This is a genomic window from Rhodococcus sp. P4_C10, assembly GCF_056402135.1.
The window spans coordinates 1-57,671 of sequence record NZ_JBFUHZ010000004.1 but is presented as its reverse complement, the minus strand read 5'-3'; the positions used below and the strand labels follow the sequence as shown (position 1 = coordinate 57,671).

General features: G+C 65.7%; 27 protein-coding genes (1 of these 27 running past the window's edge). 7 read left to right on the top strand and 20 right to left on the bottom strand.

What is annotated here, in order from left to right; genetic code table 11:
• The 6 genes from AC1DWC_RS03160 to AC1DWC_RS03135 form a co-directional block, all read left to right on the top strand.
• Positions 1–1,970, top strand: partial view of a helicase-related protein gene (locus AC1DWC_RS03160; protein ID WP_477906078.1) — the 3' portion only. The gene continues 1,210 nt to the left of window position 1, outside the view; 1,970 of the gene's 3,180 nt are visible here — the last part of the coding sequence; the start codon falls outside the window, past its left edge; its stop codon occupies positions 1,968–1,970.
• Entirely contained in the window at positions 1,967–3,706 is a 1,740-nt protein-coding gene (gene drmB / locus AC1DWC_RS03155) for a DrmB family protein (protein ID WP_477906076.1), read from the top strand. The genes AC1DWC_RS03160 and drmB overlap by 4 nt, the downstream gene beginning before the upstream one ends.
• 134 nt (positions 3,707–3,840) lie before the next feature.
• Positions 3,841–6,636 carry an SNF2-related protein gene (locus AC1DWC_RS03150; RefSeq protein WP_477906075.1) on the top strand — a complete coding sequence of 932 codons (2,796 nt, stop codon included), beginning with the start codon at positions 3,841–3,843 and terminating at the stop codon, positions 6,634–6,636.
• 3 nt (positions 6,637–6,639) lie between these two features.
• The gene (locus AC1DWC_RS03145) at positions 6,640–11,328 is read left to right on the top strand and encodes an Eco57I restriction-modification methylase domain-containing protein (RefSeq protein ID WP_477906073.1); all 4,689 of its coding nucleotides are present in this window, start codon (positions 6,640–6,642) and stop codon (positions 11,326–11,328) included.
• Positions 11,321–17,590, top strand: coding sequence for a DEAD/DEAH box helicase (locus tag AC1DWC_RS03140; protein WP_477906071.1), 6,270 nt, complete (start codon positions 11,321–11,323; stop codon positions 17,588–17,590). Before AC1DWC_RS03145 ends, AC1DWC_RS03140 begins: the two co-directional genes overlap by 8 nt.
• Positions 17,587–19,761 (top strand): UvrD-helicase domain-containing protein, encoded by a 2,175-nt coding sequence (locus AC1DWC_RS03135; RefSeq protein WP_477906070.1) that lies wholly within the window; start codon positions 17,587–17,589, stop codon positions 19,759–19,761. Before AC1DWC_RS03140 ends, AC1DWC_RS03135 begins: the two co-directional genes overlap by 4 nt.
• A 65-nt stretch (positions 19,762–19,826) precedes the next feature.
• On the opposite strand, the gene AC1DWC_RS03130 is transcribed toward AC1DWC_RS03135, so the two are convergent.
• The 13 genes from AC1DWC_RS03130 to AC1DWC_RS03070 form a co-directional block, all read right to left on the bottom strand.
• Entirely contained in the window at positions 19,827–22,955 is a 3,129-nt protein-coding gene (locus AC1DWC_RS03130) for a sacsin N-terminal ATP-binding-like domain-containing protein (RefSeq protein ID WP_477906068.1), read from the bottom strand.
• Positions 22,948–26,007, bottom strand: a complete 3,060-nt coding sequence (locus AC1DWC_RS03125) for a DEAD/DEAH box helicase (protein WP_477906067.1) — start codon at positions 26,005–26,007, stop codon at positions 22,948–22,950. The genes AC1DWC_RS03130 and AC1DWC_RS03125 overlap by 8 nt, the downstream gene beginning before the upstream one ends.
• 247 nt (positions 26,008–26,254) lie before the next feature.
• The gene (locus AC1DWC_RS03120; RefSeq protein WP_477906065.1) at positions 26,255–27,148 is read right to left on the bottom strand and encodes a DUF6339 family protein; all 894 of its coding nucleotides are present in this window, start codon (positions 27,146–27,148) and stop codon (positions 26,255–26,257) included.
• Positions 27,141–28,100 (bottom strand): hypothetical protein, encoded by a 960-nt coding sequence (locus AC1DWC_RS03115; protein ID WP_477906063.1) that lies wholly within the window; start codon positions 28,098–28,100, stop codon positions 27,141–27,143. Before AC1DWC_RS03115 ends, AC1DWC_RS03120 begins: the two co-directional genes overlap by 8 nt.
• Positions 28,097–30,016 (bottom strand): hypothetical protein, encoded by a 1,920-nt coding sequence (locus AC1DWC_RS03110; RefSeq protein ID WP_477906061.1) that lies wholly within the window; start codon positions 30,014–30,016, stop codon positions 28,097–28,099. Before AC1DWC_RS03110 ends, AC1DWC_RS03115 begins: the two co-directional genes overlap by 4 nt.
• 54 nt (positions 30,017–30,070) lie before the next feature.
• On the bottom strand, positions 30,071–31,696 hold the full coding sequence (locus tag AC1DWC_RS03105; protein ID WP_477906059.1) for a DUF726 domain-containing protein: 1,626 nt from the start codon (positions 31,694–31,696) through the stop codon (positions 30,071–30,073).
• 76 nt (positions 31,697–31,772) lie between these two features.
• Positions 31,773–33,533, bottom strand: coding sequence for an Hsp70 family protein (locus AC1DWC_RS03100; RefSeq protein ID WP_477906057.1), 1,761 nt, complete (start codon positions 33,531–33,533; stop codon positions 31,773–31,775).
• Positions 33,530–35,482 (bottom strand): hypothetical protein, encoded by a 1,953-nt coding sequence (locus AC1DWC_RS03095; RefSeq protein WP_477906055.1) that lies wholly within the window; start codon positions 35,480–35,482, stop codon positions 33,530–33,532. The genes AC1DWC_RS03100 and AC1DWC_RS03095 overlap by 4 nt, the downstream gene beginning before the upstream one ends.
• Positions 35,483–35,490: 8 nt before the next feature.
• The gene (locus tag AC1DWC_RS03090; protein ID WP_477906053.1) at positions 35,491–37,146 is read right to left on the bottom strand and encodes a hypothetical protein; all 1,656 of its coding nucleotides are present in this window, start codon (positions 37,144–37,146) and stop codon (positions 35,491–35,493) included.
• A 355-nt stretch (positions 37,147–37,501) separates the two neighbouring features.
• Positions 37,502–43,531, bottom strand: coding sequence for a DUF4011 domain-containing protein (locus tag AC1DWC_RS03085; RefSeq protein ID WP_477906051.1), 6,030 nt, complete (start codon positions 43,529–43,531; stop codon positions 37,502–37,504).
• A gap of 320 nt (positions 43,532–43,851) precedes the next feature.
• The gene (locus AC1DWC_RS03080) at positions 43,852–47,052 is read right to left on the bottom strand and encodes a helicase-related protein (RefSeq protein WP_477906050.1); all 3,201 of its coding nucleotides are present in this window, start codon (positions 47,050–47,052) and stop codon (positions 43,852–43,854) included.
• The gene (locus tag AC1DWC_RS03075; protein ID WP_477906048.1) at positions 47,049–48,860 is read right to left on the bottom strand and encodes a phospholipase D family protein; all 1,812 of its coding nucleotides are present in this window, start codon (positions 48,858–48,860) and stop codon (positions 47,049–47,051) included. Before AC1DWC_RS03075 ends, AC1DWC_RS03080 begins: the two co-directional genes overlap by 4 nt.
• Positions 48,860–50,047, bottom strand: coding sequence for a DUF6361 family protein (locus AC1DWC_RS03070; RefSeq protein WP_477906046.1), 1,188 nt, complete (start codon positions 50,045–50,047; stop codon positions 48,860–48,862). The genes AC1DWC_RS03075 and AC1DWC_RS03070 overlap by 1 nt, the downstream gene beginning before the upstream one ends.
• A 505-nt stretch (positions 50,048–50,552) precedes the next feature.
• On the opposite strand from AC1DWC_RS03070, the gene AC1DWC_RS03065 reads away from it, so the two are divergent.
• Positions 50,553–52,256 (top strand): sigma factor-like helix-turn-helix DNA-binding protein, encoded by a 1,704-nt coding sequence (locus AC1DWC_RS03065; protein ID WP_477906043.1) that lies wholly within the window; start codon positions 50,553–50,555, stop codon positions 52,254–52,256.
• A 99-nt stretch (positions 52,257–52,355) separates the two neighbouring features.
• Here the strand turns inward: AC1DWC_RS03065 and AC1DWC_RS03060 are convergent, their stop codons facing one another.
• From AC1DWC_RS03060 to AC1DWC_RS03030, 7 genes are all read right to left on the bottom strand, one after another.
• Positions 52,356–52,793 (bottom strand): phosphorothioated DNA-binding restriction endonuclease family protein, encoded by a 438-nt coding sequence (locus tag AC1DWC_RS03060; RefSeq protein ID WP_477906041.1) that lies wholly within the window; start codon positions 52,791–52,793, stop codon positions 52,356–52,358.
• A 182-nt stretch (positions 52,794–52,975) separates the two neighbouring features.
• The gene (locus AC1DWC_RS03055) at positions 52,976–53,746 is read right to left on the bottom strand and encodes an 8-oxoguanine DNA glycosylase OGG fold protein (protein WP_477906039.1); all 771 of its coding nucleotides are present in this window, start codon (positions 53,744–53,746) and stop codon (positions 52,976–52,978) included.
• A 60-nt stretch (positions 53,747–53,806) separates the two neighbouring features.
• Entirely contained in the window at positions 53,807–54,349 is a 543-nt protein-coding gene (locus AC1DWC_RS03050; protein WP_477906037.1) for an RNA polymerase sigma factor, read from the bottom strand.
• Between the two features lie 106 nt (positions 54,350–54,455).
• Entirely contained in the window at positions 54,456–54,854 is a 399-nt protein-coding gene (locus tag AC1DWC_RS03045; RefSeq protein ID WP_477906035.1) for a hypothetical protein, read from the bottom strand.
• Between the two features lie 84 nt (positions 54,855–54,938).
• Entirely contained in the window at positions 54,939–55,802 is an 864-nt protein-coding gene (locus tag AC1DWC_RS03040) for a C39 family peptidase (protein ID WP_477906033.1), read from the bottom strand.
• Between the two features lie 34 nt (positions 55,803–55,836).
• Positions 55,837–56,967, bottom strand: coding sequence for a hypothetical protein (locus AC1DWC_RS03035; protein WP_477906031.1), 1,131 nt, complete (start codon positions 56,965–56,967; stop codon positions 55,837–55,839).
• Positions 56,968–57,140: 173 nt separating this feature from the next.
• A partial coding sequence (locus tag AC1DWC_RS03030; protein ID WP_477906029.1) for a molecular chaperone occupies positions 57,141–57,671 on the bottom strand: 531 nt, incomplete at its 5' end.

Here is a 57,671-nt window from a genome sequence, read left to right as displayed (position 1 = left end):
GGCATCACCCGGACCGTGACATCGCTGATCTCCTGTGGTTCCCCACCGGTGGTGGAAAGACGGAGGCGTACCTGGGGCTGGTGGCGTTCTCGATCCTGCACCGCAGACTCAATGATCGCGACGCACAGGGTGTGGCCGTGATCATGCGGTATACGTTGCGGCTCCTTACCATTCAGCAGTTCGAGCGGGCAACGATGCTGATGTGTTCCCTCGAGACGGTACGAAAGACCAACTCCGACATCGGTGACCGCCCCTTCTCGATCGGGCTGTGGGTTGGATCGGGCGGCACTCCGAACTCGCTCGACGAGGCTCGAAGGTCCCTTCGGGATCTCGCATCGGGGCGTGAGCTGCAGGAGAAGAACCCTGTTCAGCTCACGCAATGCCCATGGTGCGGAACCCTGCTGGACCACAAGAACTATTCGGTCCTGAAGTTCCCGGATCGGCACCTTCACATCGGGTGTGGTGCTTCTGGCTGCGATTTCGCTGACGGGCTCCCGGTGCATGTGGTCGACGAGGACATTTACCGGGAACGTCCTGAGCTGATCCTGGGCACGGTGGACAAGTTTGCGGCGATGGCGTGGAAGGCGGATGTCGGCAAGCTTTTCGCTCGGGATGGGGTCGGCTACCCACCGAACCTGATCATCCAGGACGAGCTGCACCTGATCTCGGGTCCGTTGGGCTCGATGGTGGGGCTGTATGAGACCGCGGTGGACGCGGCCTGTTCGGTGGACCCGCTGTCCGAGTCCGCGGATCGGGGCCGGCCCAAGGTGATCGCCTCGACCGCGACGATTCGCCGGGCCGAGAAGCAGATCCGGGCCGTGTTCGCCCGGACGGCCGCGCAGTTCCCGCCGCCGGGCATCAACCCCGACGAGTCGTTCTTCGCCGAGCCCGCGCCGCGGGACACCCATGGCACCCGGCAGTACGTCGGGATCATGTCGCCGGCCACGAGTCACGCGACCCTTCTGGTGCGCGTGTACGCGGCGCTGCTGCAGGCGGCCAACGACATCGACGGCGACGACGCCACCCGCGATCCGTACTGGACGTTGCTCGGCTACTTCAACAGCCTGAGGGTGCTCGGCAGCGCCAACCTCCAGGTGGAAGGTGACGTGCGTGAGCGACTGACGGTGGTCGCGAACCGGAAGGGCGCGACGGCGCGGGAACTCAAGCCCGCAAACGAGCTCACCAGCCGGGTGGCCTCCTCCGAGATCCCGGAGCGACTCAAACGGATCGAAGCCACCCTCGCGGACGGCAAGCCGGACGATGTCGTGCTGGCAACGAACATGATCTCCGTCGGAGTCGACATCGACCGCCTGGGATTGATGGCCGTGATGGGTCAGCCGCAGTCGAGCTCCGAGTACATCCAGGCGACCAGTCGCGTGGGTCGCAAGTACCCGGGTTTGGTCTTCACCATCTTCAACGCCGCCCGCTCGCGCGACCGTTCGCACTACGAGAGCTTTATCCCGTACCACCAGGCGCTGTATCGAGCGGTGGAGGCGACGAGTGCGACACCGTTCGCGGCGAGAGCTCGTGATCGTGGCCTGCACGGTGTGCTGGTATCACTCGCCAGGCTGCTCGTGCCTGATCTCGCACCCGACACAGCCGCCTACCTCGCTGACAACAACTGGGACGACCTGCGGAAGATCGCCGACCTCGTCGCGAGGAGGGCCGAGTTGGTGCTCAAGGATCCGACCAAGCTCGCAGACGAGGAAGGCGAGAGAGAGTACGACGACACTGTGCGCCAGATCGACGAGCTGCTGGATGTGTGGTCGGAGGCGGGTGAAGCAAAGCCGAACATGCGTTACCAGAATGTGCGGAACGTCGATGCGGCGCTGCTCGTCGACCCGTCCGACGCCTTGATCAATGACGCCATCGAATACTCCCAGGCCGAGGCGCCGTGGCCGACGATGCGCAGCATGCGGGAAGTCGATGCCGAAAGCGGTCTCTACCAGATTGCGATGAAGAGGAAATGATGAAATCTGACGCGAGCGCGCGCAGGAGCCAGCTGCTCAGCACCTACGGGATCGGCGGGCTGTTTCCGTCCGAGACGACCAGCTACATGATCGCGGGTCTCGACGAATGGAACGAGAACCGCGCCCGGCCGGTCAGCGAGCCGCGGCTCGCGCGCTCACTGCGAGTGGGTGAACTCAAGTCGCCGCCGGCGGGCACGGCCCGCGACGTACCGGTGATCCGGTTTCCCCTCACTCAGGTGTGTCCTAATCGCAAGTGCCGCCGTATCGGGTCGCTGTTCGATCTGGCCAAGGACTGGAATGTCGCCAAGTGTGCGCAGTGCAAGGAGAAGGCGTTGCTGACGCCATTCCGTCTCATTGTGGCCTGCGCGAAGGGGCACATCGACGAGTTCCCCTACTTCCGTTGGTTGCACAAGGGAACCGTGTCGGGGGAGGGCACGACGCACGAGATGCAGATGATTTCCCTCGGGCGGACGTCCTCGCTTGCGGACCTCGTTCTCAAGTGCAGCTGTGGGGTGAAGCCGAAGTCGCTGGACGGGACCTTTGGTCCGAAGGCACTCGCGGAGTTCGGGACGTGCAGCGGGGCACGGCCGTGGCTGGGGGCCGAGTCGCGGCAGGACTGTGCCGAGATTCCGCGGGTGCTCCAGCGTGGTGCGTCGAACGTGTGGTTTCCGGCGGTGCGGTCGGCGATCTCCATTCCGCCGTACTCGGAGGCGTTGGCCAAGTTTGTCGACAAGCATTGGACCGCACTGGAGGATCCCGAGGCTGTCACCCCGAAGCTGATGGAGAACATCGCGAAGTCGTCGAACGGTAAGCACTCGGTCGAGGACATCACCGCGGAGGTGGAACGCCGGCGTGGCGCGGAGGAGGACTCCGACCTGAGCGAGGACGCATTGCGGCGCGACGAGTTCAGCGCGCTGATGTCGGGTCGGGAGCAGACCGGAATCGAGTCGGACTTCGTGTGTCTGCCGATGCGGCTGGACCCGTCACTGCCAGATCTGGTGACGGAAGTCCGAAAGGTCACTCGCTTGCGTGAGGTGCGGGCGCTGTACGGGTTCTCCCGGCTCGACGGGGTGACCGAGCTCGGCGCGGAAGGCCTGTGCGACCTCTCCCGCAATCGCAGGCACTGGCTGCCCGCGATCGAGGTCATCGGTGAGGGAGTCTTCGTTGGACTCGACCGCGCGAAGCTCACCGCGTGGGTCGAGGGTCCCTTCGCCCAGGGGCGACGGAAGTTCCTGCAAGCGGCGGCCGATCGGCGTGCGGCCGAGTTCGGCCGAGTCGAGGCGCCGAATGTCGACATCGCACAGGTGGCGGTGCACACCCTCGCCCACGTGCTCATCGACCAGCTGTCGCTGGACGCGGGCTACCCGGCCGCATCGCTGCGGGAGCGCCTCTACGTCGACGCCGACATGGCAGGCATCCTCGTGTACACGGCGAGCTCGGATTCTGCAGGAAGCCTCGGGGGAGTGGCGTCCCAGGCCGCTGCGGAGAGCTTCGCGACCATGCTGCACGAGGGTCTGACTCGGCTCTCGTGGTGTTCATCGGACCCGGTCTGCGTCGAGTCGACGGCGTCCGGGACCGATGCGCTCAACCTGGCGGCCTGTCACGCGTGTGTGCTGGTCCCGGAGACATCGTGTGAGCTGAACAACACCTTCCTCGACCGGGCGCTGCTGTTCGGCACCCCCGAGAAGGGCCAGGAAGCCGCGGGGCTCTTCAGCGCCGTCGTCGCCGCGGGTTGACCTGATCGCCGATCGGTGGGGGAGGTAGTGATGCCTGCCCCACCGATCGTCTGCGGCAGACGCCAGGCGTCCCGCGCACGTGCCCGGTCAGGGGCTAATCTGACCCCAATCGTCAAATTCTGAAGGAGTCGTGAGTGGCCGACATCGCCGCAGGTGAACGCGTAGTAGTGCGCGACGAGGAGTGGCTCGTCCGAGCGGCGCGCAACACCGAGAACGACGGCACGCGCGTCGAGGTCACCGGGGTGAGCGAACTGGTCCGCGACCAGGCCGCGGTGTTTTTCGATTCGCTCGACACCATCGACCGCCTCGACCCGCGGAACGGCAAGCTCGTCCTCGACGAGTCCGCCGGTTTCCGGCGATCACGGTTGTGGCTCGAATCAGTCCGGCGGGGCAGCCCGGTCCCCGCGAGCGACACCCGCATCGCCGTGGGACAGCGGGCGATGCTCGACCGCATGGACTACCAGCTGCGCCCGGCCGCGCAGGCGCTGCAGAACCTCCGACCGCGCATCCTCATCGGTGACGCCGTCGGCCTCGGCAAGACCCTCGAGATCGGCATCCTGCTGTCCGAGCTCATCCGCCGCGGCCGGGGTGAGCGCATCTTGGTGGTGACTCCGCGGGCGGTCCTCGAACAGTTCCAACACGAACTGTGGACGCGGTTCGCCATCCCGCTGGTGCGGCTCGACTCGAACGGTATCCAGAAGGTGAAGCAGACCCTGCCGAGCTCGCGGAACCCGTTCAGCTACTACAAGCGGGTCATCGTCTCGATCGACACGCTCAAGAACCCGGCCAAGTACAAGCATCACCTCAAGAACCAGAACTGGGACGCGGTGGTGATCGACGAGTGCCACAACCTGATCAACCGCGGCACGCAGAACAACGAGCTCGCCCAGCTCCTTGCGGCGCAGACCGATGCGCTGATCCTCGCCAGTGCCACTCCGCACAACGGCAAGCCGGAGTCGTTCGCCGAGCTTGTCAACCTCCTGGACCCGACGGCCATCGCGGATCGTAGCGAGTACACCGCCAAGGACATCGAGCACCTCTACGTTCGCCGGCACCGGAACTCTCCCGACGTCAAGCTCGATGTCGCACATAAGTGGAAGCAGCGGCGCACCCCGCGCGTGCTCGAGGTCGTGCCCAATCCCGCCGAGGTCGCGGTCCTCCGCGAACTCGAGGACACCTGGCTCCATCCCAAGGGCGGTTCCGTGGCCACCGGCCAGGGCAGCCAGCTGTTCCCGTGGACGCTGTTCAAGGCGTTCCTGTCGTCACCGAAGGCGCTTCGCGCGAGCGTCGGGCGCAGGCTCAAGTCGCTGGACAGCACCACCTCGGCCGAGGCGAAGGCGCTGGCGCGGCTCGACGAACTGGCCGAGGCGGCCGACCAGTCGGCACCCTCGAAACTCCTTTCGCTGATCGCGCACCTCCAGGAGGTGGGCGTCGGAAAGGGATCGGCGACCCGTGTGGTCGTCTTCTCCGAACGCATCGACACCCTCACCTGGCTGCAGCAGGAGGTCGCCAAGCGCCTCAAGCTGTCGGCGAAGGCGGTCCAGGTGCTGCACGCAGGTCTGCCCGACGAGAAGGTGCAGTCGGTGGTCGAGGGCTTCGGGCAGGCGAACTCCGAGATCCGTGTCCTCCTCGCGTCGGACATGGCCTCCGAGGGTCTGAACCTGCACAAGGAATGCCACCAGCTGGTGCACTACGACCTGCCCTGGTCGTTCATTCGCATCCAGCAGCGCAACGGCCGCATCGACCGCTACGGGCAGATGCACGAACCGCAGATCGCGGCGCTCGCGCTCACCAGCGACGCTGACGACGTCCCGAGCGACCTGCGCGTGGTGACCAAGCTGCTCCAGAAGGAACACGAGGCGAACCTCGCCCTCGGCGACGCAGGCGTTCTCCTCGACGTCCACGACGCGGACATCGAGGAGAAGACCGTCATCCAGGCGATCCGCGACGGCCAGGACCTCGACGCGATCGTCCCGGAACCTACACCCGCCGCGCTGAATCCGTTTGCCAACCTTCAGGTCACCGCCGGCAGCCACGTCGACGACCCGGCGCCGGAGGAGGCGCCCCAGCGCTCGCTCTTCAAGGACGACGACAACTTCCTCGCCGATGCACTCGCTGACGTGGCCGCCGAACCGGGCGGGCACTCGTTGGACATCGCCCGGGAGGACGACAAGGACCTGATCGCGTTCAAACCGCCCGCCGACCTGGTACCGCGGTTCCGGGACCTGCCGCCCGAATACCTCGACGAGCAGAAGATCGTCGATCGCCTCCGGGTTTCCGGAAGTGTCGAGTTCTGTGAGGGGCGGCTCGACAAGGCCCGCAAGTCGACCGACAGCGCGTGGCCGGACGTGCATTTCCTCGCCCCCATCCACCCGGTGCTCGACTGGGCGGCGGACAGGTCGGTCTCGCGCCTGGGCCGCAACGAGATCCCAGTCCTCTCCGGGACCGTCAGCGAGCCGGTGTTCCTCACACAGGCGGTGTGGTCGAACGCCCTGGGACAGCCGGCCATCGCCCACTGGGGCGCGGTGCGCGGACTGCCGGACGACGCCGAGGTCGGCGACTTCGACGAGGCGCTCGACCAGGCCGGAATCCGGGAGGGTGCCGCCAACGCCGGCTTCGCCGACGTGGACCTCGACGCGTTGCAGTACCGGGTCGCGGCCGCGGTGGACGCCGCGACCGAACACCTCCGCGATCGCCGTGACGACATCGAAGCCGACCTCCTCCGGCGCATCGACGAGTACCGCAAGAATCTGAAGGGCTGGGAACAGACGGTGCTCGGCATCGTGACCGACAGCGGCCGCCGTACCGGATCGAGGTTGGAGATCTCGGAGACCGTCGACCAGTCATCCGAGCTCATCGATTCACTCGCCGCCAGCGGTGACCCCTTTGTACGCGTCGTGGCCGTGATCGTGCCGAAAGCAGGTCTGTAACCGATGTTCGACTCCATCTCCAACGTCAACGACTACCTGTCCGAGCACTGGCTCGCCGAGGTCTTCCCGAACAAGCTGAAGGATCTCGCCAAGGAGTGGAAGGAACGTGCCGCCCAGGGCAAGGACACCCCGACGAAGGGACTCTCGTCGGTCAGCGGCGCCTACCTGACCGCACTCGGTGAGCTTCCTGAACCGACCCATGCCGACTACATCGACGTGGTCACCGAGACCCACCGAACACTGTTGAAAGCAGCCGGTTTCGACACAGTCGAGACGGTCCTCGAAACGTTCCAGGGCGAGACGCCGATCGAGGTGCCGCTGCTGGGCCGGTACGCCGGCACCACGTCGACCGACGCCCTGCACATCCTGCAGGCCGTGCCCGCGGCCGACGCCGACTCCCTGTTCGCGGACGACGCGGAACTCCTGCAGCCACTCCTGCTGGCGGTCACCAGCGAGAAGACAGAATCGCTCGGATCGGTCTCGAAGGCGGTCACACAGCTGTTCATCAGCGACCACGCCCCCCGGTACCTGCTCGTGGTCGCCGGCAGCGTCGTCCTCCTCACCGATGCGGCCCGGTGGTCCGAGGGCCGCTACCTCGCGTTCGACGTAGCGACGGCGCTGGACCGGCGCGACGAGAAGGCCGCTGGCGAGCTCGCCCACCACGCGGGCCTGTGGTCGGCGGACGTGCTGCTCCCCAACGACGACGGCACGACCACCCTGGATGCCTTCTCCGAGGACTCCGAGAAGCACGCCGTCGGCGTGAGCGAGGACCTCCGCGAGGGCCTGCGCATTTCGATCGAAAGGATCGCCAACGAGGTGCTCGACCAGCGGCGGGCAGTGGGGCTACCCGTCGAGGGCATCCCGGAGCTGCCGCGGGACCTGACGATCCAGTCGCTGAGGTTCCTGTACCGAATCCTGTTCCTGCTCTTCGCCGAAGCACGCCCCGAGCTCGGAATTCTGCCCATCGGCGTCCCCGAATACGGATCCGGCTACGGCCTGGACCGGCTGCGCGAGATCACCCAGGTGCCACTCACCGGACGATCGGCCGACGGCCACCACCTGCACGAGTCGCTGGATCTGCTCTTCCGGCTCGTCAACAACGGGCACCACGCTGGCGACGAGGACGGCGACGGGCTCGTGTTCGAAGCGATGCGCTCGGACCTCTTCGATCCCGCCCGCACCCCGCTGATCGACGAGGCACGGATCAGCAACCGGGTGCTGCAGGAGGTGCTTACGCTTCTTCTGCTGTCGAAGCCGTCGAAGAACAAGAACAAGCAGCGCGGGTATATCTCCTACGCGCAGCTCGGTATCAACCAGCTCGGCGCTGTATACGAGGGATTGATGTCGTACTCCGGCCTGATCGCGGACGACGACATGGTCGAGGTCGCGAAGGAAGGTAACGCAGACAAGGGCTCGTGGTTGGTGCCGTCCGCCAGGTCCGGGGACTACGCTGCCGAGGACATCGTGTGGCGTGAGGACCGGCTGACGGGACGCAAGGACATCGTCCGACACGGCAAGGGCAGCTTCGTGTTCCGCCTTTCCGGACGCGATCGGCAGCGGAGCGCCTCCTATTACACCCCCGAGGTGCTCACCAAGACCGTCGTCAAACATGCGCTCGCCGAGCTGATCACCGACGAGACGACCGCCAAGCAGATTCTCGAGTATCGTATCTGCGAGCCGGCGCTCGGCAGCGGTGCCTTCCTCAACGAGGCGATCAACCAGCTGGCCACCGAATACCTGACGCGTCGCCAGAAGGAACTAGGGAACACGGTCGAACCCATCAAGCCGGAGGACTACGCCACCGAACTCCAGAAGGTGAAGGCCTATCTGGCCTTGCACCGTGCCTACGGCGTGGATCTCAACGCGACCGCTGTGGAGTTGGCTGAGGTATCGCTGTGGCTGAACGTGATGCACAGCGGACTGCAGGCCCCGTGGTTCGGCCTCCACCTGCGTCGCGGCAACTCGTTGATCGGCGCCCGCCGTGCCACCTACGACTTCACCTCGCTCGGCAAGGCGAAGAAGAGTTGGCTCAAGACCCCGCCTACCGACCGACCGCTGTCCGAAGGGCCGATTGGTGACGGCGAGATCCACCACTTCCTGCTGCCTGCCGACGGCTGGGCCGCCGTTGCGGATGCCAAGCAGGCAAAGGAACTGATGCCGGACGAGGCTGCCGCGCTGCGGTTGTGGCGCAAGGAGGTAACGAAGAAGCCGGATAAGAAGCAGCTCGACCGATTGCGGGCCCTGTCGCGGCGCGTCGAGCGCCTGTGGGATCTGACGCTGCGTCGTCTGGCGATCAGTGAACGCGAGGTCTCGCGGCAGGTCGACGTGTGGGGAGCGGGCCTCCCTGCCGTCGAGACAGCCGTTCCGCGCGAGCAGGTGGAGTCGGAGCTTCTGGACCCCGAGGGCCCGTACATGCGTCTGCGGTTCGCCATGGACACCTGGTGTGCGATGTGGTTTTGGCCGCTGACCGTGTCCGTCGAGGACTCGGACGATAGTGATGACAATCACCCCGGCCCTCCGAGTCTCGACGAATGGATCACGACCCTCGAAGGGCTGCTCGGCTTCGACGGCGTGCGCAAGGGCGATGACGACCAGGCCATGTTCCACGAGACCGTCGACAGCTTCGATCAACTCTCGAAGATGGACGACCTGGAACGCGACTTCTACGGCATGCGGCCAGTGTGGAAGCTGGTGTCGAAGCATCAGTGGATGGGTACGGCGCGCGGCATCGCCGAAGAACAGGGATTCTTACACTGGGAACTGGACTTCGCGCAGATCTTCCAGCGCGGCGGATTCGATCTGCAGGTCGGTAATCCGCCGTGGGTGCGGCCGGTGTGGAAGGACGATATCGCGCTTGCCGAGCACGACCCGTACTTCACCCTGCAGGAGAAGATTCCCGAGAAGGCGTTCAAGGATCGTCGAAATGCCGTGCTCGAAGCTGATCGTGCTAGGGATCGGTACCTCGGTGACCTGAACTCGTGGGCGGGAACCGCGGAGCATCTGGGATCGGCAGTCGAGCACCCGGTGCTGGCAGGAGTTCAGACGAATCTGTACATGAACTTCATCGAGCGGGTGTGGCGTGGCACTAGCGCGGATGGCGTTTCTGCAATCCTGCATCCAGAGAGCCACTTCACCGACCCGAAGGCAGGGGTGCTGCGTTCGGCTACGTACGCGAGGCTGAGGAGACACTGGCAGTTCCTCAACGGGCTGTTCCTGTTCGAGGAGGTGAACGACAAGACCGTCTTTGGAGTTAGTGTCTATGGGTCTCCGCGTGCTGTGGCCTTCATGCAAATGTCGTATCTGCAGGATCCGGCGATTATTGATGCGTCATTGACAAGCGGTGAGGGTCTCGGAGAGGTGCCCGGAATTCAGTACGCGAGTGGAGGCTGGGATCTGCGTCCCCACGCGTCCCGAAACGTCACAGTTGATGAATCGACACTCGGCGACTGGGCCCAGCTTTTCGACCCGCCTGGTACATCAGCGAAGCAAGCACGGCTCCTGCGCCCTCTGACCAGAGAGCACGTCGAAATCCTGTCTGTTCTTGCGTCTCAGACTTCGCGTCTCGGCGACCTTGGCTACCGTTGGTCGAGCCTATGGCACGAAAAGGGTGCCAAGCAGGCAGGACTCATTGAATGGCGTAGTGAACGTCCAGGCTCTTGGAGCGATTCGGTCCTGCAGGGGCCGCATTTCACTGGTGGAACGCCGTTGTCGAAGGAACCGAATGACGGATGTCGTAACAACAGTGACTACAGTTCGTGGGACCTAACTGAGCTCGCGGAATCCGTGATTCCGCGCACAAACTATCAACGTGCTTGTGAGCGTGAGGGATACGACGCTGCAATCCCGCAGTGGGAAGACCGCCCTGCGACTGACTATTGGCGGATCGCGTGGCGCAGTATGACCCAGCCTGGACTGGAGCGCTCGCTGCATGCGGCGTTGATTCCGCCTGGTGCAGCACACGTCCATACCGGTCCGAACCTGTCGGTTCGAGCCGAGGACTCGAAGAACACGGTGCTGATTGCAGGCCTGTGGGCGTCGCTGCCTTTTGACTACCTGGTCAAAGTCAGCGGAATGAGCCATGTGCACGCTGAGCTGGTCGACCGTTTCCCTGCCCCGATCGACCATTCGGCGTGGCCGCACCTTCTCCTGCGCGCCCTCCGGTTGAACTGCCTCACTCGTGACTACGCGCCGCTGTGGGAGGGGTTGTATCAGGACTCCTTCGCCAATGACACCTGGACGCCAGCGTTCGACGCCTCTTTCGATCTCGGTGTCGGAGGCCGAAACTGGTCGATGGGCACTCCGCTGCGGACCGAATTTGAGCGTCGAGCTGCACTAGTGGAGATCGACGCGCTCGCCGCTCTCATGCTCGGCCTCACTGCCGACCACCTGGCATTGATGTTCCGCGCGCAGTTCCCGGTGCTCCGCAGATACGAGCACGAGATGTACTTCGACGCGAACGGCCGCAAGATTGCCAAGGACCACCATGCTCAAGGCGTCAAGCAGGAGAAGGACGACTACAAGCTCCTGCAGGCGTATCTCGAAGGCGAAGACAGCGGAGATATCCTCGACCGCTACACACCAATCCCGGCCGACGAGACCCACGACAAGCCGTGGTTCTACAAGCCAGACCGCGAGGCCGAGATGCGCACCGCCTATGCGGAGTTCGAGCGGAGGCTCGGTCTGAATGGGTGACACCGCGGCGCCGACCTTTCCGTCCTTGCTGGCGGAGGAAACGAAGGACTCGATCACCGAGTACCTGTCGACGACGTTCGCGCTGGCCGACCCGAACGCAGGATCAGCGCTCAGCGAGTTCCTGCGGGACCCAGAGACCGGGATCTTCCGTGGGCCGTATCTCAAGGTGCGCACGCCGTACCAGCAGGTGCCGGCCAAATGGACGTCGCCGCTGGAGTGGATGCCGAAGGGATTCCGCCCCTTCCAGCATCAGGCATCGGCGTTCGAACGTCTCTCGACTCGAGACCGTGGGGCAGAGCCGACGATCGTGACGACGGGAACAGGCTCGGGTAAGACCGAGTCGTTCCTCGTCCCGCTGCTCGACCACGCGCGTCGGGCGGCGGCGCGCGGAGAGCCGGGGGTCAAGGCGATCATCCTGTACCCGATGAACGCGCTCGTCACCGACCAGGCGCGGCGCCTCGCGAACTACCTGCACGACGACCCGCACCTCGGCGAGGTCACCGCCGGCGTCTACATCGGTGGCCAGGGCCGGCGCCGCACACCGACGCGGAACCAGCTCGTCGACAACCGCGACGAACTGCGCAAGAATCCGCCCGACATCCTGCTCACCAACTACAAGATGCTCGACCTGTTGCTCCTGCGATCGGGCGACAATCCGTTGTGGGACAACGCGGCGTCCACGCTGCAGTACCTCGTACTCGACGAGTTCCACACCTACGACGGCGCGCAAGGTACCGACGTCGCCATGCTCATCCGCCGGCTCGGCGCGCGTATCGGTGTGGCCGAGACGGGTCGCCCCCTCGGGCGCGTGACCCCCGTCGCAACTTCGGCGACCCTGGGTGGGGGAACCCGCTCGGAGGAGCTACGTCAGTTCGCCGAAACCATCTTCGGCACGGAGTTCCCGCCGGAATCGCTAGTCGTCGAGACGTCTCTGACCGCGGCGGACGTCGTTCCGCACGTGGACTTCAGCCTGGACATCCCGGCGGTCGAGGTCGTCCTCGAGGCACCGACACCCGACGCCTCGAAGTACGGCTCGTGGGAGCCGTTGGCGCGCGCGGTTCTTCAGCCGACTTCGGAGCCCGGCGCCAACGCCGCCGAGATCGACTACGCCGATCCCGTGGCCATCGGGACGGTGCTCCGGACGCACTTCCTCACCCGCGCCGTCATCGACGCGCTGAGCAGTGAGCCCCTCACGCCTGCCGACGCGGTCGTCAAGATCGCGCAGTCGGGGGTCCTGCCATGGGGGGTGCACAATTCGACGAGGCCGGTCGAGGTCCAGCAGGCGCTGCTGAAGTTCCTCGCCCTCATGTCCGTCGCCCGCATCCGAGACGACCACGGGGTTCTGCGACCTATGGTCAACGTCCAGGTGCAGCTGTGGGTCCGCGAGCTCACACGCATGCTGCGGAGCGTGAGCCGCGAACCTGAGTTCGACTGGTGGCACGACGGACCACCCGCCGACGGCACCTTTTTGCCTGCGGCGCACTGCCGGGTGTGCGGTCACTCCGGGTGGCTCACCACGACAACCGAGCTCGGTGACACGCTCGGTCACGAACCCGTCGCTATCTGGCGCGACAGCGCCCGGCTCTCCACGCGATCCAAGACTCGAGCACTGCTTCTCGCCAACTCGGGCGATCACGGAGTCAACTACCTCGACCCCGACACGCTCGAGATCGGATCGGCGCCGGGTGGGCACGGCATCGCCGTCCACTGCACGCCGGACGACGAATCCGCGTTCGATCAGGCCTGCCCGTCCTGCGGGGCGAAGAACGCCATTCGGTTCATGGGGTCGAGCGTGGCCACCCTGCTCAGCGTCGGCCTCACCAGCGAGTTCGGATCCACCCTGCTCGCCGATGCGGAGAAGAAGACCCTCGTGTTCACCGACTCGGTCCAGGACGCCGCGCACCGTGCCGCGTTCATCGAGGGCCGGGCGTTCCAGTTCAACTTCCGATCCGCACTGTTCGCTGCTGCCGGCGGTGAACGCACCTCACTGCAGTCCGCGGCCGAACGGCTGTTCGCTGACATCCCCATGGACCAGCTCTATCGGATCACTCCACCGGACTTCCTCCGTCGCACCGGCGTCGAGGGGGAGTGGCTGCGTAACGACCCTCAGGGGCGGATGCGGGCGTTGCTCGGCGTGCGGATTGCATTCCAGGCGCACCTCGAGGCGGGGCTGAACGCACGCACCGGACGGACGCTCGAGCTGACCAGCGCGATGGCCGTCGACGTCGATGTCGACCTGAGCCTGTTCTCGGAACGGGCCCGCGACATTCACCAGAACCTTCCGCAACTGACCCTGAGCCTCGGCGCCGAGCACGGGCCGCGGTACGACATCTGGCTTCTCGGACTGCTGGACCACCTGCGCGTCAGTGGCGGCATCCACCACCGGTGGCTCGCGCGGTACCTCGTCGACGAGGGCAAGCGCTGGTCGATCTGGGGCGGCAGCGCCGAGGGGATGCCGAAATTCCCCAGGGGACGTCCCGCACCCGGATTCATCACGACCGGCGCCTCCGGAGACACCGACTTCATGTCCGTCAATCCGCGGGGCGAGTCGTGGCTCACCGACTGGACCAAACGGTGCCTGGGCGTCACGGGGCCGGAGGCGAAGGCTCTCCTGGCCGACATCGTGGATGTGCTCGCGGGCGACGACGGCCCACTCGAACGGCGCAGCGGCGAGAAGGGTTCCAAGATCTACGGCCTCACCGCAGACCGGATCATCCTGGACCCGAACGACATTGCGCGGCTGCAGTGCCCCATCTGTCATCACGTGCAGCCGACCACCGCACGGCGCGTCTCGCTGTGGGAGGGTGCGCCATGCATGCGGATGCGGTGCCCCGGCAGCCTGAGCACGGTCGAGGTGGAGTCGACGAACTTCTACCGGACCATGTACCAGTCCGGCCGGATCCGTCGGATCGTCAGCGAGGAACACACCGGCCTGCTCGACCGGGAAGAGCGGGAAGAGGTGGAGGCACGCTTCAAGACCGGCGGCTCGCCCGTCGACCCCAACATCCTGGCCTGCACCCCCACCCTCGAACTGGGCATCGACATCGGAGACCTGAGCACCGTCGCACTCGCGTCGCTGCCGCGATCCACCGCGAACTACCTGCAGCGGATCGGTCGTGCCGGCCGCTCGACGGGCAACGCGTTCGTCCTCGCGGCGGTCCCGAGCTCGCCGAGGGACCTTTACTACTTCTCCCAGCCGAGCCACCTGCTCGCAGGTGAGGTGTTGCCGCCCGGGGCCTACCTCAATGCCACCGAACTTCTCCACCGTCAGTTCTTTGCCTTCGCGTTGGACCGCGTCGCCTCCGGTGCGCTCGGTGTCGCGCCGCCGATGCCGGCGAAGCTCGCGGGCGCTCTGGGTGGCGGAATGGAGGACGGAGCTTGGCTGCGCGCCGTGGTCGACGCGGTGACGGCTGATGCGGAACTGCAGAGCCACGACTTCCTGGCGCTGTTCGGTGGAAGGCTGGTCCCGGAGGCTCAGCATGCCGTCCGAGAGTTCGCGGCGGGAGGCCTGCGGACGGAGGCCGCCCGTGTCGCATTGGCGTGGCAGACGGAGTCCGACGAGATCCGCACCCGCCTCAACGATCTCGCCAAGACAGTCGCGGAGCTCGACAAGCACGGTCACCTCGACGACCAGCAGAAGGACGACCGCAAGCGGTGTATGGGGGAGTCGCGGGCGCTCGGAGACCAGCTGCGTGAACGTGGCAGGCAGGAGACGCTGACCGGCCTGAGTGGGGTCGGCCTGCTGCCGAACTACAACCTTCTCGACGACTCCACCACCCTCGACGTGCACCTGTGGTGGACCGCGAACGAGAACGAGTCGCCCGAGCCGCAGGCACTGGACCTCACCTACGAGCGCAGCAGCAGCAGCGCGCTCACCGAGTTGGCGCCCGGCGCCTACTTCTACGCCAGCGGTAAACGCGTGGAGGTCGACGCGGTCGACGTGGGACCGCTCTCGCAACCCCTCTGGGCATCTACCCGGCTCTGCCCGGCCTGCGGGTGGGGTACAACGAACCCGGCCGCCCCGTTGACAGCGTGCCCGCGGTGCCACAGCCCCGCGGTCACCGACGCGGGCGCTGTGCACAAGGTTCTGCCGCTACAGAAGGTGTCTGCGGTGCACCGTCTCGACGATGTCCTCATCGACGACGAAGCGGACGACCGGACCCGAACCTTCTTCACCAGGGTCACCGGTGTCGACATCGACCCCGCCGACATCGTCGACGCCTGGAAGCTGAAGGACGCCATCTTCGGCGCCGAGTACGCGCGCTCGGCACTCGTTCGCTCGCTCAACGTCGGGTTGGGGGACGCCCCCGGCACCGATGCGATTATCGCGGGTGAGACCGTGTCCGCCGCGGGATTCACCACCTGCGCCCACTGCGGGGTCGTCGCGAAGAAGGCAACGGAGAAGGACGAGGCCCGGCACCGGGGCTACTGTGCCACCAGGCGAGGAACCGACGCGAAGTGGGAACGGCTGCTGCTCTCGCACGAGCTCCGAACCCAGGCGGTCAGGCTGCTGCTCCCGGTGTCGCTGCTGCACTTCGAGACGACGATGACGTCGTTCAAGGGCGCGCTGCTCCTCGGCCTCCGGCGCGACTTCGGCGGAGATCCGCAGCACCTCTCCGTGGTGGCGTCGAGCATGAGCGACGGCAAGGGCGCGGTGCGACGGTTCCTCGTCCTGCACGACACCGTCCCCGGCGGCACCGGCTACCTCGACCGCTTCGGGGACCCCGAACGGCTCCGCCACATCCTCACCCTTGCGCGCGACGCACTGGCCACCTGCCCGTGCCGGCTCGAGGGCAAGGCCGCGTGCCACCGGTGCCTCTACGGCGTGCTGCAGTCCCGCGAAATGCCCAATGCATCAAGGGAATCCGCGTTGACGCTCCTCAACAACTTCCTGCAAACCTGGGACGTCGAGAAGATCCCGACGGTCAGCACGGTGGACATCGCGAAGGTCCAGCTCAGCGAACTCGAGCTGCAGTTCCGCGAGGCGCTCAAGACCCGGATCGTCCGTCGAGACGGATGGTCCGTCGAGACGACGATCGGGCCGAAGGGGGAGGAGCTCGATCTACGGCTCGCGAACCCCGCCGGCGAGCCGAGACGTTGGCGTATGCGTCCGTTGGTGGACGTCAAGGCAGGGTCGATCACGACGCAGCCGGACTTCCTGCTCACCCGCAGTGACGCACAGGGCTGCGATGTCGCCTTATACCTGGACGGCGAGAAGTTCCACGCGAGCGTCGAGCACAACCGCACCGGTGACGACGCCGAGAAGCGCGACGCGTTGCGACGCGACGGCCGGCGCGTGTGGTCCATCTCGTGGGACGACGTCCAGGCGTTCGAGTCGAACTCACTCAAGGCGGCGGTGACCGACCTTGTGCATCAGCAGATGCAGAACACCGCCAGCGTCGGGATCGAGGACCCGCGCCTGAAGTCGATGTGGGGCAACCCGATCGACTTCCTGATCGAGTACCTCACCGACCCCGATGCCGACGTCTGGGGTGTCGGCGCCCTCGGAACCGTCCTCTCGATCGTCAACCCGGGAAAGCACGGATCGGATGCGCCGATCCTGGTGACGCCCGGCGGCCTGGCCGCGGGACTGAACGAGTTCCTCGGTGGGCTGCAGCCCACCGCGGGGCCGGAGGGAACCGTGATGCTGGTGCCTCGAGCCGGCCTCAGTGGGCTTCCGCTGCTGGTTATCGCAGATCCGGCGGACCACGTGACGACGGTGGGTGTGCTGAGTGTGCTCGACGACCGAAAGACCGAGGTCGGCGGTCCCAATCATTCGGCGCGCTGGCGTGATTGGCTGAGGTGGTCGAACGTACTCCAGTTCCTCACCAGGCCGAGATTCGGACACGAGCTGCCGATGCGGATGGCGGAGATCTGGACTCGCGAGTCGGTCGATCCGTTGGCTGGCTCGATGCTTCCGCTGGCCGGCGTCGCGCCTGTTGCTGCCGCCGCCGGACTGGCCCCGGAATGGGCGTTGGTACGCGACTACACGGATCCGATACTGACCCAACTTATTGCCATCATGTCGTCGACAGGGATCGAGGTCCCGGAGGCGGGCGCCGAGGTCGGTCCCGACGAGAGCGTGTGGCAGGTCGAGCTTGCATGGCCCGACGCAAAGGTGGCGGTCGTGGTCGATGTCGACGACCAACGAGACGAATGGCTTGTGGATGCCGGCTGGACCGTGGCCTCCGCGGATGGGCAGTTCGCGCCGGATACGCTTGCGCGCGAGATCGAGACCGTGGTGAAGGGGAGTTCGCAGTGAAGACCGAGGTCCGGATGCACGACCTGTTTCAGGGCTCCTACGACGATCTCGAGGGCAGTGTCCGCGGGCGCGTCTTGAGCTTCATCATGAAGCTGCAGCAGGACCCCGAGTCGGCCGGGCTCGACTACAAGATCCCGAAGCTGGCGAAGACCAAGTTCGTGCGCACGGCACGAGTCACCGACCACTACCGAGCCGTCTTGGTCGCGGCGGGCGCGGACGGTGACACCGACATTCTGTACCTCGTCGCGGTCAAGAAGCACGACGCTGCCTACGACTACGCCAGCAAGCTCACTCTGCAGGTCAACGCCAAGACCGGCGCGGCAGAGCTGTTCGACGCCATCGCGCTCGACGCGGCGGTCGACAATGCTCGCAATTCTCAGCCTGCCGAGCCGTCCGCGAAACCGCTCATGCCCGCGAGCGTGAAGCAGAAGGATCTCGAGCGGTTCGGCGTCGCCCCCGAGATCGCCGAGCAGCTGAAGAAGATCACCGACGAGGACACGCTCATGGCGATCGCCGACGCCCTTCCGTCCTCTCAGGCGAACGCAGTCCTCGACCTCGTCTGTGGCAAGAGTCCGGACGAGGTGTGGGCCGACCTTGTCATCGAGGATCCGGGCGAGGTCGATGTCGACGACATCGAGGCCGCTCTTCAGCGCCCGCTGTCGCGGCTCAGCTTCACGACATACGAGGGTGAGAACGAAGACGAGTTGCGCGCCGTCCTCGAGGGAGACTTCGCAAAGTGGCGGGTGTGGCTGCACCCGTTGCAGCGCAAGCTGGCCCAGCACAAGGGGTGGAACGGACCTTACCGGGTGACCGGCGGTGCGGGGACCGGCAAGACTGTGACCGCGATCCACCGTGCGCGCTTTCTCGCCCGCCAACTCGACGCGGAGTCGTCCACGCAGAAGGTGCTGTTCACGACCTTCACCAAGAACCTGGCCCGCACCATCGAGTCTCAGCTGAAGCAGCTGGCGGGACCGAAGATCGTCGATCGGGTCGACGCCCTCAACATCGACTCGCTGGCCCGGCGTATCGTCACCGCGTCGGACGCGCGCCGAAAGGCCGTCAGCTCCGTCAAGTTCGTCGCCGCCGATGCCGACGAGGTGCGGGAGCTCTGGTCGAGCGCCGCTTTGGTGGCGGTCGGTCGGTGGGATCCCGCGTTCCTCGCCGACGAGTGGTCCCAGGTGGTACTCGGCAATGCGCTCGTGGACGAGGCCGGCTATCTCCGCGTCACCCGCAGCGGCCGCAGCCAGCGCCTGACGCGGCCCCAGCGTGCAGATGTGTGGCAGGTGATCGAGCAATTCGAACGCCTGATGCGATCGCAGGGACTGATGACCTTCACCCAGCTCGCCGCGCAAGCGGCCGCGATGCTGGGTGCCGACCCGTCGTTGCGGGATCAGCTCGGATACCGCCACGCCGTGATCGACGAGGCTCAGGACCTGCATCCCGCGCACTGGAAGCTCTTGCGTGCACTCATCGCCCCGAACACCGACGACCTCTTCATCGTCGGGGACGCCCACCAGCGGATCTACGGTCGGCCTGCGCCGTTGTCACGGTACGGGATCGAGACCCGCGGGCGTTCGCGGCGGCTCACCATCAACTACCGGACCTCGAAGGAGATCCTGCAGTGGTGTCTGACGGTGGTCGACAACGACGTTGACGACCTCGACCTCGCCACGGATACCCTCGCCGGTGCACGGTCGGTGTTCGGCGGACCCGACCCGGAAGCGCACAAGTTCAAGACCCTTCCGGACGAGGATAAGGGGGTCGCCGAACTGGTCAACGCTTGGATTGGTGAGGGCATCGCGGCGTCCGACATCGCGGTCTTCGCTTTCGACAACAAGGCTGTCGGTGAAATCGCCGAATCACTCGCCAGCAGTGGAATCGACAGCGTCATCGTCACCGACCGGTCCGACGAGGACAAGCTCGGTGACGCCGTCCGCGTGATGACGATGCACCGCGCGAAGGGGCTCGAATTTCGCGCCGTCATCCTCGCGCGCCTGGGCAACGAATCGTTCCCGCCGTACTACGTGCAGAAGATGACCGGCTCCGAGCGTGAGCTGGAAGAACGCAAGCTGCAGAACGTGCTGTACGTAGCGGGATCTCGTGCGCGCGAGCGGCTGGCCGTGGTGGGGACGAAGGATCTGTCCACACTCGCCGTCACGACTTCCGCGTAGACCAACTGAAACGCACCGTAGACCCAATTGATGGGGCCCTTTCGGACCGCGAAGGGCCCCATCGGTCACTCCGCGAGATCCATGAGATCCGATTGCAGCAGAACCTGCAGATCTAGGAAGTGCTTCTCGGTGAAACGGGCGAAGACCGGTTCACCGCAGAGGTCGAACCTCAAACCGCACTCCCCGGAGCCTCCTTCGGACTTGGCCTGCCAGGATTGAACCTGCGCCTTGACATCGATGCTCGAGACAGACCCGTGCTGAAACATGCTGCTACACCTCGCACAAAGACACAGCATGCCGCCCGGGCGGTCGGTGTGTCGCCCGACTTTCCTCTCGGCGAGGTGGACACCCTCGAAGTAGGGCTCACCGTTCCTTCGCGGGAACGTGTGACTGCAAATTTGGCAATTCCCCCCGTACTGCTCGAGGAGAAATTGTCGAGCCACCTCGTCCCGCGCTTCCACTCGCGTATGGATTGTCACAGTTGCCGGCTGTGGGTTCGGGGCGCTGTGGCGTATCTGTGTGATGCTCTCGCTCACTCGTTCCCGACGGAATCCGACGTTGGGTACTGACCCGTGTGTATCCGAAGGAGTGGCGGACTCCCATGATGCGGACATCCCGGTTGAGCCGGGTCGGTTGAAGGACTCGCCCATTGCTTCCGCGAACGTGGAACTGTCGTCGAAAGACTCTTGGGATGACGCTGATTGGAGAGCTACTGCCTTACTTTGCTTCTTAGCCAGATCGGCTGCGACACTGGGATTGTCTTGGAGGAACTGCAATGCGTCAGGGGGAATTCCGAGGTCGGTGCTCGCCTGATGCAATGCTGAGGTCTGCATGCCAAGTACATCAGCAAGGATGTCGCTAAGTGTAAAACTGTCAGGTAGGTCCTCGGTGGAGAGCTCCTGTGGTCGGGCGAATGTGCCCTCCTTGGTCGGCAACCATGCGCGGGTTCGCAATGGGGTGAGGATGCCGGCATCCAGCTCTTTGCGTGTCGAATTTCCATAGTCCTTCCGCGTCGCCGTTTCGACTGTGCCGGAGAGTTTTTGCGCACGCGGTACCAGCAGACTGTTCCAGATGTGCTCGGACCTGATGCTGGTCGGATACTCGAGTGCAAGCAGTAGACCGTCGATCTTGATGTCCGGATCAAAGCCGTTGAGGCCGCGTTTGTGGAAGCCATGGTCTTTTGCGAGTACGACGTGGCCATCGCCGGTCGGTCGGCGGGTGGTGACGCGGATCCGCGATGCCACGCCGAGGACGCTGAGCAGCTGCTTCCAAGGGTCGTAGACCTCGTCGGCGAACCCAAACTCTGGATCTGGCGCGAAGTGCTCCTCGAGTATCCCGTCGCGCCAGTAGGACTGTCGGGGTGAGCGAAAGCAGTGTCGCCCGAAAGAATCTGTGCACCGGACAACCGGAGCGTTGCCGAGCATGTCTATGAGTTGTTTGCGCCGCTTGTCGGTCGCTGAACTCATTGCGCGGTCGATCGTGTGCCAGTCTTCTTGAATGCCGGACGCTCTGAGATTCTGGTTCCCCGCGTCGTAGCGGGGGATTAGAAACCGAAGCACTTCCTCGGCTGCATCAGGCTCACATAGTCCCAGCGCTCGTAGGAAGTCCCGGGCCTGTTTGTCGGACGTGACGGACCGTGCGACAGTGACGAACTCGGATGCGGCGCCGTTGATGGGGAGATAGGCGGTTGGTTCGCCGTTCTCGTCAAACGGCGCGATGTGAGTTCCGTCGTCGAGTCTAATGATCGGCTTGTCGCCTACGATTCCATGTGGCTTCTGCCTTCGCTGCCAGCTCGACTGAGGTCTCCAGAGGGAGGGCAAGCGGTGGAGATGCGAATAGAGTTTCGCTATCCACCTGTCTGTCTGTGCTTCGAGGAAGGGTGAATTGAGTTTGGCGACAACGGTTTCGAAGGTGACGCTTGGGATGTTCACCGCCATCCTGAAGTAGGTGTCCAATAGGTCAGGGTCATCGACGTCGTCAGAATCACCAATCCAGCGGAGTGAGCCAGGAGCGCCAACGAGAGTTGTGAGCTGTCCGTCGGTGATCAGTTCTTCGATCCTGTTGACGGGAATCCGGATGTCGCTGCCGCGGGCGAAGGAGCCGCGGGCCGTCGGAATCAGCGCCTCCGTGCGCAGCGCATCGGCCACGTGGCTGTGGATTCGATGAAACATCGAGCCGGCCGGGAATACTTCGGACCGAGTGGCGAGAGCGCCGAGCGCCCGCATGGTCAGGAGCTTCTGCTTCTTGAGCACGTGCAGCGTGTCCAATACGAGCGCTGCGGCCGTGCCGACGAGCGAAACATTCCACTCGTCCTCGGCTGGAATGTTGTCACGAGCTGGTGTCGTCCGGAACGGGCCCTGCAACAGGAAGCCGAGGTTCGTTTCCTTTTCTGTCGGGAAGAACACGACCAACGGTGAGGTGGCCAGTCGGACTGGCTCGTACGATTTGCCGTCCGCGGTGGGTCGCAGCTTGAACGCGATCTGGACTGGCATTCCGGTCTGGCCGTTGTAGGTGTGTGCCCTCTCGAACAACCACCATCGTTGAGTCTTCATGGTGCCGTCGATGAGGTCGCGAGTCTCGACGCTGGGCGGGGTAGATGAAATCGGCCGGCGGGAAAGTTCGCGAATCCTGCCTCCGGATTGAGTGGAAACCGACTGGACATGTCGAAGGAACAGGAGGGTACTCGCGTCCAGGCGGTGGAGCGCCGCCTGGATCTGCTGATGGGCCGCTGGAGCGCCCACTTCGGGGTGATTGAACGGAAACACCTGAAGTGTCTCGTCTGATCCGACGTCCGCCCGCGTGGGAACTACTTGTGGTCGAACGAAGTCCCTGATGACGAAGCTCTCGTCACCGGAATAGATGTGCGGCGACGTCGTGTAGGCGTAGACGGATTTGAATCCGACTCCGAACCGTCCGATCGTTGTCAGGTCGGTGGACTTGGTCGAGGCGTCGACTCCGCAGATACCGATGACATCTTCGGTATCAAACGGTCGACCGTTGTGACGGATCTCGAGGCGGTCATCGAACAAATCGAACTTCACCCAGGATGCGCGAGCGTCTTCTGCGTTCTGCAGCAGCTCGAGGATGAAGTGGGTCCGGTCGCTGTACAGGTTGCCGAGGAAGGCGAGGTGTCGAGTGCCCTCACCATATTCCTTGATGTTCTGCTCCCTGATGGAGGCATAGTCGCTAGGCATTGTGAACCTCCAGGATTCCTGTGCAAAGGCGGGTCGCGAGAACATCGACGTCTCGCCTTGATTCCAAATCGTTGAGGGTCGACTGATAGTTCGCGGTCAGCCGCGTGCGCTGGCCGTCTCGCATCCGTGCAATCTTCGGGTTGGTTGCTCCTGTTACCTGTTCCGCCAACGCGGCCATACGCGCCTCGTGGTCGGCTGCGAGACTCGCCAAACGGCGTTCGAGGAGGATTGAGTTCTCCTCCCGGATGCGCTCTGCATCGGCGCGGCGGCGCGCCTCCTGGCGACGCCCGAGTGTGTCCATACATGCCTGAATCAGATCTTGATCTGGCAGTTCTGACCGCCCGGCGGTCGCAACAGGCAACACCGTGGACAGTGACCGCTCCAGCATCTCCGCTGCTGATCCATCCGACAACGGGACGACGGTGTAGGCGGTGCGGACGCCCGGACGCACGGCCACGATCTCCCAGGTATCCATGGCGAACAGGTATGTCCCGGCGGGAAGATCAGGATTGACGACCGTGAGGTGGGTAGCCATCGTCATGTCGGCGGGTGGTGCAACGGCATTGATCGCTGCTCGTACGATCGGATGGAGCGGAGTGATGAAGTCCACTGAGCGGTCTTCAACAGCCTGCCGTTGGTCGAACGTGCAGGCAATGACCGAACTGTCCCCTCGCGCCCAGCGCGCAAAATCCTGCATGGCGCGGCCGTTCGTCTGAGCGGATTCAGCCAGGTACTCGAGTATCCGAGCTCTGCCCTCGGCGCGAGGGACGCTCAGTTGACGAAGCCGTGGGCTTTCCGCGACGGCGTGCACCTCGCCACCGATCTCGTTGAGTGACAGGAACCTTGCCACGAGGTGCTCTATCTCGGCCGGGGTGACGAACCGGCCGTCGGTATCAACGCTGTCCGCATCGACGTCGGCAATCTGACTGAACCCCAGCAGTTCCGGTGCCGACTCTTCTAGTCGGCGGTCTTCGTCGGCCCTTCGCAGCACGTTGTCTGCCACTTGTCGGGCTTGTTCGGTGGCCTGCTCGGGTGACAGTGCGCGGTCCATCGCGATCTGGTTGAGCTGTTCGACGGTGTTGCCGAGCACGCTCTCGAGGTCGCCAATGGCGTCACGGAACACGCCGAGTCGCTCCCAACACCGGAAGTAGATGCGGTCTTCCACCGTGTCCGGCGTGATGAAGTTGTAGATCAGCACCTTCTCGCTTTGCTGGCCGAACCGATCGATCCGACCGATCCTCTGCTCCACGCGCATCGGATTCCATGGGATGTCGTAGTTGACCATTCGGTCACAGAACTGGTAGTCGAGGCCTTCACAGCCGACCTCGCTGGACATCAACAGGTCGATCGCATTCTCGTCCTCCGACGGCAACTTGAACCTCAGTCGGAGGGCTTCGCGCTCCTCGTCAGGCACCCTTCCGGTGACTACGCCGACTCGGAGACCGATGGCCTGCACCTTCTCAGCGAGGTAGCCAAGGGTGTCGAGGAAGAACGAGAACAGCAGCAACTTGCCCGGACCGTCGCCATTTCTGGTGTTCTCGATGATCGCCATGAGTCGGTCGAGCTTGGGATCCTCGTCGTCGGGCAATGCACGCGCGAGATCGGCAATGCGCACCAATTTGGTCGAGACGGGGTCCGCGATCGAGGACGGTTCATCATCGGACTGAAGTTCGGGATCGTCGGAGAAGACTGTGGCACTGAGCTTCCCGTCCGCAACGAGTCGGTCGACGGATCGTGCAAGCGCCGGCAGGCAGCTGGACGCTTGGCGCTCGAGGCTGTCGAGAATGAGCCGTACCACCGTGGATGAGTAGCGGCTTTCGAGGATTTCGCGGCGCGAATCCAGAAGGGCGTTGTAGAACCGGCGTTGCGGCATCGTGAACGGAGCCTTCACCGTCAACGGCTCCCTTGTGGTGAAACGTCCGATGTCGCGTCGACGTGTTCGGTTCATGACGTGCCCCAGAGTGTTGAGATCCTGCACGTCGTGGAGGCACTGCACGCGGGTGTGATCGTCGCACCCGGCATCAGGGTTCGAAAGAAGCGTTCGGACCCGCGTGACGCGAGGATCCGCTGACAATGCGCGGCGTCCCCATGGCGTACCGAGCGCGTTGTCGAGTTCCTCGAGTGCCTTTGTTCTCCAGTCGTCATCCCCCACGAGTCGGCGAAGGTGGTGCGCGGAACGTGTCAGGAACGCGTTGGGTTCGATCATCTGATCAAAGAGGCTGGGGCTGTTGAAGACTTCCGGACGAAGCAGGTTCAGGAGGGTGTACAGGTCCTTCGATCCCAGCTGGAGCGGTGTGGCGGACAGCAGCACCAATGCTTCCGACACTTCGCCGATGTATTGCGCCATTCGGTGCGAATTGGTTCCGGCACTGCGAAGGTGGTGGGCCTCGTCGGCGATGACGAGATTGAATACGGGAGGTGGATCAAGTTCGAGAAACCCGGGCCATCTGTCTCGGCTGTCACCTTCGAGGTAGGAAGTGCCGCGGAGCAGTTCGTAGTGAATGATTGCTCGCGAGTATTCTGCGGGCCATGCCCCGTCGTCGCGGGCCTCTTTCAGGCAGTACTTAAGGGCTGCCGCATCGATGATCCGAAAATGTTCGTCGAAGCGCCGCATTTCCTGCTGCCACTTGTAGGTGAGCGACTTGGGACAAGCGATGAGGACGTTGTCCATCGGGCCACGTGCCGACAGCTCCTTGAGGATGAGGCCGGCCTCAATCGTCTTGCCCACACCGACCTCGTCTGCGATGAGAAGCCGTGGACGGTCAGCACGAAGTAGGCGGGTCAATGGCCGGAATTGGAAAGGGATGAACTCGATTCTAGCAGCGGACAGCGCGTAGATGTCGTCGCTACGCGGGTGGCGGAGCACGGCGGCAGTCAGGCGAGCGCGCAGTTCCTCTACCGTCACCGGAGTGCCGGGTAGGCCTGTTGCAGTGCCGTTTTGGGTTGACTCGACCCGCGTCAGCTGGTCCTCGGCGTACGTTGCGGTACTCGACGCGCTGTGGAACACGCGGTACTGGTTCGTATCTCCGATCGGTGGCAGAACTTCGAGCACCGGGCCGAGTCGAGCACGATCCACCCGCACACAGACAAGGTCTCCAACACTGAACGACACGCGTCCCCCGATCGACAATTCGATGACATCGACTGTGTCATCGTTGAGATGGTCAATAGTGATACACAAATGGCGAGGGGGTCAGCGCATTGTTCCATGTCAGCGGCAGGTGGGTTTCCAGCGTTCGGATGCTGTTGTGAGCATGGCTACCAGGGTCTCCATCGAGCTGTAACCGCCCTCGCCTTTGTCAGGCTGATGTCACAGGTACCGCATCACGAGCTTGCGCCGCAGCTTGCCGCTGCGCAGAACGCGTGTTGAGGCGTATCGCTGCTGCATTTGCGTATCCCAATCCGCGCTCGGCGAGGGCACGTCCACCGGTCAGCGATGCAGCCGATGTGTCGGTGCAGGGGGGACCGGCGGGGAGCATTTCCCAGTCTTTCGGTGGCACCGCGACCTCCAGGACCCACGCCTGCAGGTTGCGGACGTCATCACGCTGGAAGCCGGTCTGGACCTCCGGTGTACTGCCGGCAGTGATCAGGTTCAGCACCCGGGCGAGGTCGTTCACTTCGTCCGCTGACCGAGTCGACTCACCTTCTGCTGGGGACATCACGTCCACAAGTGCGATGGCGAGCGAACGACACCGCACCAGTGGGCGATGGAGGTAGCTGTTCGGCAGATCCTGGCGGATGAAGGCACGTTCTACGGATCTGTAGTCCGGTCCGTTTCGAAACAGTTCCCCGCCCCACCACAACCGTGCGAAGGACTGCTTGTGAATCTCACCGCGCCAACGGTTCTCGACGATCCCCTTACGGCCTTCCCAGCGCCATTCCACGTACCTGTGGAATCGGACTGCCAACCAGGCCCACAGGTCAGGATCCGAAGCCTCGGCACGGGTCAGGCGGAGGGCAAAGTGGAGACGCGGGGCCAGCCAGCGGTCGCTGGTCGACGGATCCGACCACACTCCGAGTCTCTCCGTGAACTCGTCCATGAGATCGGCGACCACGTCGATCGGAATCGTGGATCCACCACGGCGGACGACCGTCTCGGAGTCGCTCAACCAGGCGTTGTCCGCAATGAGCTGGGGTCGGGAACCGGCATCGAGCCGGCGTACGAAACGCCGCAGGTTTTCGTGGTCAGCCACGTCGAATCTCCTCGGTCACCATCGTGAGCGTGTTCGGCACACCCGCGAGCACGTCGATTGCCACATCGATATGGGTCCACAGGTCCGCGGACTCGGCGAGCTTGCCGTGGGAGTCGTGAAGCCGCTGGTACAGCTCGTCCGCAGATGCGAGGTGAGGGATCGTCTCCGCGACCGCTTCACACACCTGGCGGAACAGCGGGTCGGACGGCGGAACCGGCTCATCGTCCTCGCTCGAGACCTCCACCGCGGCGGACCGGAACAACGTGGCGAGGGTGTACCGGGCGATCTGCGAGCCGAGTAGCTCACGGGTTCGGCGGCGCTCGAGTTTCGCGGTCTCCGATGACAGCAGGTCCTGGAATCCGGGAATCGCGTTGTTCAACAGCAGGATCGGCCGGGTGCCCGACATATCCAGAACCGCCGGTGCTTCGGGACTCTGCCGTGCGACGAGCGGAGAATCAGGGGCGCCGAAGTCGATCCACGATTGGGATATCGGTGGCTGCCCCGGCTTGACGGGCGCGGAGCCCGGCTCGACGACAATCGTCCAGGGAATCGAGCGCCCCACAACCCGGGGGGTTCCACGGTACTCGGATACAACCTCCGCAACGATTGTGGCGGTTCCCGCCACGTCATCGCGCGACAGGTCGATCGTTCCGCTGAGTTCGTTCGGCCGGCTCTCGCTCGGAGTCAACACAAACGGGATCCGGGTGCTTGTCGAACTGCACGAAAGCAGTGCGTAGCCGCTCAGCCCCGTGTGGAGCTCGTCGGGCAGGGACTCGTCGGTCCGCGCCGTGAGCGTGAAGGACAGCGTCGACCAGTCGCCCGCGTCGGCGAGGCCCATGCGGAAGGTTTCGATGTCGACCGCCGGCGGATTCGAGGATGGCTCGCACTGCACATCGGTGATCTCACACAGCCATTCGCCGTCGAATGTCGGCCAGGGATAGCGCACGCTCATACAGTCTCACCATACGACTTCGAGTCGGTGAGATTCCGCAGCTGGACGTCGACCGCCGCGTCAGCCGCGGGAATCGGCAAGTCCGAGACGGAAACGCCTGTGACTGTCGCCTGCACGAATCTGCCCCGTTCCATCGGCTCGAGGTACAACGTGTTGTCCTTGACTTGGGCGTCGTTCGACTCGAGGCTTTCCCATTCCACTTCCTGTCCTCGGCCGTCCAGCCCGACGAAGTACAGGGCCGGACTCAAGGCCCAGCCGCCCGGCTGATTGCGGGCCCTGACGCGGAAGGTCAGGTGCCATTTGTCGCCCGACACCTTCCAACTGGTGATGTCGACGGTCGGTTTACGGCTCGCGGTGCCCGAGGACCCGCCTGCACCAGGCTCGCCCCGAAGGAACCGAAGGTGCTTGAACACCGATTCCGGCGGCTTGCTGTCTGCGGGTGGCGGTGCCCCGAACAAGTCGAGGAGCTTCTCGGTGACGTTCTTCTCGATAGCCTGGAGGTTCGGGACCCAGGGTGCAACGTAGTGCGCACTCAAACTCGACTGGGAGCTCTTGTTCCGACCTCCACGCGGGATCCACTGATCATGGGCGGGGGGTTCCGCGAACCGCAGGAAGTCGTCCGCCCACCGATCCTCGGGAGTCGACGCATCCGGATGAATCGCACCGCCTGCAAGGAGAAAGGCGTGGTAGGTGTGGTTCTCGAATGTCCGGTCCAGCGTCTGCACCACCATCTCCGGTTGGCGGAGCAGACACACCTTGTTCTCGAGGGTGTCCTTCTGCTTGTCGGACTTGGTGACGATGAGCTTGGCGTTGTGCACGAACTTCGCATGCGCCGTGCCGGACTTGCGCTTGGAGATCGCGATCGGGACATCGCGGGCGACAACGGAGTACGTCTCGTCGAGTGACTGGTCCAGATCGCCGGCGTCGAATCGGCGCAGTGCGCGAACAAGCTCGGTGTAGGTGTCCTCCGGGTTCACGACCGTGTCGAGTACGCGGGCACCATCGTTGATCACCTCGATCCGGACTTGCAGTCGCCTCCGCGCAAGCAGCGGCCAGAAACTCTCCTCGATTCCGGCGCGGAGGTCCTCGGCCATCTTGACCATGCCCTCGACGGTGTTGCCTCGTTCCGGATCGTCGGGATCGTAGAAACCCACAATCATCGCGGACGTGCCTGGACGGCTACCGGTGCGCTGAAGGTGCAGGCTTTCGACCAGCTCCTCGGGCGCCCACGTGGAGGTGACGTTTCCCTTCTTGCCAGGAATGCCGAAGTATCCGCGTCCCTGGTACGAAGTAGTGCCCAATCGGTGAACGACACCCTGGTTGACGCCGAACAGTCGATTTCGGGTGTGGCCGTCCACGGCATCTGACTCCGCGAGAACCGAGTTGAACAGGACGGTCTGGATTCGCGAGAAGCGCCAGTAGACCGCCTTGCCAAGGCCGAAGCTGCCACCCGAGGTCTCGTTCTTCCCACTGAACAAGTCAAGCCTGCACAGCTTCACAAAGTTGCCGAATCGGTCCGAGTCGATGTCGGAGAACTCCGGACCGGTGAGCCCTCGGCAACCGTAGTCGGAGACTTTGAGGAGAACGAGCGGGTCTGGCTGTGACAGTGTCTCGAGCCCAGTCTTGATGTGGCCGGCAGTGACCGCGCCAGTCGACTCGCTGCTCATCGCGCTCAGATGCGGCTCGAGCTCCTCGGACCAGTTCAGGGTGCGCAGAAACTTCTCACGTTCATCGCCACTGAGCCGAATGAACGAGAAGACGAGGCTCGGGTTCTGCTCCGAGCGGGCGTCGTTGGTGTTCTGCGTGCTCTCCCGCGCGAGGGAAGCGAGCCCGGCGTTAACGGTCCACTGGTTGGCATTGCCGTAGTTGCCATAGGTTCGGCTCTGCTTGTCCCATTGCCAAGCCAGCTCGGTCACGACTTTCCCCTCCACACTGATGATGATCGGACGAACAGAACGGATTTACGCGGCCTACGCCAGCCGAACGTTGTCGAAGTAGTCCGAGTGGCCCGGGACCTTGGATGAGACGTCGCGGTCCTTGATGTTCGAGTACTTGCATTCGAAGCCGCGGAGGCCCACCGCGATGCTTCCCGCCTGCGCTACGGCGTACATGTACTTCAGCACCGCGTCATTCGTCGAGTAGTAGTTGTTCACGGTTCCGCAGACAGCCTCGCTGAGTGGTCGCCAGTCGGCCTTCTTGCCCTCAGCGGCGCCGAGGAGGTGCAGAGTCTCGATCTGCGGGGTGTCGTTGCTCGTCCCCATCGTCTCCGCAGCGGTGATCATGGCGCGGGCGCCGAGGCTGTGGCCGACGAGGATGTAGCTGTCCACCTTGGTGCGTGCCAGGATCCCGGCGAGTGCGACCCCGGTGCGGTCCGCGCGGACCACCGCGGTGTGCCAGGGGTTCTTCGCAAGGTCGGTGACCAACAGTGCAGGTGCGATGGGCGCGAGTTTCTTCGCAGCCAGCTTGCCTGCCCGCGCTGCCGCACCGCCCATGGCGCCCATTGCCTGCTTGACGCCGACGTTCTTCACGGCCATGGCCGCCAGTTTGCTGAGTTCCTTACTGCCCCAGCGCAGTCGGTAGATCGGGGAGTCGGGATACCGCGTCTCAACCATCTGCATCGCGGACTTCCAGTTCTGATCCTTCTCTGTGGAGAACCCCCGAGCAACGATGACCGGCACCCCGGGGCCGTCGCGGAACTTCTCGATGGCGAACGAACTGTCCTCGCTCACATACGCGTTGGTGATGTTGGCGCCGAGCGCGCCTCCCAACGCGGCTCCTGCTGCGGCAACGACGTACGTGCCGCCGACCATGCCGAGCCCGCCAGCGGCGACGGAGCCACCGCCCAGCATCGCCAGTCCATAACTCATCGCAGCAGCGCCTGAATACCCGCCAACGAGGGTCCCGATCGCACCTCCGATTGCGGGCGCGGCCAAGAGTCCACCGCTGCCCACGACGCCCGCGGCGAACACGCCGGCCATCGCGTACTTGGAACCGCGACTCAGATTGCTCTTCTCAAAGACTCGGAGCTGCTCGTAGTCGTCGACTGTGTCGATCTTGTCCGCAGCCCGCTCGAAGCTGGGGAGTTCGTGACGGTGCTCTGCGCAGAAACGTGGGACACGCACCGAGCCGGAACCGCGAGTCGCCATGTTGTCGCACTGGGGAGCCGCACAGGTGAGGGTGGGCGAGCCGCAGGTGACGCACAGGTAGGCGGGCACACTGAGCCGCCCGGTATTCGCCTTGCGGTGATCCGCGCGCGCGTAGCAGGCCGAGCACCATGCGGACCGAGTGGTGTCACCGAGTTGATCGATCAGTTCGGCAATCTTCTCCGCTGTTTCCGCGTGAGCGTCGGCCTGCTTGCGGTGGCTTTCCTTCTTCTCCGGATCCTTGAACCGACGGAAGAGCTTCTCGTTCTTCGCATAGGCCCAGGCATTGTGAATCAACGCCGGGTTGGCGGTCATCACTTCGTCGCCCTCGACGTCCGGCTCCACCGCTGTGATTGTTCCTGTCAGGCGTAGAAGCAGGCCGAGTGGCGAGCGGATCTCGCAGATCATTCCGTCGTGCGAGACCGGTTTGAACAGTACTGCTTTCGATGTCACTCGATGCCTCCATCCGTTCTGTTGCGGAGTTGCGTCAATGAACAGTTGCCGGCATGGCCGGGTGTGACGAACTTGATCAAGCAGATCCGCAGCGGCATTCACGGTCGTTCGATTGCCGCTTGCAGATCGCGCACGGCTGGTAGTACAGCCGCTCGTCGACCTGGATCTGGGGCGGGTTCTTCGCCCGGCTGAAGTACGTCGAGTTCTGGGTGTAGAGCAACTCGCCCGGGACGTAGTAGTCGTCCTTCTTGTCTGCGAGGTTCGCACGCACGACGAGGTCGCCGACTTCGAACGGTTCGTCGTTCGACTCCGGCGGTTTGGGAGCCTCGGTGATGGAGTCCGAACCCTCGGCGGATCCGAGGGAGATTCCGAACTCGAGGTCGTGCAGCGAGGTTGTCTCCCGATGCCGGCGCAGGTCTGACATCGCGGTTGCGTGCAGTACCCCGTTGCTGTCGATGGTCGAGCGTAGGGTCAGCCGCTCGATGAATGGTCTTGCCGCGCTGTCGACGTCGAGGCTGAGATTGCCGATCTCGTCGCGGGGATCGGACCTCTGGGCGTTCCCGCCCGGACGGGTCGGTGTGCAGAACTGGAACTTCGCGTGCCCATCGCGCGGATCGGCGCAGTACAGCTCGAGGGACTCGTCGGTCAGTTCCTGACCTTCGAACGGGATGGGCGTTCCGGCTCTGAGGAGCCGATGGAACGAACCTCGCGCCAGCCGCACCTCGATGTCCTTCGCCAACTGCAGCTGCTGGCGGTCGTACGCAATCCACGCCGCGCCCTGGGCGATCAGGGACGCGCTGTTCTCGGACACCTCGACACGGTGCGCCCCGAGGAACTCCCGGAGCCTGGCCGAGATTGCAGGCATACGAGACATGCCGCCCGTCACCAGGCACAGTGCCACTTGCGAGTCGCTCACGTGCGCGGCGTCGAGGAGCGCGAGAACGTGATCCATCGCGCGGTCGATCAGCGGCTTCGCGATGGTCTCGAGCTCGGCTCGTGACATCTGGTATGCGAGTGGCGCACCCGTAGCCGGATCGAAGTTTCTGATGTAGAGCGTTGCCGAGTCCTCGGACGACAGGTAGATCTTGAGCTGTTCGCACTTGTGACGAAGTTGGCGGCGGCGCTCCGGGTCGACGTCGGCCAACCCGTTTGCGGCATGGGTGAGCACCCAGTTGCGGAGTGCGTCGTCGAAGATGTCGCCGCCGAGCTCGCCCGTGCCACTGTTTTGCAGCTGAACGACGCGACCGTCCTCCAACCGGCAGAGTGTGAGGTCCAGCGTGCCGCCGCCCCAGTCCACCACCAGGATGTTCTTGCGGTCGTAGCGGCGAACGAAATCGGTGTCGATGTGGGGACGGAAGTGTCCGTACAGCGCGGCGAAGGGCTCGTGTACAAACTGGACGACACGAATCCCGGCGCGCGCATAGGCATCTCGCAGGGCGCCCCGTCGTCGCCCACTCATGTCGACTGGGATCGTCGCCACCGCGTCCGTGATCGCTGACAGATACCCGGCGTTACGCGTCGACGCAAGCGCGCGCTGCCGCACGTGGTTGATGACGTCCTGCGTGACGTCGATCGGACTCATGTCGACCCCACCGACGGTGATCGTCTCGTCACCGAGGTAGGTCTTCGGGGACTTGACGAAACGCCCGTGCACGCCGAGGCCGATTGCGTCGAGGGCTTCCTTTGCCTCTCGGCCCACTACCGTTCGGACCCCCTCGTACTTGACGACGGACGGCACTGACGCGCCGTCGTCGTCGACGAGGTCATACACCCGGTCATTGTCGACCACCGACACAAGGCTGTTCGTGGTGCCGAAGTCGAAGCCTACGACGGTCATGGTGTATCCCCCTGGGTGTTCTGCTTGGTGCGCGGTTGAAGCGTTGACAGACTGCGTCGCAGATTATGGACCGAGCGTCTGACAAATTCGTCGGTGATCTGTGACTGGCCGTGTCCGAGTGCGTCAAGAGCGTCCTCGAGTGACTCGATCTGGTCGGCAATCACCCGTGCGGTGTCGACCCGCAGCGTCTCGAAATCGGTTGTCGAACCCATCCGCTCACTGCGCCGCGCGTCGACCTCCCGTTGCAACTCCGAACGGACGCTGACCATCTCCGTCTCGAGCTCCTCGGTGTGGCGTCGAGCCGACGCAAGTTGCTCGGACAATCGCTGCACGTCGGCCAGGCCGGACTCGACCCGCGAGATCGCGACATCTCGCTCCTCCTCGACGCCGCGAAGGCGGGTCCGCGCGGTGTCGACGATCAGCGTCACAGCCTTGCGCGCACCCTTCGGGAGAGTAGCCAGTTTCTCCCTGTGTACGGCGGCGGTCGCGTAGGGAGCGTCAGTGCCCCATACGTTGTCAGCGAGGGCGTCGATGCAGCTCGCGACATCCCACTTCGCGGCTGACGCCGCTATGAGGACGGCGGTGTGGGTCGCATTCTCTTGCAGGCTCTGCAGTGCAGGCGTCTTAAGGGAACTCTTGCCCTCGAAGGCTCCGTCGAGGAGGTTGCGCAGCCTAACGATCAGCTTGGGAAGAATGTCGGCTTCGGCATCACCGGCGAGCAGCCGAGCCAGTCGATCCTTGACCGCAGCATCGTCGACGAATGCCGGGTGCTTGCCCAGTACCCGTGCCGCGAGCTCGGTGATGTTCTGCCGGGCCAACCCGCTGAGGTCCGATTTGTCAGCGGTCAGTATCAATGACAGAGCGGTGGCGAGTTTCGTGTCGCGTGCAGCGATGGCGCCGATCTGTTCATCGAATTGCGCAAGATTGGTGGGCTTCGCGACTGCGACGCGCGCGGTGGAGTTCTTCTTGAGCTCTATCGGTTTGAGATCGCCGTCGAGTTCGGCGAGGAATCTGATGAAGTCTGCGAACGCGTCGACCTGTTCGATCGTCAGCTTCTCGGGAGCATCGCATGCACTCGAGGCGGTCGGGGTGCCCTCCGGCGCCGGCTCGGTCGTGTCGGCGGCCGAGCCGGGCGCTGGCTCTGGTAGCGGTTGCGGGGCTTCGGCATCCTCAATTGGTGCATTGCCGGCTGCGGCTCCCGTGCGGACCAATACCCGCACGGGATCAGCCTTCACGGTGGGCGACGCGGCAGTGGACTCGGTGGTCTGAGGCTTGTCGCCAACAGTGATCTTGGCAGGCTGTCCGGTTGCCCTGGATTCGCCCGGCGCGGTCGCAGGTGCGGGCTCGGACGTGGGAGCGGTCTCGACTGGCGTCGAGGCAGCTGAGGGTTGCGTGGGATTGCGGTCAGCGAGGGGGTTGCCCTCGTCCACTGCAGCGTCTGATTCCAGAGTGCGATCACCTGAGGCCGACGCTGTGGCCTCGATGGTCCGAGGTTCGCCGTCTGGTGCGACCTTCTCGGGCTTGTCGGTCGCACTGGACTTGACCGGAGCGGTCGTAGGGGTGGGCTCGGACCTTGGAGCGGCATCGTCGGACATCGAGCCGCTAGGGGCCTGTGTGGACGTGTTGTCGAGTGCAGGGTTGCGCTTGTCTGCGGCACTGTCCGCGTCGAGGATGGGATCAGACTCCGCCGCGGGTGCCGCGGGTGCCGCGGGTGCCGCGGTCCGAGGTTCGCCGCCGGGCGCGACCTTTCGCGGTTTGCCGGCAGCGGTCGATTCGGGTGCAGTGACTGAGGCTGCCGAGTGGGGCGTGTCGGTGCCGTCGACGAGCGAGGGGCCTCGCCTGGACTGGTCCTCGGGCAGCGGTGTCTCGACGACGCTCGCGGTTGCTGCGTCGACGCTCGCTGGTTCGGCCGGAGAGGTGATCGCGGTGCCCGTGCGTGGGTCGGTCATGATGCGTCCTACTTCCGCCAGGGCAGGATTCGATCCAGCCACGACTGCTCGCGATGCGCCGTCATCTCCGTTCCTCCGCGATGCTCGCTTCTGTTCGGATCTTGGGCGATGGTTTGTGTCGCCCACGGCGGTGTGTTCGACACGTGCGGCACTGCGTTCGTCGGACTCACGGATGTGCGAGTCGGGGCGGGTGCGGTGGCTGCCGGGCTGTCGGTCCCCGTTGCGATCCCGCCGTTCGTGGGTGCCCTGTTGGTCGCGGGGAGGGTTGTGTTGACCGGCGGGACGCTTGTCCCCGCGCCTGCGGGGCCGAGCCTTGCCGCCTTGGTCGTTGTCGACTCGCGCTGTTCCGGGTTTGTGGGCGCCTGAATTCTCGTGGGCATGGTCGCCGGAGTCGGTGCGGGGCTTCGACTTGGCGTGCGATTTGTTCTCGCGGACGGGTCGTTCGTTCCGGTCGGATCCTGATCTGGCGCCATGCTGGGTGCCGCTGCCGCTGCCGTTGTCCCGGTTGCGGTCGTCCCGACGACTCGGGCTGTGGTCGTACCGTTCGGTTCGGCGTGCGCCCGCCGGCGTTCGACGCTGTCCGTCGTAGTCACCGTCGGCGCGGTCGGCGTTGCGGGAGTTGCCCCGGACTGTGCCTCTGCCGCGGTCGTCGTGGGCTTGGTCCCGGGAGCCGGTGCGGGGCTTCGACTTGGAGTGCGACTTGTTTGTGTCGTTGTGCTGCTTTTCGCCGCGTTCGGTTCGGTCGCCGGACGGTGCGCCGTGGCCATCGTCCCGATTCTGGGCACCGTTCTTGCCGCGGTGCTGCTTGCGGACTCCGCTGTTGCCGGTGCCGTTGGCCATGTCGGTCCTTCGTTGGTGATGAGGTCGAGGCGAGCGTTCACCCAGTGTTCGGGCAGACCATTCTGACTGGCCGTCCGCACAAGCTGCGCCATGCGGGGGCTTCCCGTGGCCAGGTGATGCTCGGCGGTGAACAAGTATGACTTCAGCCGGTCGTACACGTCCGCCCCGCCAGGTTCGAACGCGACGACCTCCAGAGTCGTCGCCTTGTCGAGCGACAAGCTGCACAGTTCCAGAATCGAGGCGGTCTGCGCGTCCATCAACAGTCTCTCGACATGCGATAGCGCGCCCTCGATCTGTGCCACGTCCGCGGTACCTGTCGTGGCAGCCAACATCCGGGCAAGCCGAGTCGATACGGCACGCAGGCGGGGGCTCAAAGCGCGCTGCGCTGCATCCTCGAAATGGTTGAAGTGCAGCGAGATCAGGCTGGTGATCGCAAGTGCCGCGGGCCGATGAATGTCGCCAAGCAGGTGCGCGGCGTTGTTCAGCTTGTCGCGATTGCGCACGGTCGTTGGTGCATCTGTTCCGGCCCGCCGGCCGGCCAGCCAGTACAGGTACTCGGCGATGCCGCCGGCATAGTTTCGGGCGGTCGGAAAGGTCAGTGCGCGATCGAAGAATCCATTGATGGAATTGGATGTGACGTCGCCGTCCTCGATCAGACGAACCAGTTCGGAGTCCACCCCGCGAAGATCCTTGTCGGAGGCAACGGAGAGGTCGAACTCGTAACTCCGGTTCGATCGGTCGTTGCCGAGTTCCACTTCGACGACCCCGCGTGCTGTGGACAGACGGGCGCCGAGGTCGGCAGGCGAGACCGAGTCGCCGTTCACTCGTGCCCAGGTGCAGTTCGTGGTGACCCAGTCCGTTGGTTCGGTCGCGCGCTGAACGAGAAGTCGTGCGTCGCTACAGGTTTTCGCGCGATGGACCAGGGATGGTCGCGAGATCGGGTGCGCAACGAAGGCGTGTTCCCGTAGTGAATCGAGCTCGGTGAACGTGGCCTCGCATTCGGTGCATCGAAGTCGCGGCGGCTCGGGCGGTGTCGGCGGCGGTGCGTAGAGTTCCTCGTGAAAGTCGGCGTATCCCGACGACCAGTGTGCCAAGGCTCGCCGTCCCTTCGTTGAGTAGAAGATGTCATTCGGTGGCCCCGCATCGGGAATGCGGAGCCGATGAATCAGTTGATTACTGCTAGGCGCCGGCTCGAATCATGTCCCCGACGCGGATGAGGCGACCGCTGTGGAGTCCGATGTCGAGGCATGCTTCGAGTCGGTCTCGGCTCGGGCCCGCCAGACGACGTTGGTTGAAGAGCGCCATGGTTTCGCGCATGAGTGACTCGGTGTCGAGCGCCCGGCCCGCACAGGCCGCGTTCATCGCGTTCACAATCTCCTCTGGGGCGATGTCGCCCAGCGGGCGGGTGATGTCACCCGGTGTCGTGCGGTAACCGCGCCATGTCTCTCGATCGATCTGGCGCGGCCAGACGAATGTGCCCAGCGGGGCCGTATGTGTCAGCTCGTCGGGGACGCATTGGATGACGAAGTCCTTGCGGGCGGCGGACACGCGGTCGAATCCGAAACGTCGAGCGACGTCGCGGGCCAAGCGTTCCAGTGCGATCGGACCTTCGGCGTCGACGGTTTCGCGCACCGCGGCGGTGATGGTGCTCTTCACCGAGCGTGAGTTCACTCGGTCGAGGTCCTCACGGGAACCGAGCTGACTGGTCGATGCGCATGCGTAGGCGCTGCCGCGGCCGTGCCAATCTCGATCGACCTCCGGCGGATCTGCTTCGAACGAGGACTGTTCGATTGCAGAGTCGGTGGCCGCCCCTAGTCCGGCCACGAGGTCTGGCACGGCCATCGCCGGTGAAGCGGTTGAGACCGGCGATGCAGATCCCCACTCGAGTTCGACATCATCGAGCGTGTCGTCGTCGACCGCGGGGGTAGCGGTCTCCTGGGCGGTAGCGCGAGCTTCGGCCTCGGCGATCGCTGCCGACCGCGCCTCGGCAGCCAATTCGAGCTGTTCGTCGAGCTCCCGTCGCCGTTGCTTGGCCGTTTGGACGGCTGCATCGATACGGTCCAGGACAGCCTCTGGCCTGTCGATCCATTCGGGAAGCCACACCCGTAGCGAGGCTCCCCAGTGCATCAAGGTGTCGAGCAGCTGAGGCGTCAGGTCACGGTCGGACACGGTAGGTCGGTCGGCCCAGCGAGGCCCGTCGAGCACCACCGCGACCTGCCAGTGATCGGCCCCAGGTTCGCGGACGACGATGTCGAGGACGAACTCCGAGAGCCCATAGTTCATTTCAACCTCGTACCCGCGCCCACGCAGTGCGGAGCAGACACTGGCCTGCACGGCGTCGCCTTCGTCGCTGCCCGCCGCAGTCCGCCCGCGGGAAGCCCCGCCCGCCGCCATCTCCAGATACCCGCGCAAATGAGCGAGCCCGACCGACTTGGTACGCGCCATGTCGATGTCGGCGGGGTCGAACGAGGTGAAGACGACAACCTTGCGGCGTGCGCGGGTGACCGCGACATTGAACCGCTTCTCGCCGCCGGAATGACCGATCGGCCCGAAGTTCAACGGCAATCTTGTTTCGCCGGGCTTTTTGGAGAACGCCGTGGTGAACAGAATGACGTCCCGCTCGTCGCCCTGCACGTTCTCAAGGTTCTTGACGAAGAGTCCGTCTTCCGCGTCGGGCCTCAACTGCTCACGCACCAGCGGGTCGTCGCACTCCTCGAGCAGATCCTGGACAAGGGTGCGTTGCTGAGTGTTGAACGTCACGACACCGATGCTCTGGCCAGCCAGATGCGGCGTTGCCAAACGGGTCCGGATCTCGTCGACAATCGCCTCGGCTTCGACACGGTTCGTGCGGAAATCCTGCTTCCGGTTCTCACGATTGAAGTGACCGTCGACGCGGCGCCACTCGACGCCGGCGGTGTCGTCGCCTCCGGGGGAGGGCAGGCTCGCGAGACGCCCGTCGTAGTAGTGCCGATTGGAGAAGTTGATCAGCGACTCGTCCTGGCTGCGGTAGTGCCACGACAGCCACAATTGCGGGACGCCCGAATCGACGCACTCGGTGAGGATGCTCTCGGAATCCTCCGGCGCGAGTTCGCCCACCTCGGTTTCTTCATCGTCATCGGCGGCGGTGACCTGACCGAAGGATGTCGGCGGCATCTGCTGCGAGTCGCCGACGATCACCGCGGACTGTCCGCGGCCGAGAGCGCCGATCGCCTGTGCGACGGTCACCTGGGACGCTTCGTCGAAGACCACCAGATCGAATGTCGCCGATCCGGGCGGGACGAACTGAGCGAGCGACCCCGGGCTGACGAACACGCACGGCGTCGCGGCGAGGATGTGCTCCGCATATCGAGACATCAACTGCCGGAAGGAGGCCCCGCCGCGCTTGCGGTCCAGGAGACGCCGGAGCTCGCCCACCTCTCCCCTCAGGGAGCCGGCCTGGAACGGGCGCCGGCTCAGGAGCGCTGAGGGAAGCGCGCGTACCTGTTCTTCGCGCAACGCGGCCGCGGCACGAATGAAATCGTCGATCTCGCCGTCGCGAAGGGCAGCGTCGAAGTTTGTCAGCCCGGCTACACGTCGGCGTTCGGACAATGAGGCGCCGGCGGCGCCACGGATGAATGCGACTGCGGCATCGGTCGCGGCAATCCGCCCCGTCAGGAGTGCGTCGACGAACTCGGCCAAGCCGGCCCTGCGAAGCGGGTCGAGGAAACCCGACATGCGCCACCAACCGAGGAGGCGCTGCGACGCGGAATCACGCGCATCGGCACTCCATTCAGCCCCATCGCGCTCCCACGCGGTGAGCCAGTGGTCGCCGGCCCGCCAGCGCACCATCGTTTCGACCGATGCGCCGAGGGAAACCCGCCACTGGATCCATGCATCGGACACCTCGTCGAGAAGCCGGATGTCGGCATTCGACGGGAATCCGACGGACTCGAGGAGACGCCATGCGCTCGGTGTGGTGTCGACGAATGTGATGGTGGCACCGATGTATTCGAAGACAGGCCACAGCTCGCCAGCACTGTCGGGTGCCAGAGGATTCCAGATGGGCGGAGCGAACGGACCGAGCAGGTCGCGCACCAGAGACCGCACCCGCAAGACTTGTTCGCGCGCCCCCGCCACCGCCCGGAGCAGGGGGAGAACGGCCTCAGGAGTGAGATCGGCCCCCGGATTGGTGAGGGGCGCCAGGTTCCTCTGAAACTGCTCGACCTTCTTCTTCTTGCCGAACAGCCCCTTGCCGCTGTCTTCGGCTTCTGCCACGAGCGTCGGGACATCGCCGGATTCGACGAACATTGGTGTGAAGGTCGCCAGCAGGGGAGCGCAATGCTGGTGCAACCGCTGGATCTCGGTGAACAACGCATCGCGAGTTGCGGTGAAGTTCGGGCCGCGCATCCACGCCAGCATGGACTCGTCCGGAACGGGACGGCCGAGTTGCCGTTTGGCCTGCGGGAGCAGAACAGTGAGCCCATCGGGATCGTCGACACCTCCGAGCAGCGTCCACACCCGGGAATTGGCGCTGGCCGCGTCGAATGCATGGGCCAGCCGTAGTGCCGCGAACTGCATCTGATCTTCACCAATCCCTGCGGGGATGCCTCCCACGATCGCCCAGGGACTACGGGGACATATCGCGGTCGACCGCGCAGCGCGTGCGAACTGTTCGAGGGCGTGAGTGATCGCGGTCCACTCCTCGGACGGCTTCGCGACATACGACGCCGGGATTGGCGCGGTGGGGCCGTCCCCGACGGTCAAGATCTCCTCGTACGAGCGCCACAAGGAATGGTCGATGCCATTTCGGCCGTGAACCATTGCCGGGTAGTCGGCCAGCGGTGCGTGACGCGAGCGGAACTCGGCGAGTTTGGCGGTCCAGCCGTGCTGGTTGTAGTGGCTGGCATTGTCGATAGCTGTCTTGAGTTGCTCGCGAATTACATTCGGGCTCTGGCTCTTGCCGTGCAGGTCGAGGGTGAACTCGCTCAGCCCTACTTTCGTGAGCCGCTTCTTCACGACGTCCAGTGCAGCCTGCTTTTCTGCAACGAACAGTACGGTCTTGCCATGATCGAGCGCGTGCGCGATGAGGTTCGTGATCGTCTGCGACTTCCCAGTCCCAGGCGGTCCCTCGAGGACAAAGGTATGCCCCTGCGCCGCCAGCGCGACAGCCCTCAGCTGGGAACCGTCCGCAGGAATCGGCACCGGCACCGCGGTTTCGTCGACGTCGATGTCGGTCAGGCCGGCGTCGCCCCCCGCCTGAGGATCCTGAAATGACGCGCCGGCGTGATACGTCAGGTGACGAACGATCGGGCTCTTCTCGAGCGTCTCCCAGTGGTCGGTGAGGTCCTTCCACATCCCGAATGTCCCGAACTGACAGATCGCGAGGGAGGCAGTTTCGTCGATGCGCAGATCGATGTTGTTCTCGACGAGGGCCGCGCGGATCCCGCGGAGGGCATGGACGATGTCCAGTCCACTGGCATCGAGCTTCGGAGCCTCGAGTGCCTCAATCGACACGTTGTGTTTGAGGCGCAGCCACTCGACCAGGCAGTAGTTCGGCGAGGCCACCTCCGAGGTGTCAGCCGTGACCCGGAAGGGGCTGCGGCCTGCCCCGCCGCTGACCTTCACCGGCAGCAGGAACAGCGGTGCGCGCGCCTCGGCACCCGTCGAGGTGTGGTGGACCAGCGCACCGAGTGTCAGGTAGAGGTTCGAGCTACCGGTCTCCTCGAGCAGGGTTCGTGCCGTGCGCGCGAGTTCCTTGAATCGGCGCGCATACAAGTCTCGCGTGACGGCCGCGTACACCTGGTGATCCGTCGACAGGTACGAGAGGAGGAGGTCCGGGTCGATCTCGGCGGCCCGGCGTGCTCCTTGAAGCTGATGGATCGACGAGAGTTCGTCGTGCGGAGCCAAGGTGATCGCCTTGTTGGCGTGCACCAGGTCGTCGAGGACAGGCAACCCGGAGGTCGGAACGTGGAGGTCGACGACCTGCGCCGACGGCTTCAAATTGAGGAGTCGATTCCGGGTGCTCAGATCGAGGAGTGACCGCTTCCACTTGCGGACCCGCGCGGGGGAGTGATCGGTGACGTCGAGCACTGCGTCGTCATCCGCATTGCGGCTCTTCAACTCGTCGGGGAGGTCGAGAGGACCGTCCATCGGCACGGACGGCTCGTCGGGATGCTCGGTGGCAAAGTCGTCGGTACTGGGCAGCGGACGAATACCGGACTTGCGTGCGCCGGCGATGCTCAAGACGCCGGCCAGGTTGTCGGGGTTGGCGAAATGACGTCGGGCAGATCCAACTGCAGATTTGAAGTCGCCGGTGGGCGAGTCGTCGTAGTAGACGGCTTCGACGGGGGTGGCAATTCCGGACTCGACCAGGTTGACGAGCGCGTTCTGCTCAGTCAGCGACGGACGTGGAAGCTGGACTTCCTCGCGGAGGAAGCCAGCGAAGGCATGCCCCTTCATGATCCAGACGAGCGGCCGCAGCCCCGCCGCTTCGAGGCATGCGGCATACGTCACCGCCAGGTCGATGCACGTGCCGAAACGCTCGTCAAGTACCTGGGCGGTCGTGCGAACCTTCTGGCCGGTCCCCTCGAACGATGCGGGCGGATTGATGTAGCGGATTCGGCGCGAACGCAGCGACTGATACACAGCCGCGGCGATGAGGGCGGCCCGTTCCGGACCATCCTGGTACCCGCTGACTGAGGAATCGCCCGTGTTTGTGCGGAGTAGTTCGGCGGACTCACTGAGTACCGATTGCACTGACGCGGTGTTCGGTTGGACAAAGGCGGCGAGCGATTCATAGAAAATGGGTGCGTTGAACCACTCGTTGTGGGCCAACACCTGCACGGGAGCGGTCAGGAGGACGTCAGGTCCCCACAGCCGGGAGACCGTAACGGAGATCGTCGCAGGATGGCTCTCGTTGAGCTGGCGCAGATAGGGCACGGGCGGTACGAGGGCGGCGAAGTCTTCCCAATGTACTTGCTTGCCGTCGCCGAGCTCTCCGTCGTGGGTACTGGTCCAGGCGGGTGCCAGCTCCTCACCGTTGCCGTGCAACTGGACCGTGACAGTGAGGTCCGTGGCCGGTCCGCCGGTCGAGTTGGTGATACGCAGCTCGGTGATCAGCGGGACGCGGTTGTGAACCAGCGCGAGGTTGATTGCCGGCTGGGTGAGCAACTCGACGGTGATCCCGGATTCTTCCTCCGAATGCACCTGCCACAACGGCACCTGCGTCATCACTACCTCCACGCTTTCCTTACCCGACCTGCGGCGGTACGCAGGGCATCAAATGGACACGGTAGGGCACCCCACCGACGATTGATCTACCGACTCCACTGATCGGACAGGCGTTCGGTAGTCCGGGACGGCGGACCGTTGCGGGCTTTGGTTGGAATGCCGGGCCGAATGGTCTCTGGGCCCTCGAATGGGTTACGGGAGGGGTACCCGGCAACCGACCGGCGAAACGAGTCGAAGGGGCACTTTGGTGACGTAATTGGAGCGGTACCCCGACTGGTTGGTGGATCCGACTTGGTTGGTTGTTCCTCACCGATGACGCCTCAGCGAGCTGCGTCATATGCGGTATTGGTGCCTGTGCGTACCGGCGGCGCCAGGTCGATCTGCAGCACTTCCCCGTCCGCCGCCCCGTCGCTTAGGTACCGCACCAGATCCTCCTGCCGCGGCTGCCCAAGCGTCAGCCGGTAGGCGGCGACGGTGCGCAACAGCCGCTGATAGCGCACCGACTCACGGCTCAGCGGCATCGCCGGCACGTACCGCTCGATCGTCGCGCCGCCCGGCCGGGCGTACACCCAGTCGGGGACCAGGCCGGTGTCCTCGGGCGTCTTGGCGGCCTCGGCGGCCGCGAACATGGTCGACCACGGATCCGTGCAGCCGGGGGCGAGCGCGGCGCCGCCGTGCTCGGCGGCGATGTTGCGGCGGATCGCGTGCCCGCGGAAGCGGTGCACCCGTCCCTCACGCTGCTCCATGTCCACCGGGTTCCCCGGCAGGTTCCAGTGCACGATCGCATGGCTGTAGGTGTGGAAGTCGAGGCCCTCCTGCCCGACCGACGTCGACGCCAGCACGAACGGCCAGAACGGCGAGTTGTAGGCCGCCAGCACGTCTCCGACCCGTGCCTGTTGCTGCTCGTCGGTGGTGCCGCGGTGGCCCATCCGCATCGCGAAGTGGTGCCGGATCGAATTCGAGCCGTCGAGCACCACCTCGTCGCCGCTGGTGTCGAACACGTCGATCTCCGCGCGGCCCAATCCCACCGAGAGGGCCTGCCCCAACCGCTCGGTGAGCGGATCGAGGTCGTTGCCGTCGTGGTCGCGCTCGACACCACCGAGCGCGAAGTACTCGTCGAGCACCGACTGGAGGTTTCCGTCCCGGCAGTACCCGAGCGCCGACCGCCAGTAGGCGTCGGACGGCGCGGAAACCCGTACCGCCGCGGCGATCTCGGCCTGGTTGAACATCGACCGCAGGTACTCGGCGGCGGAGAACGCCGCGTCCCACAGGTCGTCGTCCGCGAACGCCCGCGCGGAGCCGGTCGCCCGGCGCAGCGCCCGCAGCGCACAGGTGCCGGGGCCGGCGAGTCCGAGTTCGGTCACGACCTCGACCAGGTCGTCCGGGAGCCCGCCGAGTGCCTCGGCGTCCAGCTCGGCCGGATCCTTCGCCGACGCGAAGTACTCCGGAATCTTCACCGGATACGGCCGATCCGGATGGGCGTGCCGATCCAGCAGCAGTGGCAGCGCCCAGTACCAGGACGGGTCTTCCTTGGACCGTGACGACCGGTTGATGTCCTGCTCCGTGCACAGCGCGTCGAACCGCTCGCGAACCGCGGCGGACGCGACGTCGCGCAGCTCCGCGGCGCTGACGGCGCCGCCGACCTGCTGGGCCAAGATCAGCGGATCGCACAGCTCCGCCAGGACGATGGACGGCTGGAACAGCGCCTCCGGGGCCATGTTCTGGCTGTTGCCGTCGTGGCGGGGCCGCCGGATCGGCGGGTTCAGGGACGCACGCTCCGAGTACCCGCCGGTGCGAGCGGACTCCTGCACGCCGCGGCGCTCGGCCTCGTAACTGACCACGCTGGCAATCGCCTTCGGTGCCACCGTCCACGCCGAGAACACCAGCCGCTTGGTGAACGTCCGCAGGCTCTCGTCCGCGAACACCCCCGCGGGCCGGTAGTAGGGCAGCGACGGCGGCAGCCACGCGAGCTTCCACGCGCCGCGGTCGACGGTGTCCGCGACCAGTGCACGCATCTTGGCGTTGCCGGCGTCGAGCGGCCGGTAGTCCTCGAGCGTCTGCCAGTCCAGCAGGCCGTCGGCGGTGCGGATCGCGTCGTGCACCGGCTTGCGGACCGCCGGATCCGCGGAGTCGATCGCCTTCGCCAAGCCCTGCTTGACCTGGTAGGTCTCCATGATGTTGAACAGGTACGGGCTCGACCGCCACAGCTCGAACATGTCGCGTCCGCCGCGGCCTCGGCCGATGGCGTCCGCGATCCGCTGCCCACCCGCGTACGCCTGCAGGTCGCCGGCGGTGACCGGCACCGGCATCGGCTTCTCGGTGAGCATCCCGTCCCGGTCCGGTGTCGACGCGAGCCGCTCGACCCTCGACATCACCCGGGACAGCGTGTGCTGGACGCGATCCCGGGCCGCGAGCCCCTCGGCGCGTGTGTCGGCGCCGGGCAGCGCGGCGCGGCGCATCGCCTCGAGGTCGCGGCCCAGGTCGGCGATGCGGGCGTCGACGTCCTCGGCGGACAGGCCGCGCCCGCCGAGCAGGAATCGGACGGTCGCCAGGAAGTCCTGGTAGTGGTCCGCGCCCTCCGGCTCGTCGGGCAGCGTGTACATGCTGAACGGGGTCGCAGACAGCAGCAGCACCCGGGCGGTCGGCTGGTTGAACAGGGCCTTCGCCAGCTCCGCCTCGGGGTTGTCGTCGTCGAGCAGCGTCTTGAAGCGGTGGAACTCGTCGAGGATGATCAGGTCGGGTTCGAGGGCGCGAATGGCCGCGTGTGCCACCAGGTTCCGCATCCGTCCGATCAGCCGGTTGCGGTACCGGCTCAGTCCCCGATCGGGATCGCCCTTGAGGTAGGCAAACCGGGAGTGGGCGACGTCCCACACCTCGTCCTCGAGGGAGGCGAACTCCGGCTCGATCGGGTCGGCGTTCTTGACGTCCGCGACGAAGGCCTCGGCGATCTCGTCGGTGATGGCGCTCGTGTCGAACGCCTTGAGCTTGCCCTCGAACCGCTCCGCTCCGGAGCTGCCGCGGAAGAACTTCAGCCATCCCTTCGAGGTCATCTCGTGCTTGCCCCAGCCGCGGCGCAGCAGGTGGTAGATGAGCACCCGCTCGGCGGACTTGCCGGCCGTCTCGCCGACGGTGAACGACGTGCCCGGGGTGAAGGAGATGTAGTTGAGCTTGCGGCCCTGGAACTCGGCGACGTTCGCCATCAGCAGCGTCAGACGGTCGGCATGCGGGATTTCGACATCCCCGGGCACCAGCTTCGCCAGGTTCTGCTGGGCGATCTGCGCGTTCGAGCAGATGTAGACGATGTCGATGCGGTCCTCGGTGTCCCACAGGTGCTCGATCGTCTCGGCGATCACGCCGCGCCCGACGAGGGTCTTGCCGAGGCCGACCTCGTCGGCGACCAGGAATCGGGTGGTCGGGTCGGCGTCCGTCCACAGCCTGCTGGTGACGTGCGCGACGGTGTCACGCTGGAAGCCCTTGAGCGGGGCCAGGGTTCGGGCCAGATCGGGCTTGACGGTGGTCACTTGTCTCCTCCGGTGACCGCGGCGTGGGCGACTCGCACCGCGTCCAGCAGGTCGCGTAGCTCCGCGTCGATGAGGTCGGCAGGGGCGTCGAGGTCGCGGATCAGGGCATCGATCCGGTCGAGGGCGGCACGATCCCCGATCACCGCTCGCACCAGCGGTTCGAACAGGACGGTGTCGTCGACGCTGCCGCGGCCGGGCATCAGTTCGCCGCTCGGCCCACGATCGGCGCCGGCAAGCGCGTCCAGCTCGCCGGGTAGTTCCCCGCCGAGCAGGAACAGCAGGCAGCGCGTCAGGTCCTGCGCGCTCGTGATCTGACCGCGCAGGATCAGCCGGTCGCGGCCGGCGACGTCGCCGTGCAGCTCGGCCTTGACCACGCCGAACAGCTCGACGGCGTCCCGAACGGTCCGGACGCCGACGAAGGCGGTCACGTTGGTGGCCGCGACCCCGGACCAGGCGACCTCCGCTGCCAGTGGCCGGTACTCGCCCTGCAGGGAGATCGGGCTGACCGTGACCTCCCCGTCGAAGGCGCCGACCACCTCGGCGGGCACGCGCAGGGTGCACTGCGCCGTCTCGCCGTCGACGGTGAAATGCAGCTGTGGGCCGGCGGCGGCGAGCAGTGCGCGGAAGTCGGCCATCTCCTTCTCCACCCGCGCGAGTGCGTCGGCCGCGGCGTCCGGGTCCGCCGGGGTGATCGTGTACGGCTCGACGATGCGCGACAGTCCCGTCGTCCCCCGGCCGCCGTCCCAGACGGCGTCGATGCCGCACTTCGCCGACGGTCCGGACAACTTTGCGGAGAACTCGACGTTGCCGCCGAGCGCGGCGCTGGTCGCGTTCGCGGACCCCGTGATCAGCAGCGTGGAGGAACCGGTGTCGAACACGAACGTCTTCGCGTGCAGGCCGGACGGGACGCCCCCGACCTCCGAGGCCGGTTCGCCCGCGGTCTCGTCCTCACCCGGCCGGTCCGCGACGGACTGCAGCGTGAACGTTTCCGCGTCGCCGAACGCGGCGGAGCCGGTGCGATCGAACGTCTCTGCCCGCGACACGATCCGGGTCTGCGGCGCGAGCGAGGCGAAGCGGCGCGAGGTGGCGGGGTCGAAGAACGGCGAGATCACCAGGGCCCGGTCTGCGGCGTCGGGGATCGGCAGCGCGGCGCCCTCGGTGAGGCCGAGCGGATGCAGCGTCATCGACGTGAACGGGCTGGGGCATGCGAATCGGGCGCCACGCACGGTGCGCGCCACGTCCACGACCGCGGCTACACGGTCCGCGGCCATCGGGGTCGTCGCGAGATCAGGCAGCGCCGAGACGAACTCGGCGATCGGCGCCGGGTCGACGATGGCTGCCGAGTCGGGTTCCTCGTCGAGCACGAGCAGGGTGTCCCAGGATGCATCGAAGGTCAGGTTCCGGCTCGAGCACAGGAAGCGGTGCAGGTACCCGCCGTCCTCCTCGCTCACGAACCGCAGCAGCCAGATCTTCGGGTGGAACAGCCGTCCCGGCTGCGGGGCGCGCACCTCGACGACCGCGCTCTCGGCGAACGAGAGCACGGAGCGGTAGGCGCCCGGCAGCTTCAGGCCTCCGGCCTGTGCGAACACCGTCATCGACCCCACGTGGCGGCGGATCGACTCGAGCAGTGCGATCGGGTCTGCGTCGTCGACGTTCCCGGTCCGCGTGCGTGCGGAGAAGGTGAGCGGCGCCAGCAGCAGTGCAGTCAGGTCGAGCGAATACGTAGTGGTGACAACGGAATCGACGGCGTAGCCGACCGGTGGCTGGAGCGCGTCGGTGAGCAGGACCCGGGTGTCGGGGCTGAGCATCAGTTCTCCCGTCCGTCGATCACGTCACGCAGGATGCGGACGGCGACCGGCCAGTTGTAGTTCAGTTGGCCACCGGACTGCCCACGCCACGCGTTGACGCCCGCGACGTTGCCGCCAAGACGAGCCCGCGCGCCCTTGAGCTGAATCTCGCGGCTGCGGACTATCTCCTCCGCCGCCGCGTCGGGCACCGATCCCGCCGCTGCGGCGGTCGTGAGCCAGCCGTCGACGAACGACGCGGTGGCGCCGGTGACATTGCCGTTGCGCTGCACCAGATCCCAGAACGCGGCACGGTCCCAGCCGTCGAGGAGACTTCCGGTCTCGACGTCGGTGTGCCAGTCGCGCCACGCCTCGGAGTATCCGTCGACCAGTTCCTCGTCGTCCTTCTCCCGGGCGAGCATCAGGTTGTAGAGGACCGTCGCGCCGGTCATCGCGGTCGAGAACCGGCGACCGTGGTCGACGGTGGCGGCGAGCGGACCGTCGAGCCGTGTGATGTCGCGATGCTGCCACAGGTACCGGGCGTCCTCGTCGACACCATGCTTGAACAGCCACGGGAACATCGACCTGGGCTGCGTGGTGCACATCCGCTCGCGCAGGTACTCGGCCTCGCCGGGGGACAGCGTGAACGTGGCCTCGACGAGTAGGTCCACCGGCGGATCCGGCAGCCGCGGGTCGAATCCCGTGGGGGCGACGTCGGGGCGGGCACCCGGATCGTCGCAGGCCTCGGTACGCCGGTCGAACCCGGCCGCGTCATGAGCCTGCCGCAGCGTCGCGTTGATCGACTTGCCGGTGAGTCGAATCCCGTAATGTGCTGTGGCGGACCAGAACATGCCGCTCGGCATCCGCTGCAGCTTGCGCTTCGCGGTACCGCCGATCACGCCCTGCGTCTCGCCGGCTCGGTCGAGGGCCTCGATGAGCCGGTACTCCTTCTCGCGGAACAGCGGGGCGAGCGCGCCTGCATCCCCGGCCTCGACTGCGGCGGCCTCCGCGAGCCACGGGACGAACAACAGGTAGCGGGCGCGGGTGTGCAGTGTCGAAAGTCCGGGCAACAACAGAGACGAGAAGGTGTCACGAATCGAGCCGAGTCCGAGTTCGTCGACGGTGCCCTCGTCGCGGAACTGGTCGATCACCTGCATCACGCGGCGTCGCTGGGTTTCGTCGTGGTCCAGCCACGCCAGATGGGACACCATGTGAGTGCTGTGGTCCTTCTGTCTCGGGGGTGAATGCGAGGGTGAGTCGGGCACGATCGGGTGGTCTGACCGGTGATGCTGTCAGGCGGGCGAGTGCTGCCGTATCGCGGGGTGCGGTCTGGGCGGCCGACTGTCATTCAGATGACGGACAGCGTTGGCGCGAGCGAATTGTCAGGTGACAGGCTGGCGGATGCCGCTCAGAACAGCGTCGGTTCGGTGAGGGATCCGGTCCGAGCCTCGTGGCGCCGCGCGACCCAGCGTTCGACGAGCTACCTTCGACCAGTTCAGGGAAGATTCCGGCCGTGGTCGGCCTAGGCGTTCAGCGTGAGCGTAGTACCGGTGGGTCGAACCTGCAGTGAGGCACGACTTCTCCTTCAGCGCGCGAGCGAACAGACGAGCGAACTGAAGTGCTGTGGTCTGGTTTCGACAGGTAAGTGCGGGCCAGCATGTCGGAGCCCTGTGATCTGATGACGAGGTTTCTAAAGTTCTAGTGGGGGAGTAGTCCTTGCCGAATTCCGATACGGCCGTTGTTCTCGACGCGAAGACCGCCGACGTCATTGCGCTGTTGGTCGACGATCTGACCCTCTTGGCGGGGTGGCGCAAACTGCGTGGAGCGGCGGGGAAGTCGCTGCTCTCGGTAGAGATCGAGGACGGCGCGCCACCGGAGTTGGAGGACCTTGCGGCCCGGATCTCTGCGCTGACTGCAGCCGACCTGCCCGACGCGGTGGGCCCCGCGGACGCGATCGCGGAGCTCGAGGAGATCTTCACCGCGCTTGACGAGCGTGAACAGTTCGTCCTCCGCGAGCGATTCCTCGCACCGGAGCCGAAGACCCTCGCGGAACTCGGCAGCGAATTCGGTGTCACTCGTGAGCGGGCCCGACAGATCGAGGTGAAGGTCAAGCGGCATCTCGAGGGTCGCTTCGGGTTCGGTACGGCAGTGGGGAACCTGCTGGCCAGCCTCCGCGTCGAGATCCAGCCGGTGGCGGCCCTCGACCGGCTGATTGAGCAGCATCCTGAGATTGCCGTTCCGGTCCCCAGCGTCGGGGTGCCTCTGTGGCTGGTCCTCGATCGCCTCGACGACTACTTCGAGGTGACCGACGGTTGGGCCGCGGCACCGGGCGTAGCCGAGGCGAAGGCGCAGACCCGGGCACTGCTCGAGGAATTCGAGTCCCCCAACGGGGTGGTGGAACTGGTGGTTCTCGCCGAGTCCTCCGCGCTCTCCCGCGACGAGCTGGTGCGTTGGTTGACCTGGTGCGGGTACGCGTTGCTGGGCGGCCGCATCCTCACCCGTGTGCGCAACACCGGCGACCACGCCGCCGCCATCCTCGAGGTGCTCGGCGAACCCACACCGCTCGATGAGCTCGTCACGGCCATGGCTAGCGGCCGCAACCCGCGGTCTGTCGCCAACGTCCTTGGCGGGGACGACAGGTTCGTACGTTCAGACCGGGCCACCTGGGCACTGGCCGACTGGGGCGTCGAGGAGTACACCACCATCCGCAACCTCATCGCCCGTGAATTGGACGCCCACGACGGCGAGATGCCGCTCAGCGAGCTCGTCGCGCAGGTGGCCGGCAAGTTCGATGTCTCCGCGAGCAGCGTGCAGACATACGCCGCCAGCGGCGACTTCGAGGTCAGGCAGGGCAACGTCCGGCGGCGGTCGACCCGCGGGGTCCCGCAGAAGACTCCGGAACAGACGCGCCGTCTCTACCGACACGGTGACATCTGGCGTCTTTCCGTCAAGGTCACCTCCGAGCACCTGCGTGGGTCCGGGTTCACAGTGCCTGCTGCTTTGGCCGGCATCGCGGGATGCGGCTACGGCGAAGTTGTCGAGTACGAGAGCCGGCTCGGTACCCACGCGATCCGTTGGAAGAACTTGCAGCCGGCCAGCGGGTCGGTACGTCGGTTCCTCGAGGACCTGGGCGTCGGGGAGGGCGAGTACGTGTTCCTCGAATTTCACTCCGACCGTCGTTTCGACGTCCGGCGCGCGTTTGTTGCCGAACCGACCGTGGCGCCGCTGCGTCGGGCATTGGCTGCAGTCGGCCGGCCGGATGCGAACAGCGTGCCCGACGGCGAGGTGGTACTCGCACTGGCCGAAGCCATAGGAAGGGCAGGTGAGGACCGGCCGCGGCGGGTGCTCAGCGGGTTTCGGGCACGCGGTGAGGAGGAGATTGTCGAGTTGTTGGAGCAGGCGTGGGTGCCTGCTGGGTAAGGCTGCGCACCCAGGGGTTCACCGGGCTGACGTAGGGGATGGAAGAGGTCGGATCTGGGTAGCAGTGCGCGGGGCGAGACATCAGGCGTCTGCTCGGAGTCAGTGTACTGAGAGTGACTCCAGCAGTGATGGATACGCGGGATGGCTACCGATGATCCGAGTGATGACGTCGACAGCCTCTCTGGTGAACGCCGTGTCGTCACGGACGAGGTCATATGCAACGACGCTCAGCCCAGCTGCAATATCACGCTCGGCGACGAGCTTGTAGGGGACGGTCGACTCGAGTTCCCACCACGGCGACTGACCCAATGCCACCCACGGGTTGGCAGGGTTCGGCGGAGTCTTGGCGAGTGCGAACGGTGCCAGTGCACGGCCCATTTCGTCCTTGACCTCGCTGAATCTGGCGATTCGCGGTTTGCCGGTGTTTGCCCGGTCGATCGCGCAAAGCAGGACCACAAACTGGTACGGCGCTGGCTGGCCTCTGTACGACTGAACCTTCAAGTCGCGCAGAGACGAGAGCAGGCTCGCGGCGGTCACCGGTCGTCTGCCAGTGTCGTGGCGATGCCGACGTACTCGTTGATCGCGGTCGTACCTGATACCCGGATGATGTCTGCAAATGCCACGAGCACACGCTAGCGGCACCCGACCCAGCCGGTGTCGGGCCGTCCTGTCGGGCGGATCGGATCCGGACGGTACGGAACGGGGTGCGGTGGGCGACCTCAGAACAACGTCGGCTCCGCCAACGCCCCACTGCGCGCCTCGACCACCCGCGCGTGCCACCGGTCCACCAGCCACCGCTCGACCAGTTCGGGTTCGGAGCCGGCGGCGGCCGCCCAGTGCTGGAGGACCTCGAGGTAGCGGTCGTAGCGGCGGCGGGTGAAGCCACTGACGGAGGGGTCTTCGAGCCAGCCCTGGTGGATGAGGGTGGACACGCCGTGCTGGTCGAGCAGTTGCGCGCGCATCCCGCCGGCCGTGACCTCGACGGCCCAGAGGAACACCGTCGTCAACGCGACCCCGACGTTCGGCAGTTCGGGCCAGCCGGTGCCGGTGGTGTAGTCGTAGTCCGGCAGCCGCTTGTCGCGGATCAGGCGGTCGATGGCCGCCTTGATCGCGGTGTGCCGGTGCACGTTCGGGGCGACTAAGCGGTTGGACACGTCCGGGAACCGGCGCGCCGCGCGCCGCCTGGTGTGACCGCTGCGCCACGCGGCGCAGAGGAACAGCAGGCCCAGGCCGGCATGTTCGGCGTCGACGAGTTCGCCACTCAGGCGCAGGTCGTTGCGCAGCACCGTCGCCCGGCCCCCGGTGACGATCCGGGCGTCGTGGTCGCGGCCCTTGAGTCGGATCTCGTGCTCGTCGTCCTCGAGGTGCCGGTTCCACCAGTCCAGGTCGACGAGCGCGCTGTCGTCGAGGACGTGCAGGTCGTAAGTCCTGCTCTTGCACCACGACACGCAGTCCTCGGGCGGCTCGAAACCCTCGTCGAACAGATGCATGCCGCCCATGATGGCAGGGGGCGCCGACACGATCGCGGAGGCGCGGCCGCGGTGGGACCGTCAGGCGTGCGCCGCCGCCAACGACTGCGCCAACTGCTTCCGCGCCCGATGAATTCGCGTCTTGACGGTGGCGACGCTCACCTGCTGGTGCTCCGCGATGTCGGCGTAGGGCAGGTCGGCGAACTCGGCGAGGACGATGGCGACGCGGAAGTCCTCGGGGAGATGGGCGAGGGCGCGGTGGACGGCGTCGGCGGTGACGACCTGCTCGTCGAACCCGCTGTCGTGAACGGTGAGATCGATGCCGGGGGAGTCGTCGTCGGTGTCGTCGAGGCTGGTGGTGATCTTGCGGCGGCGGACCACCGCGAGGGCGGCGTTGGTGGCGATGCGGTGCAGCCACGTGTTGAACCGGGCCTCGCCGCGGAACCGGTGCAGGTTCTGCCACGCCGCGGTCAGCGCGTCCTGCAGCGCGTCCTCGGCGTCGTGGGCGTTGCCGGTGATCTGCAGGCACACGTGCCACGCGTTGGTGCGGTGACGACCCACGAGTTCGGCGAATGCGTGCTGGTCACCGCCCCGGCAGGCGGCCAACAGTTCCGCTTCGTCCATCGACTTCCCCCGCGCTCCTTGCGTTCTCACCCACACCCCCACATGGCCGACGGGGATGCTACCCGCTGCCGCGTCGCCGGTCGCGACCGTGGGGGCGGAGTGCCGGTCACAGCAGGTCGTAGCCCGGATCGGGGTCCACGGGGTCCACAGTGTCGTGGTGGTGGTCGGGCTCGTGCGGATCGAATGCACTCGCCGGGTCCTCGCCGGGAACTCCCGCGTCGTCGAGATCCGGCGCGGCCGGCTCGTCGAACACGGAGTCGCCGTCGTCGAGAACGACCTCCTCGGTGCCGTCGTCGTCCAGCACGCCGTCGTCGTCGACGAGGACGATGCCGTCGTCGTCGGGAACGACCGGCTCGTCGTCCATCTCCGGGACGAGGTCGGCGTCCGCCGCCGGCGCGGCCGGGTCGAGTGCGGCCGCCAACGCCCGCGCCCACACGTCGTCGGGCACCGGAGGCAGTGCGCCCGCCGCCTCCGACCCCGTGAACAGTGACTCGTCATCGTCCATCGGTCACCTCGTTGACTCTCCGTGTCCGCCACCCCGCGGTGGCACTGCCCGTCATTGTCGCGTCACCCGCGGACGCCGTTGTCATCATTGTGCGTCCTGCTCGCCGGGCCGCCCCGATCGCAGGGTGATGATCGCCGCCCGGCGCTCGCCCGTCGTGGCAGGGGGAGGCCCGACCAGGGCCTCGTCAGGCGCGTCCGTGACGACCATCTCGAATCCCGAATCGGCCCAGGCGTCCTCGAACTGGTCGATCGGGACCTCGAGCTGATTGCCGTACGGCACACCGGGATCCGACAGGATCACCACCCCGCGGGCGTCGTCGATGCCGGCGACGACGAGGACGTGATCGGCGTCGTCGGCATCGCCGGTCTCTTCCTCCGGTGTCCAGATCTCCCCGGAGTCCACCATCGCGATCACCCCGTACCCGGCGTCGAGCCGGTCGCGCAGGTCGTCGAGGGAACTGTCGGTGCGCGTGCACGGCACGCCCTGATCCTCGAGCAGGGCCTCGACGGCCGGCAGCGTCATCCCCTCGCTGGGGTCGTCCATCAACCCGAGTTCGACGGCGCGGTCGACCAGCTGCTGGGGGTCGGTGATGGTCGCGCCGGTGTACTGGGCGACGACCTGCGCCACCACCGACGGCCCGCAGTACCCGTCGAACTGCTGGTAGAACCAGTCCAGCGTCCACGCGACCGGGTTGCCGTGCACCTGGTCCTCGCCGCCGGCGAGGTCGGGCACTTCGTCGACGGCCTCGCACGTACCGACCGCCCCCACCGCTCCGCCGTCGGACCCGGACCTGGGCGCCTGGTCGGCCGGGTCGACGGCGAAGGCGGACAGCGGATCTGCGGGCGGGATCGGCTCGGGCTCTGTGGCGTCGTCGACCGCCGGCGCCTCGTCGGCGGCGGCGACGGTGTCGGACCACACGGCGACCGCGTGATGGTCGAAGTCGTCCATCGTCGGATCCTTCCGGTCGGATTTGTCGAGCGGGTCAGGCGAGGTCGCCGGGGACCTCGTCGACGGTCGGCGGCTCGTAGGAGTCGGTGCCGGCCTGGGTGTGGTAGCTGTCGTCGGCCGGGATCAGCGACTCGTACGTGCTGATGTCGCCCAGCGACCCGACCCCGTTCTCGGCCGAGGTGAGGTACGACTCCTGGGTGCCGTCGTTGTCGTCGTCGGAGCTGATCAGGTCGATCGCGCCGTCGCCGTCGGTGTCGACGAGGGTCTCGTTGACGATGCCGTCGGCGTCGCTGTCGACGGCCACGGAGTCGAAACGGCCGTCGCCGTCGCTGTCGACGAGGTGGACGTCGGGCTGGGCGTCGCCGTCGGTGTCGAACTTGCTGTCGGTGATCCGCGCCCCGTCGATCGCGTCCTGACGCACCGGCTGGCTGGTGGCCGGGTCGTAGTAGGTGACCAGGTCGACGTCGCCGTCGTCGTCGGAGTCCTCGGCGATGCGGACGGTGCCGTCGGCGCGGACCGTGGCGGCGGTCTCGTAGGTGCCGTTGAAGTCGGCGTCCTGCTCGACCAGCGTGATGGAGCCGTCCTCGGCGTAGTGGGTGATGGTGTCGACGCCGTCGACCCGGGAGTGCGCGAGGTCGACCTTGCCGTCGCGGTCGACGTCGCGGGGGGAGTAGTAGTCGACGTTGCCGCTGACGCCGATGGCCTCGTTGACCTCGGAGGGGGCCTCCGAGGGCACCTCGGCGGGGGCCGCGATGGTGTCCGCCGCGGGTGCCGGCTCGGTGGGCTCCGCCGCGGGTGCCGGCTCACTGGTCGGTGCGGTGGGGGTGCTGTACGACGCGGTCGCGGGGTCGCCGATCACATCGGATCCCGCGGGCGGCGCGTCGGCGCCGATGCTGCTGAGGTCGTCGATGGTGGCATCGATCGCGTCGAGCCTGTCGTCGACGGTCGTGGTCGGGTTCGTCACGGGGGTCTCCTCGGGTGCGGTGGCGGGTGCGGGTGCGGTGGCGTCGTGTGCGTTGACGATGTCGTCGAGTTCGTCGCCGGCGGCGTCGGAAATCGCGTCCAGCTTCTCCTCGACCGTCAGGTTCGGGTCGGTGACGATGGCGTTGAGCTCGGACTCGTACTCGGCCAGATCGGTGTCGGTGTAGTCGCCCGGGGTGCTCATCGTCTCGTCCTCACTCGCGCTCGTTTGTGTTTGTCGACAGTTGGATGCGGCCACCCGACGAGAAGGTTCCCGGCGGTGCCGAAAAAGTTCTCCGGGCCCGCCGGACCCGGCCCCGAGAAGCCGAAAGGGGCTGCCGAACCGGGTGGTTCGACAGCCCCTGTGGAGCACACGGGTCAGTTGATCAGCCCCGAGCGGGCCAGGAACGTCTTGGCGCCGTCGAGGCCCTGCGCGCCGTTGAACGACGCCATCACGCCGGTCGACGAGTTGGCGTACCAGATCGAGTAGGTGTTGTTGTAGCCCGGACCGCTGATGTGCGCGGCCGCCGACCGGCCGGTGTCCTCGACCGTCTCGTTGGTGGCGACGGCGGTGTTGTTCTGGAAGCCCTGCCGGATCCCGAGCACCCGCTTCTTCGCCTCCTTGACGTCGACCGAGAAGATGACCGACTGGAAGTCGCCGTCGGTGATGCCGTCGGTCAGCGCGGAGCCCTCACGGATCTGGCATTGCAACTCCAGGCCGCCGCTCGGGGTCTCCCCGGTCGTCTTGCAGTTCTCGACCTCGGTGCGCAGCCCGGACGGCAGCCCGGCGATCACCGCCTCCTTCGACGCGGGTGCGGTGGCGCCGCCCGCGCCGTCCCCGCCGGAACTCACGGCCGTGCCGGACTGTCCGCCGGCGGCGGCCGGTGCCGCGGCCGGCTCGGCCGGGTC

What these genes read in the sequence shown, in the direction of transcription:
- drmB (WP_477906076.1), top strand. Translation starts at nt 1,967, where the DNA reads ATGATGAAATCTGACGCGAGCGCGCGCAGGAGCCAGCTGCTCAGCACC.
- AC1DWC_RS03145 (WP_477906073.1), top strand. Translation starts at nt 6,640, where the DNA reads ATGTTCGACTCCATCTCCAACGTCAACGACTACCTGTCCGAGCACTGG.
- AC1DWC_RS03140 (WP_477906071.1), top strand. Translation starts at nt 11,321, where the DNA reads ATGGGTGACACCGCGGCGCCGACCTTTCCGTCCTTGCTGGCGGAGGAA.
- AC1DWC_RS03130 (WP_477906068.1), bottom strand. Translation starts at nt 22,955, where the DNA reads ATGCCTAGCGACTATGCCTCCATCAGGGAGCAGAACATCAAGGAATAT.
- AC1DWC_RS03115 (WP_477906063.1), bottom strand. Translation starts at nt 28,100, where the DNA reads ATGAGCGTGCGCTATCCCTGGCCGACATTCGACGGCGAATGGCTGTGT.
- AC1DWC_RS03100 (WP_477906057.1), bottom strand. Translation starts at nt 33,533, where the DNA reads ATGACCGTCGTAGGCTTCGACTTCGGCACCACGAACAGCCTTGTGTCG.
- AC1DWC_RS03095 (WP_477906055.1), bottom strand. Translation starts at nt 35,482, where the DNA reads ATGACCGACCCACGCACGGGCACCGCGATCACCTCTCCGGCCGAACCA.
- AC1DWC_RS03085 (WP_477906051.1), bottom strand. Translation starts at nt 43,531, where the DNA reads ATGACGCAGGTGCCGTTGTGGCAGGTGCATTCGGAGGAAGAATCCGGG.
- AC1DWC_RS03075 (WP_477906048.1), bottom strand. Translation starts at nt 48,860, where the DNA reads ATGCTCAGCCCCGACACCCGGGTCCTGCTCACCGACGCGCTCCAGCCA.
- AC1DWC_RS03070 (WP_477906046.1), bottom strand. Translation starts at nt 50,047, where the DNA reads ATGGTGTCCCATCTGGCGTGGCTGGACCACGACGAAACCCAGCGACGC.
- AC1DWC_RS03055 (WP_477906039.1), bottom strand. Translation starts at nt 53,746, where the DNA reads ATGCATCTGTTCGACGAGGGTTTCGAGCCGCCCGAGGACTGCGTGTCG.
- AC1DWC_RS03050 (WP_477906037.1), bottom strand. Translation starts at nt 54,349, where the DNA reads ATGGACGAAGCGGAACTGTTGGCCGCCTGCCGGGGCGGTGACCAGCAC.
- AC1DWC_RS03045 (WP_477906035.1), bottom strand. Translation starts at nt 54,854, where the DNA reads ATGGACGATGACGAGTCACTGTTCACGGGGTCGGAGGCGGCGGGCGCA.
- AC1DWC_RS03040 (WP_477906033.1), bottom strand. Translation starts at nt 55,802, where the DNA reads ATGGACGACTTCGACCATCACGCGGTCGCCGTGTGGTCCGACACCGTC.
- AC1DWC_RS03035 (WP_477906031.1), bottom strand. Translation starts at nt 56,967, where the DNA reads ATGAGCACCCCGGGCGACTACACCGACACCGATCTGGCCGAGTACGAG.